Below are 57,671 nucleotides of genomic sequence, written 5' to 3'. Positions count from 1 at the left end.
GCAAGTTTTTATATACTGATGATTTTTTGGCGCGCAACCACTTTATCAAATCATTTGTTGGGGGCATGTTCGTGACCATCTGTATGACCGGTTTGGACCAAGACATGATGCAGAAGAACTTGACCTGTAAAAATTTGAGGGATGCCCAGAAAAATATGGTCTCCTTCAGTTTTGTTTTGGTTGGGGTTACCTTTTTGTTCATGCTATTGGGGGCTTTACTTTTTATTTATGCTGGACAAAATGATATTGCCGTACCGCTGATGGACGGTGCCCCAAAGACCGATTTATTGTTTCCTGAGATTGCCCTGAACAGCGGCTTAGGACTCACCTTGAGCATCACCTTTATGTTGGGCTTGATTGCCGCTGCCTATAGTAGTGCCGATAGCGCTCTGACCTCATTGACCACTTCGTTCTGTGTGGATTTTTTGAATGTAGAGCAAAAACCGGAGGCCGAACAAAAGCGCATTCGCAAGCGTACCCACATCTATATGAGTGTGGTACTTATTGTGGTCATCATTGCCTTTAAATACATATTGAGCAGGAATGTGATTGACAGCTTGTTAATTGTAGCCGGTTATACCTATGGCCCATTGCTCGGGCTTTTTGCCTTTGGCATTTTTACCAAACATCAGATTAAGGACAAGTATGTTTGGGTAGTTGGGGGCTTATCGGTTCTTTTAATCTTTCTTTTGGACCAAGTAGTACCCAAGACCTTTTTAGGAGGTTATGAACTTGGATATGAATTACTGCCTTTAAATGGATTGTTGACCTTTTTAGGGTTGTGGCTGATTCGGAAGCGAAATTAATCAGGTATTTTGTCTATAAACATTGAGATTATATATTTTTTATATAAAAATTACCTAAATAAGGTAGAATTCGTTTTGTAGATTTTATAGGGCTTACCATAGTTTTTCATAGTTTTAAGAGAGTTAACCAAAACTGCACATATTTATGTGATGGTGCAGCATTCGCCTGCGGCGAACAAAATTGCTACACGGCTGCGCCCTTCCCGCCCTTTTGCAAGGCTGCCCCATCGAGAGGGCTACACCAAATTGCCAGAACCGTAGGATGAGGGACCCATTTGCAAACACCGCCGCAACGGCAGAAATCAACGCAGCACATCACCGGCTAAACGCAATTTGGCACGGCCACAATTGTCCTTTTTGTTTTATGTAACTTCGTTACAACACCAAAAATTACAGGACCGCACTGCGCGTAGCCCTCTCGTTAGCAAACATTAAATGCTTCTACATAGAATCGTAAAATTCTTAAACGAAAGGAAATCCAAATCATATCCGTACTCGGACATACTTCATTTATGGGAAGATGATTACGCAATGATTGAGTTAGTACCTTCTGAAAATTTGGAATTTGCCATAAAAGAAGGACAGAGAATAAATGAATTTGGAGAAAAACACAGGGACGGACTTGGATTTTCTGACATAACTGAAATTGGGGAATTGAAAGTAAAAGTTTCGGACAGAAAATTGGACTTTTCAAAAGCTTTAGAAATTTTAAAGTCCACGGGGCTACCACCAATAACTCAGGTTGTTCATCAAAACGTTGGACTTAAAAAATCGGAAGACCCGCCTTTTGGTTTTGGTAGCCAAAAATTTGGAGTTTTGCTGGAGGAAAATAATGGACACTTAAATAGGATTTGGCTGACAGGTTTCACTGAAAATGAGGAAATCAAGAATAAAACAAAATCTGGACTTCATAACTTTTCTAAATCATTCGACTTCATTGCCGTAAACTGGTACCAAGGGACAGTTTTTGACTTACGGAAAGAAAGCGAAGCCGATAAATTTGTAAATAACGTTTGCCAACACGGTGTATAATTAATTGCGGTCGGATTTCCCAAAATGGAAATCCTTGCAATTAACTATCTTCGGTACAGGCGGACATTTTCCGTTGGAAAAGTCCGCAACTAATCATACACATGACCGTTGACTGTAATTTAAAAGCCCGAAAACTAAACGGGAATTAGTGTTTACTCATTAAACCTTTTTCACAATACCTTTATAAACTAAATTATGGATTGAACTTTAAGCGGAGAAGATTGAAAAAAATAATACTTCTAACGTTCTTACTTCAATATGGATTTGGAATTTCACAAACTGAATTTCCATTCTATGAACAGATTGCTCTAGATTTTTATAGGTCTAAACTTGTTGATTCTTTTCCAACAAAAAAGAAAATAAAAGTTTACCCTTACTTGCATGATTTTCAAGCGAATTATTTTGTTTTTATTAATCCAAGCTGTTTGGGGATAAATTGGAAAAACAATGCGCAATTCGAACCTTTAAAAGAGTATGTTGAAAGCCAAATAAGGATTGATTCCGAAAGATTTGAATTGGATTTTTCGAACCTTGATAAGAAGAAATTTAAAGTAAAAAAAAGAGGGGAAGGAAATTATCCTAGATTGCATATTACAGCTCCACATAAAGAAATAAGGGGTAGTGAAAGAATTTTTGTCAATATTTACGAAACGCACCAGTACCTTTATGTTACCTATCATCTCGAATTTGATAGGTATGGGCAAATTTTAGATTGGTGCAGAACATATGATGAAGTTGTTCTCATACGCTAAAACCAAGGTGAATATGCGTGGTATTTCGTTAACTTGAAACTTAGAAACCATCAACGGCTGAATTTGCCTCGGCTGGAAATCTAACGTTTTCCAACGCTGCCACAAATCATAGCCGAGACCGTTAGGCACAAGCTGAAAAATGAAACCTGAGGAATTTAAAGAAATATGGACTTTGGATGAGAGTAATCTCAATGCAATCAGTCAGGAAAAACTGAATAGACTTGGACTTTCGGAAAGTTCAATTGAATTCCTTGTAAAATCTGGATTACCAGATAGTGCCGCACCTTTTTTATCTTTTTCAAAAGATTCTAATGATGTTTATGATAGTGTTCAAAAACTGACAACTATCTATGACTTTTTGGAACCTGAATTTGAAAAGTATATAGTAATTGGCTCTTGTAATGACGGAGACCCAATCGTCATAAATACAGGAAATAATGACCGAATAGAATATCTCGACCACGAAGATTATTTCAGTTCACAACCTTTTAATTCTGACCTTTCTGCAATGGCTAAATGTTTAATAGCGTATCGGAATTTTGTAAAAAGAGTACAAACGGAAAATGGAGAAGATGCATTTCTCGATTCTGATTTTACGGACCAACAATTCGAAAAATTAAAGTTGGACTTAAAAAATGCGGATTCAGAGGCTATGGAAAGTGACGGATTTTGGCCTCGGCAGTTAGAAATGGACTTGGAATTAAGAGAAGACGCTAATAATGAAAAATAAAAGCCAGTGCACAACAATGTAAAACCGCAATTAAAAACTGACGGTTATACGAGACCGTTGCCAAGTAGTAAGAACAAATTCAAATTAAAAAACTATAATTCATTATGAGTGTTTTCAGAAAAATAGACAAGGTATTAGCAGCCTTCGGCAATATCAGAGCTCTAGAACGAACCCATGTCGACACTTATACTGAAGACTTGATTAAAAACGTTCCAGGAAAAAAGTATGCTGAATCCAAAGAGGGGCAATTCTGGGGTGAGTTTAATACGTTGAATGGTTACCACTTTTTCGAATGTACAATATTGAGTCGCCAAAATATCAAAACTTGGAATGGTGGAGTTCTACATCTTAAGACTTCAGAGCAAAATCTAGAAATTAGCACTGACAATACAGAAATAGAATCTGACTATTCAAACGTTTCCAATACATGGATGACAAAAGTGAGTTTCATCCTTGAAAAAAAAGAATTGAACGCTATAAAAAATGAAAAAGTGATTAATCTTGAATTTCTTTGGAAAAAGAAAAAGATAGTCATGTATGGATTAAAATAATGTTTGCTACCTATGGTTATAGACAATTGCTGATTCAATATTTATAGCCTAGACCGTTGGCATGTATTAAAAACAAATGAAAGTAATACGATTAGTTTTAATGTCAGTCGCTTTAGTTAGTTGTAATATCAGTGAAAGTAGAGAAGACTATTTTACCAGACTAACCGGACTGGAAATTCAAGAACCTATTGATTTAACTGGTGAATCTGAGAATTATCTTTTTAATGGAGATGGCCATACTTCTCTCATTTTTCGAACTAGCGAAAAACAGATAAAAAGATGGATTTCAAATGCACCGCCTTGGTCACTCTCAGAATGGAAAAGAGGAATTGTTGATTTTGAAATAGGATTACATACTAATTTTGAAATTTCACATGGTAATATTTCTGTTACAACAGTGAATGATAGCACATTTTATAGTGGAAGCGAAAAAATGATATCAATTCTTACTGATAAAGATAACTACTATTCATATGAAGAAAGATGCTGTTCGGAAAGATATAATGATTTGAGATTTCACAACGGTACCCTATTAATAATTAACCCAAATTCAAAAACTGTTTATTTATCCATTTGGGACAACTAAAAATAACCCTCTGCAACAATTGCTATTACAGGCTTATTCTGAAAATTCCTGCGAAATTTTCAGCTTGTCGTTTACCTGCAAATGTCCTTAATAACCCACACAACTGCTCATAGCTGAGACCGTTACTACGCATTTGCTATAATTTGAATGGCATTATTCTTGAGGCAAAATAGTAGTATAAATCATCCTTATTTGAAAAATTCAATTATAATACTACTAATTCTTTTTGTCCATCAAAACAAACTTCTTGGACAAAATGAACTTACAGGAAAAATTGAATTCTATAAATCTTTTGAGAGTGAATGGGCAGAATTAGAGTCCTCGTCGGACCGACAAATAGTTTTGCTGAATTCAAGAAGACATCGGATTAAAATAACTCAGGGAGAATCGACAATTCAAACTCAAACTGACTCAACCGGAATTTTTTCATTCAAGGCTAACTCAATTGACAGTGTAACAATTTCTGTAAACGAAAAATCAAAGGTTATAAATGGCGTATTTAAATTACATCCGCTTTCGGCAGAAGACACAATATTGTTGAAGATTTCAGATAAAAAGTTATCACTCTATAAAGACTCCATCCAGTCTCCAAAATTTTATACGAAGTATAGTGAAAAACAAGCCAAGTTGGACTATAAGAATGGAAATGCGAGAATTTTGGGTTCAGGGACGTTCATGACAAGAGAAATAGCTAGGCGAAGAAAAAAACTTGCAAATCAATATAATTTTAAATACCAATATATATTTGGTTGCATGTCATTGCATTCCGAACGTAGAATTGCATTTCGGTATAATGAGGTAATGAAAAAGTTGATAGGAATTAAGTATGTGTGGTAACATTATTCATTCCTAGATTCTAACTAACTTTAAAATCATGGATAAAGCACTACAAACCATGATTGCCAACATGCCCGAAAAGACGGGGAAGTCTCTTGATGAATGGAAGGCAATCTTAAAAGAAAAGTCGTTCTCAAGACATTCTGAAGGCGTAAAATATCTGAAATCTGAACATGGGGTTACCCATGGTTTTGCCAATACGATAGTATCGTTGTCAAAAGAAGAAAACAACACTTCAGAAGACTTAGTGGCCGCCCAATATTCAGGAAAAGAGGGCTTAAAGCCAATTTATGATGGTCTTATCAACTATGTAAATTCTTTGGGTAATGACGTTACCATCACACCTAAAAAAGGAAGTGTGAGCATTATTCGAAAAAGGCAGTTTATTCTCATTAAGCCTGCAACCAAAACCCGAATTGATTTAGGGTTTAAACTAAAGGACAAACCAACAACTGAACGATTGGAAAACTCAGGGCCATTTGGTTCCATGTGCACGCACAGGGTTCGTTTGACCAACGAATCTGAAATTGATACCGAACTCAAAGATTGGATTCAAGAAGCCTATGAAAAATCAATTTAGCAACTAGCTGAATCTAAAGCCATCAGACAACCTATCCTTTTGGATACCACTTAACCGAAAAATGTTGTGTTCTTTGAAACGAGTATAAAAGCTAAATGATGAACCTGAAAAAACTGCATTACTTTTCTGGAATTACAATTTCAATTTTTGTTGGGTTCCATTTGTTCAATCATTTTTTTAGTCTATTCGGTCCAAGCGCTCATATTGAACTAATGAACGATTTAAGGGTTGTGTATAGAACAACGTTTATCGAAACCGTGTTACTCCTTGCTGTTGCGATTCAAATTATTTCGGGGATAAAACTGTTCCTAAAAAAACGAAAAACGAAATCAGGCTTTTTTCAAAAACTACAGATTTGGACAGGGCTTTACCTCGCATTTTTTTTGATAGTGCATGTGAGTGCCGTATTATCTGGTAGGATGTTCTTAAAATTGGACACTAACTTTTATTTCGGAGTTGCTGGACTTAACACATTTCCGTTAAACCTATTTTTTGTACCCTACTATGGGCTGGCCATCATATCCTTCTTTGGACATGTTGCAGCAATTCATTCAATGAAAATGAAAAGAAAAGTACTTGGAGTGACCCCATATCAGCAAACGTATACTATTCTGTTTATGGGCGTGCTATTGGCTTTGGTCCTGCTCTACGGACTAACTGATGGCTTCAACGGAATTGAAATTCCGAAAGACTATGATATCATGATTGGAAAATAAAAATGCACAAAGAACCCTATGTTGGCAAGGCAATTATTGCAGCAGGTATCATTGCAGTCTTTCTCGTTATAGTTACCTACGTAAAAACCAACATTTTTGATTTAACCCTTTTGACCATAGCTTTATTCTTTATCGCTATAGGTTTTGTAATTGATCAATTAAAGAAAAGGTAGAATATAAAGGACAATTTCAGGTATGAAATTGTAGCAAATGATGACGAGGCGTTCTTTGTAGAGAATGACTGGGAAGGAACTACCTACCAATACCAAATTTTTAAGGATAACTAACGTTTTATAACTAAAGTAAGGTTCCATTTTGGTAGGACACTTAATGATTAAATCCTACCTAACTCTGGGAATAGAATTTTAAGGTGAATGTCTGATAGTAATTTTCTCTAGTTAACCATGAATAAAAATGTCATCAGAATTTTTTCCGCCAGTTTGAAAATCCTACTTCACTTAGTGCTTATTGTTCTTCTAACAGTAGTTACACAAATAGGGGGCGTAATTTATTTGATTACCCTAATTGTTGTTAAGAAAAACGCATCAAGAAGAAGATTGAAAAAGGGGGTCGTTTTCAGTGTACTCTACCTTAGCGCAACGTTTTTAATCGTTCCGTATGTTGCACCACTTTTCGGAAGGGAAAGAATAAAGGAAACGGAAAATATAACAGCACATAACTTCTTTTACAAACTTGCCAATCGTAATTATGTGCGTCCAGAATTGAACAAAGCTTTACAGCACATTGCAAAGGACTTTGATAGAAAAAACAATGGTATTCAATTGGTGTATCTCGATGCCAATTTTCCATTTATTGACAAATTCCCCTTACTACCACATTTAAGCCATAATGACGGTAAAAAAATCGATGTCTCTTTCGTTTACAACGAACAAAATGGTGCACTTACAAACAAAAAACCATCGGTCAGCGGATACGGTGTCTATGAAAACCCTACAACTAGGGAATATGACCAAATTACAGTCTGCAAAAGAAAGGGATATTGGCAATATGATTTTCCAAAGTATTTGACATTTGGTAAGGTAAATAAGGACATCGAATTCTCAATTATGGGAACAAGGCAGTTGGCGAATTCAATTGTAAAACAAAGTGAAATTGGTAAGTTGTTTATTGAGCCACATTTAAAAACCAGACTTAAATTGAATAGTGGTAAGGTAAGGTACCATGGTTGTCAGGCTGTGCGACATGATGATCATATCCATTTTCAGTTGAAATAAATAACTATATTCAAAATGCCTCAGAACTACGGCTAGGATTTTCTAAAATTAATTTTACCAAACAAAAGTGACATTAAAAATATCAGAACGCTGAACAATAAATACAAATGGCTTTTTATCAATCTAGCATTGATTTTTATGGCTGTCGTAGACGCCATACCCAATGTTATGGCCGAAAAAAAAGATGTTACCCAAGAGTACGGTACCTTAAAAGAGGCCTATCTCGAAACCTACAAATACAAACCGAGAAAATCATTTACATATAAAGAAGGTCAACGACTGGTTTTGGTCACCTCAGATAGAACAGAAAAAACCTATAAACTAACCGATCATTATAGAACCCATTGGAAAACCTTTTTGGCTAAAGATGCCATTGGCAAAGAACTTAGGGTTTTTCTTGAAATTGATAATAGCCGAACAAATCCGATGATTGTAGAATTGGACGGTGAGAAAATTTATGGAAAGTCTTCAATGCTTCCCATCAATATTTTAATCATTTTAGGCGCAGTCGTTTTGACTGTTTATAATCTGTATCAATTGGTAGAAGTAAAAAAAGACAAAACGGATAGTTAGCTTCGTCTTAATTAATGATTAAAACCGATTTTCAAAACGTTATACCCAATTACTCATCTTTTTAAGGCAGCTTTATTGCTTGGTTTTTAGTATCTTAGGTAAGATTCCCCTTTTAACAGTTGTTGTCATGATTCGCTATTGTAAGGCAATTGCATGACCCGAAACTATCTTCAAAACACCTGACCGATGCTGAAGTTCTTTCGTAGAATTCGTCAAAATTTGCTAAAAAAAGGTAATCTAAAAGGTTATGTGCTTTATGCCCTTGGCGAGATTTTACTTATCGTAATCGGTATTCTAATTGCGCTTCAAATCAGTAACCGTAATGAGCAAAACAAAGAAAATGCGACCGGTATCAATTACCTACATCGCATTCAAGCCGACCTCGAAAAAGATGTAAACTATTTAGAACAACGAACGGCATTCAGTATTGAAGAACAGCGATTGTTCAGAATTTACATTCATGAAATGTATGCTGAACAAGCAACTGAAAAAGACTTTATCGCCCTAACATCTCCCCTATCTTGGGATGCTGAAAATTTAATCTTAGAAGACAAGACATTTATCGAAATCACCAGTTCAGGCCAATTCAAGTTCATCAGCAACGAAAATGTTCGGGGTCAAATCATGGATTACTACAAAAGGTATGCGGTCATTAACGACCACATGAGTGAAATGAACCAAACCGGAATTAATCTGTTCAATAACATTTATAAACTGATCATCAAATATTTTGATGTGGTAGACCCCTTGTTCAATAAGGAATATATGCGCAAGAAAACAGATTGGGAGTTTATTAATGACCCGTCCTCAGCTGAATTTAGGGATTTGGAAGCTTGTGCTACTTTTTATTTTTTTAAGCAGACCGTTTTTGAAAGTTATTACGAGGAGTTGAGCGCTAAAGCCACTGAATTAATTTCTCAAATTGAGACGGAAACTTCTAAGTAAAACTTTCAGCCTTGCAATAGGATTGCTTTATAAAGTACTTTTCTTACAACCAACAATTATTTCTAACTCCAAGTCCAAAAATTACCCGTGTCCAGGTTATTTTTGTTTTCTCCCGAATTCAGCAAATACGGCTTTAAGCGAAGAATAGTGTTGAAACGGCGGGCAGTGAATATTCTAAAAAATGCGCTATGAAAAAACTGATTTTGTCTTTTGCCTTCTCATTGCTAGGGTTGGCATTGCAAGCACAAAACACAACCATTGATAAAACAAAGGTTCAAGAAGATTTGAACCAAATATTGAATGACATCAACAACCTCTACGTCTATTTGGATGAAAAAAAGGTTGACATGGAATGCATAACACAAAAGTATACCGCAAAAATTGATGGGCTAAAAAACGAGGCCGATGTCATTTTACTTTTTGAATACCTTTTAAATGAATTCTATGATAGCCATATATCATTAACTACCAATATTAGGGAATCCTATCGTCTGTATGCACCGATATATGTAGCCTTTGATGAGGACAAAGCCATAATAAAAAATGTCTGGCAAACACAATTGGCGAATTTGGAAAATGACATTCTTGGTGCCGAAATAGTTCAGTTCAACGGGGGCGATTTTTCTAAAGCGATTGAAGAATTTCCCGCATTATGCAGTGACAAAACTTCATTGGAAGTGCGCAACTGGATTGCAAACAAAGTGCTCTCAGGAAAATATAGCGAACCAAGAATTCTATCCTTAAAACTGGAAAATGGCGAAAAATTGGAATTTGATATTGACCGCTTGACCTTTAAGAACGAAAACGAACTTTTGACAGTCCAAGAGACCGACGATATCGGTATAATCAGAATAAACAATTCTTTAGGGAATAACCAATTGATAACTGCATTCGATAAGGCTTTGGACCAACTTTTAGATACCAAGGCGCTTATTATCGATTTGAGAAATACCAATAATGGCGGCAATACCTATGTTGCCAAAGGTATTATGGGAAGGTTCATCAATATGGAGCTACCCTACCAAAAGCACCATTTTATAGAGTCTTTTGATGGTCAACCAAAAATAGTTCGCAGTTGGTTCGAACTTGTAAGCCCAAGGGGTAAGCAGTACAATAAACCGGTAGTGGTACTTGTCGGCAGATGGACAGGCAGTATGGGTGAAGGAATGGCCGTTGGTTTCGATGCCCTAAAAAGGGCTGAGATTGTGGGGACTGAGATGAAAAGACTGGCAGGTTCTGATTTTGATATTAGAATCAACAATCAGCGTTTTGGCTATAAATTGATTTTGGAGAAGCTCTATCATGTTGATGGAACACCACGCGAAAAATATGTTCCTAAGCATTATGTAAAGCAGACTTCGATAGCTAAAGATGAAACTTTAGAAAAAGGGATTGAACTCCTCGATAAAGTGATGTAATAACACGTACGATTTATCTTGAAGCAAGTGGAGGGGCTATTTTACTCTTTACAGAAGCCATATACCCAATTCACATTCACAACGCCTGAAAAAAATTTTAACCTGTTTTACTTACAACCGTATTGGCGGGTACTCAATAGAACCAAAGTACAGGCAACGAGCACCTCAATATTGTTTTCCCTAAGTATGTCATAGAATTCGACATTCTCGGTTCCCGGGTTAAAAATGACCGTCTGAGGTTGTAGTCCAACAATTTCTTTGTAGTACTTTTTTTGCAATTCAGATCGCATATACAACGTTACAATGTCAATATTTGCTATTTCACCAAGATTTTCCGTAACTTTGATAGTAGAGATGGTTCCTGGCTTAATGCCGAAAGCTTGAGTTTCGAATCCGTTTTCCACTAGACGGTTGACTGCCAGGTTACTATAACGATTTGATTTTAATGAAGCGCCAAAAACCAAGGTTTTACACATCCCTTTTTTTGTGTTAAAGTAAGGCAAAAGGTGTAACAGAGACCAAATTTTTTGGTCTTAATACAAACAATCATTGGTAAGACTGTATTTTTTATAGTTAATGGTTAGTGTTTAGTATAGCTTATCAATGTACAGCCCCGACAGCAACTGCTCGTTGGGGCTTCTTCTTTAGGGCAATTTCTAGATTTTGATGTGGATTAAAAAAAGGGCATTGATGTAACATCGTTGCCTATATATCGTCTATTAAATAACATCAATCAAAAGAATACTTCACTATTGCGGTATACCACACGTGTAAATAGACGGTTTTCAACAGTTACTATTTTGAAATGTAGCGGCACCTAAAAGGTAGTCGTGGTTTTTTGTTGGATGTAAAAGAAGAAAATATCACCTAGCAACTTGGTATGGATGGGTTGGTTACAGAATCCAAGTTGCTTTGAACCCCGACGCTCAGGTCGGGGTTTATTTTTACCACCTGATAATGGCGCTACCCCAGGTAAAGCCACTACCAAAGGCAGCTAGAACCACCAAATCACCTTCTTTAATTTTGCCCGCTTCCCAGGCTTCGGTTAGCGCAATAGGTATGGACGCAGCGGTGGTGTTGCCATATTTCATGATATTGTTGTAAACCTGATCGTCAGAGAGTCCAAATTTCTTTTGTACAAATTGAGAAATACGAAGGTTTGCTTGATGCGGCACCAACATATCAATATCGGTAGGTTGTAATTGATTTGTTTGAAGCCCTTCCATAATAACCTCACTAAAACGGACCACTGCATTTTTAAATACAAATTGGCCATTCATATACGGGTAGTAAGATTCATCATTTGGGTCATTGTCGGCTATAATATCAGAGACCCATCGCTTGCCCATACCTGGTGCAATCAATGACAATTCTTCAGCGTGTTGCCCTTCTGAATGCAAATGGGTTGAAAGAATTCCTTTAGTAGAATCTTCTTCCCTACTGATTACGGCAGCACCTGCCCCGTCTCCAAAAATCACAGAAACACCTCGACCTCTGGTGGTCATGTCCAATCCGCGGCTATGTACCTCAGAACCGATAACCAAGACGTTCTGGTACATTCCACTTTTTACATATTGGTCTGCCACCGAAATACCATAAACGAATCCGGAACATTGATTTCGAACATCCAAAGCACCTACGGTATTGATGCCCAAATCACGTTGCACAAGCACCCCAGGGCCAGGAAAATAATAGTCTGGACTTAAGGTGGCGAAAATGATAAAGTCAATTTCATTTTTATCAATACCAGCTCTTTCAATGGCTATTTTAGCCGCCTTCACCCCCATTGAGGTTGTCGTTTCCTCTTCAGTATTGACATGCCTGCGTTCCAGTATACCGGTACGTTCCTGGATCCACTCATCGCTGGTCTCCATAATTTTAGATAAATCATTGTTGGAGACTACATTATCCGGAACATAATATCCTAATCCGGTTATCTTGGAATTATACATAGGGGAGAATTTCTGGTAAATTAATAATTATAGATAGCTAAAAATGATAAATATATATAAGATTAAGAAATCGTTAAGACAAATTCGTACTTGAAGCTTTCATAGCGTACTGGCTTTTTAGTTGTGAAGTGTTCTTGAAATGAGCTAGGAAATCGAAAATGGTATTTGTTTTTGATTATATATCAGTCATTTATCAATTATCGCAATTATGGGGAATAATGGAATTTTTGGCATTGTTGTTTTGTTTATTGAATTCTATTTTTTTCTAAACCATAAAGTTCAATCCCCGCAAACAACTTATCCTAAAAAGCGAAAGCGCCACTTTTTGGAGGAAAAGAGCGCTTTCAACAACCTAACCAATAAATAAACAAACTTTTATTATGATGAGACCTTTTGGTAGACATCTCAATCATTTACAAGTCAAAAATATATTATGTTCAACTTATTTCAAAATATATTAAACATAAAATATGTTAAACTTTCAGAATTCCATTTTAAGCAATGTCAGTTTGTCACTTTTCAACAAGTGGTATTTTTTTTGCCTACTAAAAGAAAATATCAAACAACATGGCAACAGGTAAAATCAATGTTTCCGTAGAGAACATATTTCCATTAATCAAAAAGTTTCTTTACAGCGATCACGAAATCTTCCTTCGTGAGCTTATCTCAAATGCAACCGATGCAACACTTAAGTTAAAGCACCTCACCTCAATTGGTGAAGCTAAGGTGGAGTACGGCGACCCGAAAATTGAGGTCAAAGTTGACAAAGAGGCTAAGGAAATCCGCATTATTGACCAAGGTATCGGTATGACCAGTGACGAGGTTAAAAAGTACATTAACGAAGTGGCTTTTTCTGGAGCGGAAGAATTCTTGGACAAATACAAGGATGCAGGCAAGGATGCCGGAATTATCGGGCATTTTGGTCTTGGTTTCTATTCAGCCTTTATGGTGGCAGACAAAGTTGAAATCCTGACCAAAAGTTTTAAAGATGAACCCGCAGTTCATTGGAGTTGTGATGGATCTCCTGAATTTGAATTAAAAGAAACGGACAGAACAGAGCGCGGAACGGAAATCGTTCTTCATATAGCTGAAGATTCTACCGAGTTCTTGGAAGATTCAAAGATTCGGGAGCTGTTGAAGAAATACAATAAGTTCATGCCGATTCCAATCAAATTTGGAACTCGAACCGAAACCCTTCCTAAACCAGAAGACGCCAAAGAAGATGATCCTGCACCTACCCAAGAAGTTGATGACATTATCAATAACCCAACCCCTGCATGGACCAAAAAACCGAATGATTTAAAAGATGAGGACTATGCATCGTTCTATCGCGAATTGTATCCAATGCAATTTGAGGAACCGCTGTTCAATATTCACCTGAACGTTGACTATCCTTTCAATTTAACTGGGATACTATATTTCCCAAAATTGACAAACGACCTCAACATTCAAAAAGACCGAATTCAACTCTATCAAAATCAAGTTTTTGTTACGGATAATGTTGAAGGAATTGTTCCCGAATTTTTGACCATGTTGAAAGGTGTGATTGATTCCCCTGATATTCCGTTGAATGTATCACGTTCTTACCTGCAGGCTGATGGCGCTGTTAAGAAAATCTCAAGTTACATTACCAAAAAGGTTGCCGATAAATTGAGTTCACTTTTCAAGAATAATCGAGAAGACTTTGAGAAAAAGTGGAATGACATTAAGGTAGTTATTGAATATGGTATGCTCTCTGAGGATAAGTTTTTTGAGAAGGCAGAGAAATTTGCACTTTATCCAACGGTAAACAACGAGTATTTTACCTACGAAGAGCTGGAAGCAAAAATAAAGGATACCCAAACCGATAAGGACGATAAAATGGTAATCCTATACGCTTCAGATGAAGAAGCGCAGCACAGCTATATTGAGGCTGCCAAAGCGAAGGGTTATGAAGTCTTATTGATGGATTCACCCATTGTGCCGCACCTGATTCAAAAACTAGAGACCTCTAAAGAGAAAATCAGTTTTGCAAGGGTTGATGCTGACCATATAGACAACCTCATTAAAAAAGAAGATACGTCCATTTCAAAACTTTCTGATGAGGAAAAAGATAAGTTGAAGGAGCAAATTGAAGGAGTAATAGGAGAGAAAAGTGCCTTTACAGTGCAATTGGAAGCTATGGATAGCACTGCACAACCATTTATTATTACCGAACCGGAATTTATGCGTCGTATGAAAGACATGCAGCAGACCGGTGGAGGTGGAATGTTCGGTATGGGCAATATGCCAGATATGTTCAATTTAATCGTAAACACCAATCACGAATTGGTCGGTGAAATTTTGAGCACAAAAACAGCTAAAAAACGGGAACGATTGATCAATCAATCCCTCGATTTGGCAAGATTGTCAAAAGGCTTATTGAAAGGTGAAGAATTGACCAACTTTATTGCTCGTAGTTACGAGATGATAAAGTAACAGAATCTAAATACATAAAAAAAGCCCGGTAACTGAGCGAAGTCGAAGTGCCGGGTTTTTTTCTACCCTTTTTTGGGGATTGTTCAAAATCTTTCCATTTTCTATTTTAGGGGTTGACTAAAAAACCAACCATGGCCAACCAACCCCAGAACAAACGTTACAAAGAACTATTGGACGAACTACAGCTGCAAAGCTGGCAGTTGGAATTGGTCATTTCGGGTTTTGCCATTTTTGGGTTGATTTCTGCGTTGGAACCTCTTTGGGATTGGCAAACAAATCTTTGGCTTAATAATCTTTGGAAGTTTCGTTACCTGGCATTTGGAATATATTTTTCTTGCCTACTCACAATTGTCAATCTTATTATTCATGTGCTCTTACGCGGATTATGGATTGGCGCAGTAGGCATTCGTTCTGTTTCTGGTGAAATTGACTTCGAAGCTTTAAAGTTCAGTACTACAATCACAAATCACCTGAAATCAAAAATTGTTTCCTTCGATAACTTTATTGAAAAATTGGAACGTTATAGCAGTGTCATGTTTGGCCTAACTTTTTTGGTAATATTCATGACAATTGGCTTTTTCATAAATTTTGTCCTGTTTTTAGCATTGGGTGGTATTGCTTTGGAAAGTGGGTTCGGAGAGCTTATTGGAGATTTACTTTTCTTCATGTTTACAATAGTATTCCTTGTAATAAGCTTTGTAATTTTCTTAGATTTTATAACTAGGGGAAGTCTAAAAAGAATTGGAGGAAGGTATTACCTAATTTTCTATCGTTTAACAAGTATAATTACCCTTTCTGTACTTTATCGACCCTTATTATATAATTTTTGGGATAATGAATTCGGGAAAAAGATAATTCGTTGGTTACTTCCGATTTACATTTTGTGCATATTCATTTTTAGTTTACGCTATGTACCTACCCATTACTTTTCTTCACTGCATGAATCCTCCGAGAAATTTGCTAACCGCAGAAACTATGAAAATATGATTGAAGAAAATGGAGATTACATAGGATATGCAGCAATCCCTTCCAAAACAATAATATCCCCATATTTAGAGCTTACAATTCCATATGATGTTTTCTTAGAATCGATGGTTTTTGAATTCGATTCATCTTTTGAACCAAAGAATTCAAGAATAGGCTTAAAAAACAAAGTTTTCGAGTACTTCCACTGGTCATTCGGGAATAATCACTTACCAGTAGACCAAGAATATGAGCACTTGGATAAATTAAATCAGATGTTCGAAGTGAAGATTGACAGTTTTAAGGTAAAAGAGAAATTCATTGTTTCAAAAGAAAATGATAATACTACGCGCCTTATAAACTTTATTGATATCACAAATCTAAAAAACGGCAAACACATCCTTTCCATTCAACGTCGCACCAGCAATACTGACAGCACAAAACTTGAGCATTACGAGACTATACCGTTCTGGTATTTCAATAACTAAACTTTGTATCTTGGTTTTCAATAACACCAACCTATGAGCGAAGATTACAACAGTTCAGATTTTAAGAAATTACTGGATAAACTACAGACCGAGAGCTGGCAGCTCGAATTATTGATTTCAGGTTTTGCCATATTCGGTCTTTTTCAGGCCAAAGACCCCCTAGAAGTAGAACTCATTAAGGCCATTGGCAACAATGAAGAAATCTACGGCTACCTTATCCGTACCGTCTATCCGGCCCTAACCATACTCTTAATCGTACTGCTGATTCATGTAATTCTTCGCGGAGTTTGGATTGGCGCCTTGGGCCTTCGATATGTATCCGGTGATATTGATTACGAGCATTTGAATTATTCGAAGAAATTCACAGATCGGCTCACCCAAAAAGTTGGCTCTTTCGATCGCTACATTTCACGTCTAGAAAATATTTGCAGTACCCTTTTCGCAATTGCCTTTTTGATGGCATTTTATTTTATGGCCTACATGTTGGTTGTTGGTTTTTTTGCCACAACTACCAGCTTGGTTGAGATTACAGGAATATTTTCAAAAGACCAACAAATACAGTTCACCGCTGCTTGGGGGCTGATTTATTTTTCGATGGCCCTATTGGTATTTGTAGATTTTATTGGCATGGGGGTTTTGAAAAAAGGAAACCTTCGACCTAAGATTTACATGCCGATTTATCGCTTTTTTGGCATAATCACCCTTTCCTTCTTATACCGGCCCCTAGTCTACAATTTTCTAGACCAGAAGCGGGCAAAATGGTTGGCCACCTTTATTTTACCAGCCTATATTTTAGGTAGTGTATTGGTCAGTTCCTTCAAGAAACAACAATCAAATTATTTAGGTGAAAACCCCGAATCAAGTACCATATATGCGAGTACCAGTAATTATGAAGATGTTATTGATGAAAATGATGAGTTGGTTGATTTTGCAGTCATACCTTCAAAAGTAATCACGACCCCGTATTTACCTCTAAAAGTACCCTACACTTCCTTTAAAGAAGATGCAGTATTTAAACAAGACAGCACCTTAAACCCTGAAAAGGATAGAAGGGGTTATCGGTTCAATGCCCGAAAGATAGATTTGTTTGGGGCCCAGTTTCAATTTAACAATGGACCGAACGATTTTGAAGAGCAAAAGAAATACTTGAAAGTATTCAATAACATGTATAAAATCATGATTGACTCAACAGTGATTGAGAAGGAGTTCATTTATACCACGAATGAAAATGAACGACTTCAATTTGAGACCTTTCTCGATATTTCGCACCTCGAAAACGGCAAACACTTGTTATACGTTGTTGGGCCAAGGGGTCAAACCGCTTTTTTTGAACAGAAAATTATCAATGATACCATTGTGACCATACCGTTCTGGTATTTCAAAAACTAAACTTTGTATCTTGACTTGTAAATCAACCAAACAATGAGCAACGACTATAAAAGTCCTGCCTTTAAAAAACTATTGGACTCCCTTCAACAACAAAGTTGGGAATTGGAACTCATCATCTCGGGTTTCGCCATTTTCGGGCTTTTTACCATCTACGAGCCATTAAAAGCAGAAATGCTGAATGCAGAAAACAATGAACAAATCTTCTCGTTTGTCATCAATCTCGTCGCATTGATTGCATGCTCAATTCTAATCTTTAACCTTCTGCTTCATGTCGTACTAAGAGGTGTTTGGATTGGAGCCCTAGGTTTGCGGTACGTTTCTGGGGATATTGATTTTGATGTGCTAAAGTATGGCGATAAGTTTAAGAATTACCTCAGAAAACGAATCGTTTCATTTGATCGGTATATCGCCAATTTGGAGAATTCTTGTAGCGTTCTTTTTGCACTATCGTTTCTCACGATCTTTTTTGTGCTCGGATTAACACTTATTATTTTAAGTATATCACTCGTTGCCAATTACATCATTGACAACGAAAATATTCCCGATTGGATTTCGAATTTTGTTGGAATTCCGTTGACCGTATTCTTGGCAATAGGAATGTTTTTGACCTTTATTGATTTTGTAAGCCTTGGTTTATTAAAACGAAACAAGTGGGTTGCCTTGGTGTACTTCCCCTTCTACTGGGTGTTTAGTTATATATCACTATCCTTTCTATATCGGCCTTTGCTCTATAATTTCTTGGATAACAAATTTGGAAAACGGTTAATTGTCTTTTTAACTCCTATTTATATCATCATTCTTGTACTTACAGGATTGGAGTATCGCAATTCAAATTATTTTAGTGCGGAATTGAGCTCAAGGTCCTATGTGGCAAACAAGGAAAACTATCGTGATCAATTGACCAAGACCAGTGATATTCCTGCCCAGATAACCATTCCGTCAAAAGTGATTCGAACACCCTACCTTAACACCTTTATTGGTTTTTCTGAAAGTATCGAGGACAGGATTATTAGTTTCAATGATTCACTCAAACCCGAAAAAGACCTTAGGGGGTTAATTTCCAATAACTTTAATTTTGGATCAAGCGACTGGTTTGACCGAATTAGAAATAAGGATAGCGTAAGACAGGCCTATATTAAAACCTTCAACGAAATTTATTCATTCGAAATCGATACCCTGAAGTTTGCGGGTGATTTTACTATAAGTACCGACAACAAAGCGAATATTGGCTTTGAAATGTACTTGAATATTAAAGAATTAAATGAGGGCAAGCATATACTTCGGCTTATACGCAAACAAAAAAACAATGGAGAAATAATCGAGTCACGCCGGGCGGCTATTCCTTTCTGGTATTACAAAGAAAATTAGACAATGAACTTTCCGTGGCATCTTTATTTAATGGCCGGCATGTATGTTTTTGCCGGTATAATGCACTTTATAAAACCAAAGGCCTATTTACGCATTATGCCGAACTATCTTCCCAAGCACAAGGCCCTAGTTTTTTGGAGTGGTGTTGCCGAAATAGTCCTGGGAATCGGACTGTGTTTTACGCAGACAAAAGATTGGGCCATATACGGCATTATAGCAATGCTCTTAATTTTTCTGCTAGTTCATTTTTATATGATGAAAGGTGAAAAAGAATCCGCAGGCATCCCAAAATGGATTCTACTCCTGAGGATTCCTTTACAATTTGGCCTTATGTATTGGGCCTATTGGTACTTACAGTTTTAGATAATCCTACGGTTCATTTTTCTGGTAAAGAGAATGGCTTGAACACAAGATACCATACCAATTGCCAATAAGGAATACCCTAAAGAACTTGACAAATTGAATTGATTGAAAAAATCTGAAATCACTGTATTGACGTCAAATCTTGGTACGAAATTCAATGCATCGGTTGAAGATTGATTGGTCTTTATGCTATACCAAACAAAAATTGAAATGACCGCTCCAAATACCACCAAAAACCACTTTGGTATTAGCGGTTTGAATTTTATTTTAGAACTTTCTATTGCTTCTATTTGTCCAAGCACCTGATTTGTAAACCCCATTGAGGGAGAATCAAGTTTATCTGATGCAAACATTTTATCCAGTAATTCCTCCAATTCTTTATTCTGCTCCATAACTCCTAATAATTTCCGGTTCTAAATTTTGTTTTAAAATAGTTGCCAATCGTCCCCTTGCCCTGAAAAGACCAACTTTGACTGAATTCTGGTTCATACTTAAAATTTCACCCAATTCCTTTAAACTCCGTTCTTCAAAATAAAATAATGTAAGTAAAGCGGAGTCTTTAGGAGACAATTTTGCAATGCATGCTTTGATCACATCAGACTTTTCAGAATCAGCAATTAGTTCCAAAGCATTATCCACATCTTTTATTTCAAATCCATTTATTTCATCAATAGCCACATTGGTCAAGTCCTTATTGTTCTTCTTTAATCTATCCAAACAAGTATTATAGGCAATCCTATAAATCCAAGTCGATAGTTTCGAGTCTCCTTTAAACCGTTCCAAAGACTTGTATACCTTAATAAAGGTGTCTTGCGCAACCTCTTCTGCCTCTTCCCTATTTTTTAACATTCGTAGCGCCACGGTAAACACAATGTTCTTGTAGGCATCAACCAATGCGGAAAATTCACGGGAATCTCCAGCTAGGATAGCTTTTATATTGGGTTGGTTGTTCGTCATTTTACAATTAAGACGACATATTATGAACAAAGGTTACCTAAAACTAAAAAAACTTTTAGGTAGCTGTAACCTTTTCAAAAAAAGTATCGTCATAAGGCGCAAATGAGTTTATTTATCAATTAAAAAAAGCAAAATCATGGCAGAAGGAATACTAATACCAACTGGATTTTTTTTAACCGTCTTCGGTATCGTTTATTTATTCTTATCAACTCGAAACAAAGAACGATTGGCCCTAATAGAAAAAGGAGCTGATGCAAATATTTTTGTTCGCTCCAAGAAAAATGGATACGTCGCAGGGTGGAAAATTTTCTTACTCAACTTTGCCGTACTCCTGATGAGTGTGGGTTTAGCAATTTTCATTGCTTCGTTTATGGTCAACTTATTTAGGATAGAAGAAGAAATAGCATATCCTGGCTCAATTTTCCTAATGGCGGGTATTGGTTTATTTGTTGGTTTTACCTTAACCAAAAAATTAGAAAAAGAAGACTAAACTTCAACTAACCTTTTTAAAGAACCACCACTTTTTAGTGGTGGTTTTTTTATCTTCATATCATGAAGGTTATCAGCACAAACATTGCCAACCCAACGACAGTTTCATGGCGCGGCAAAGAAATCAAAACAGGCATATTTAAAAACCCGGTAAGTCATCCTTTGTTCTTGGGAAAGGAAGATGTTGCAAACGACACGGTTATTGACAGAAAACACCATGGGGGAGAGTATAAAGCCTGTTATCTCTTTAGCTCGGATTATTACGAAGACTGGAAAATCAAATACCCCCAATTAAATTGGCAATGGGGTATGTTCGGTGAAAACTTAACAGTTGAAGGACTTGACGAAAATGAAATTCGAATAGGAAATATCTATAAAATTGGTTCGGCAACCGTTCAAGTGACCGAACCCAGACAACCATGCTTTAAACTTGGTATAAGATTCGAAACACAAGAGGTACTCAAAAAATTCATTGACTACGGGCATCCTGGCACCTATGTTCGCATACTCCAAGAAGGCGAAGTAGCAATCAACGATGAACTTGAATTATTGGAAGAGAATCAAAATGCAATAACCGTACAAGAATACAATCTCATCGTAAATCGAATGACAAATGATTCAAACCTCATTCAGAAGGCCATTGAAAATGAAAGTATTCGAGCGGATAAGCGCGAAAAACTGAAAAAACTGATATAAAAAAACCCCGACAAGAGTCGGGGCGCAATTAACTGAATAAAACTAAACTATTTCTTTTTAACTGTAGTCTTGTACGTACCATTGTGGTCAACTACGATAATGGTATACTCGTCATCAAAAGCATTATTGAAGTTAAATGCTTTCTCAACGATTAAATCACCGTCGATTACTTCTTTGAAAAGTTCTCGCCCTTCACTATCCACAACCTTTAAGATTACCTTGCCTTGTGAAAGATTCAAAAGGTTCATTAATACTTTGTCGCCCTTTTTCTTGAAAGTTGGGTCAGATTCTATAGTTAAAAGGTTCTTTTCAACCTCGCTCTTTGCTTTAGCTTTTCCACCAAAATCGTTCGCACTTGCAACCATTGCTCCAAACAATGTTGCCAAAACCAATGTATTCTTAGCTATTTTTCTCATAATCTGTTGTTTTAAAGATTAATAAAAGATTACGCTGCAAACATACCACCTTAACAAAGCCTGTTTCAACCACAGAATTTTCCAATTTCTATGGAATATTACCATTTATAAGTCCTAAATATTTCTTAACTGTTAAATAAGCACATAATTTGGTTAATTTTGCATAGAACATGTGTTTGGGGTGGATTAACTTTGTAAGTGAATAAGGCTATGGAAACAACAAAACAAAAACCCTCGTTAGAGACAATTGAGCCCACTTTCGGCAACTCTTTCACTTACAATAAGTATGAAAGTGACAGTGCCAAAGACCACACGACCTGGCATTATCATCCAGAAATAGAATTGGTATATATTAAAGGGGGAGCCGGAAAGCGACAAATAGGAAGTCATGTATCTTATTTTAGGGACGGTGATCTCATATTAATCGGTAGTAATTTGCCTCACTGTGGATTTATGGGTAAAAATTCGGGCATTGAAGGGCAAACCGTGATTCATATGAAAATGGATTTTTTAGGTAATGACTTCTTCGAAATTCCTGAAATGCAAAACATTCAAAAGTTGTTCGAAATTGCAAAAGGCGGTATTTCATTTGGTGGAATGACCAAGAAAAAAATTGGAGACAAGATGGAGGTTATGGAATACCAAAGCGATTTCCAAAGGTTATTATCTATTCTAAACGTATTGAATGACCTTGCCCAAAGCGAGGATTATTCGGTTTTAAACGCAGAAGGCTTTGCCTTGCCAACAGAGGTTAAGGACAATGACCGTATAAGCATTGTTTTCAACTACGTAAAAACCAATTTTACAGAAAGTATTAGTTTAGAAGAGATTGCTGACTTGGTAAGCATGACAGTACCTTCATTTTGCAGGTATTTCAAAAAGACCACAAATAAAACCTTTACACAATTTGTGAACGAATATCGTTTGGTACACGCATCAAAACTTCTTGCAGAACAAAAAATGAGTATAACAGAGGTCTGTTTTGCTTGTGGCTTCAATAATTTTTCGCATTTCAATAAATCGTTCAAATCATTTACTGGCCAGAATCCATCTGAATATAGAAATCAATTGAAAACTGTATTGGCTTCTTAGATGTTTGATGAATTCGACCTACAATTACCTGACGCTGAAATCAAATACTTCCCAAATTTTTTGGATACGAAAACAGCTGATGAATATTTTCGAAAGCTCAAGTCGCAAATTTCTTGGCAACAGGATAACATCAAGGTTTTTGGAAAGATATACCAGCAACCACGGCTAACGGCTCTTTATGGTAATAATGGGAGACCTTACTCCTACTCAAACATAACCATGCAACCCAAAGAATTCCCTAAGGAGTTGAACGAACTATTGCATTTGGTCGAACAAAAAAGCGGCTTGAATTTTACCACCTGTTTATTGAACCTATATAGAGATGGAAAGGACAGCAATGGTTGGCATGCTGATAATGAAAAAGAGTTGGGTGAAAATCCTCCAATTGCATCCATTTCATTGGGACAACCCCGATTTTTTCATTTAAAGCATAATACCAATAAGGAATTAAGACACAAAATATTATTGGAACATGGTAGCCTATTGCTAATGACAGGAAAAACGCAACACTTTTGGAAACACCAAATTCCGAAAACTGCAAAACCGGTAGACGAGCGTATAAATCTGACCTTTCGCATTATCAAATAATTCAATCATAGCTCAGTTATTAAGAACAAATGCCTAACTAATTTTATGGTGCTATGGAAAAAGAGTTTTCTGAGAGGGAATTGGACCGCATAATTGAAATGGCTTGGGAAGATCGTACGCCCTTTGAGGCAATCACATTCCAATTTGGAATATCTGAACAAGAAACCATAGAAATCATGCGCCGAGAAATGAAACCAAGTAGTTTTAGAATGTGGCGCGCTCGCGTTCAAGGTAGAAAAACGAAGCATTCAAAATTAAGGGGTCAAGGTGTTGACCGATTCAAGTGTTCCAGGCAAAAACACATTTCAGGCAATAAGGTTTCTAAAAGATAAACTAGTCAAAAATTTCATTGAGTATACGAGCCAGTCGAAATCCACCTTTTCGTAAACGTTCAAATAATACGGGATTGAATTCATACCCATAATCATACCCTAATTTTTCTCCGACCTGCACCGACCCATATATATCTGCCGCCAAAACGTGCGATTCTTCGAGCCAATCAACTACTGTCCCCTCTTGTAGTCTTTTACGTTCTTTCTTTTTGGTTATTCGATTCAGTTCATCACCCAATTCATAGTAGCTCATCCCATAGGTTTCCAACATATTGGTATCCCAGACTCTATGAATATTTGAACCTTGACCGAACCACTGTACCTGAATATCATTTCCACCGCGATCTTCTGCTCGGCCTGCATGTAATGGTTGATGTAAATCACCTATTAGATGTATCAGAAATTTTAAATGGAAGACCTTATCACCCCTTGTTGCATTTTTATCTGTCAGATAGCGTTTACAAGTTTCAATAGCTGTTATGATATCTCCCCTTTCATCTTTTGTTGATTCTGTATACGTTCTATCTAAAGGATAATTCACAAAATGCCAATTGAAATAAGCCCTAAAAGCGTTATCCGATTTTATTTCATCAGCATAAGTGGAGGCAAAAGCCAAACTATGCCCATCAAGTAATTCATTTATGGCCCTTTTGGCCTTTCTGGTCAAGTGCTTCTCAGCTAAATGGCCGATTACCCGGTGTCCTTTTCTACCCCATATCATATTGGCGTTTGCAGTAATGGAAAATAGAAAGATGACGACAAAAATAAAACGCATAGCACAGAGTTTTGGCAAAAATAATCTTAACCCAGTCAAATTCCGATTCTAAACCATTTCCATTTCAATTAAAATTTGAAATTAATTTTTTTTAATATATTTATGATATCATTTTAATATCATATCAAATTATAAGCCATGGAAAACGAAAAAATAGTAACCCCGCTTAATGGGTATTTTATGTTCTTTTTTAGCTTACTTCTATTTTTTGGGGGTATAGCGATGATTATCAATACCAAATCACCTTGGTTTGGTATTTCCATATTTCTTGGGATTGTGGTAGCCGCAGGGCTAGTTTTGGTCAACCCAAACAGTTCACGGGTGTTGCTTCTTTTCGGAAAATATGTGGGTACTATTAAAAAGAATGGTCTCTATTGGGTCAATCCGCTTTTCTCTAAACGGAAAATATCCCTTCGGGCCAGTAATTTTGATAGTGAACGTCTCAAGGTCAATGATAAGCTAGGGAATCCGGTAATGATAAGTACCATTTTGGTATGGCGCGTAACCGACACCTATAAGGCGGCGTTTGATGTGGATGATTATAAGAACTTTGTTCGGGTACAGACAGATGCCGCAGTTCGAAAACTAGCGAGTATGTATCCTTATGATAATTTCGCTGATGAAGGTATTGAAGAAGATATTACCCTCCGTTCAAGTGTTAATGAAGTAAGTGAAGCACTCGAAAAAGAAATTCAGGACCGTTTGGAAATGGCCGGAATCGAGGTTCTTGAAGCCCGGATAGGATATCTTGCTTACGCCCAAGAAATCGCCAATGCAATGTTAAAAAGACAACAAGCAACAGCAATTGTTGCTGCGAGACATAAGATTGTTGAAGGCGCAGTAAGTATGGTTGAAATGGCGCTGGATGAATTGAATGAAAAAGACATTGTTGACCTCGACGAAGAACGAAAAGCGGCAATGGTCAGTAACCTTATGGTTGTGTTATGTTCTGATAAAGACGCATCACCTATTGTAAATACAGGAACCCTAAATCATTAAAATGCGAGAATTTAAAGAAACACAATGGTTCAGTCAGTGGTGGATGCAACTTATTAATTTTGGTCTATTAGGGCTTTTGGGTTATTTCTATTATCAATGGTATGTAGCTAAAGAAGCTGTTGACAAGGTAGGGGTCGATGATACCACCGGTCAGATAATTGTAACAGTAGCTCTGCTAATAGGTTTTGGGATTACATATATCTTTCGTTTATACACCAGAATTGACGAAACCGGAATTCATTATAAATTCTTTCCATTCCATTTCACTGAGAAATCCATTTCATGGTATGATGTTGAAAAATGCCATGTAAGAAAATATCAACCGATTACGGAATACGGTGGTTGGGGCATTAAATTTATGCCAGGAGGTGGCGGAAGGGTTTATAGTACCAAAGGCAATATGGGCGTACAACTTGAATTAAAGAATGGAAAAAAAGTGCTGTTTGGTACTCAAAAACCAGAGGAAGCCCAAAAAATCTTAGGTAAATATTTTAAGAATTGAGCTATGAAGGAATACAAAGTTGTGAGTTGGAAAATGAGCCTAACTGGTAATAGTAAACGATTAGAAGATACTTTGAATGAATATGCCAAACAAGGTTGGCGTTTGGTTCATGTCTATGAAAATACCGCCAGTGTAATTTTTGAAAGGGATAAAAACAGATGAAAAATCTATTCTTGCTATTTTTCTATGGCTTTTTTGGTTTAATTCATGGCCAACAATTAATTGTGGAATCAATTTCATTGACGAATAATGAAATTCAACTTCCTGGTGAACTGACTTTACCTAAAACCGCCAAAAAAACACCTCTAGTCATATTTGTTCATGGCTCTGGCAATGTTGACCGTAACGGTAATCAAGAACCAGTTATCAAGGCCAATTATATCAAACTTCTAGCAGATAGCTTAAATAAAAAGAGTATTGCTTTTTATCGTTTTGACAAGCGAACATCGGTAAAAGAAAACCGTTCGAAACTGGGTTATATTCAATTTGAAGATTTTGTGTCAGATGTCAAACAGGTCATTGAACATTTTAAGAAGGATGACCGGTTTTCAGGTATTCATTTGATTGGCCACAGTCAAGGTTCTCTTGTCGCAATGTTGGCTTCCGATTCAAATGTAAAAAGTTTTGTTTCATTAGCCGGTCCTGGTGAATCCATTCAAAAATCAATCGTTAGGCAGATTTCAGCACAGAATACGGAATTGGGAAAAGCAGCTAAATTACATATGGATGAATTAATGGAAACGGATACCATTCAAAATGTGAGTCCCTTGTTATTTCAAATTTTCGCACCGCAAAATCAGAAGTTTTTAAAAAGTTGGATGGCTTATGACCCTGCTGAAGAAATCAAAAGTTTAAAAAAACCAGTATTGATTGTGCAAGGCGAAATGGATTCACAAATTTCATTGCATGATGCTAACCTACTGATGTCAGCGTGCTCAAAAATTAATAGTGGTTTTGGAGCACCAGCTTCTTTGCTCAAGATTCCTGATATGAATCACATACTAAAGTCAGTTTCAAATGAAATTGAAAATCAAGCTTCATATTATGACCCAAGTTTTGAACTTTCAAGCAAATTAATTGATGGCTTAACAAATTTCATCCACTCCAATGGCTAAGAAAAAAGCATTTGCACTTCGATTGAATGAGGATATGCTCAAGGCACTTGAAAAATGGGCAGCTGATGAATTCCGCAGCACTAATGGCCAAATCGAATGGATACTCATGAAATCACTTAAAGAGGCTAAACGTGCACCTCGGCCCAGAACAAATGACGATGACTAGGTTTTGGGATTTTTTTAACTCCACTTCGCTCTAAATTAGCACGGCTAATTCAGATGCTTTCATGACCCAAAAATACTTGTGCGTTTTACTTCTCTCAGTTACCTCTTTTTGTATTGCACAAAACCAGAACAAAGCCTTTACTGTAAAATATATTGATTCCAAAATCACCTTAGATGGCAGTTTGGATGAATCGGTTTGGGAAACTGCAGAAAGTGCCCAAGACTTTCGACAGTACTTCCCCACGGATTCGGTTCCGGCCATACAACAAAGTGATATTAAAATGCTATACGATGCAACTACGCTTTATATCGGAATTACGGTATATGCCGCAGGTAACGACTATGTTGTTCCAACATTACAAAGAGATTTCAGGGCTGGTGGCAGTGATAACATAACTCTGATGTTCGATACATTCAATGACGGCACCAACGCATTTTTATTTGGAACCAATCCTTTCGGGGTAAGGCGCGAGGCCTTAGTTTCGAATGGCGGAACAACGTTAAGTGGATTTACCACATCTTGGGATGTTAAATGGAAGGGTGAAACCAAAATGTATGATAAATATTATGTTTCTGAGTGGGCAATTCCATTGACATCATTCAAATTTAAAGAAGGGGAAACCAAATGGCGATTCAATAGTTATCGTTTTGATGTACAATCAAATGAAAGCAGTACCTGGATGCAAATCCCCCAAAACCAATTCATCTTTAATTTGGCTTTTATGGGTGATATGGTCTTTGAAAAAGGGTTGGGTAAGTCTAGAACACCATTCACCCTTGTGCCATACGTTAATGGAATATCCTTACGGGATTTTGAAAACAATACCTCTGAAAACAAAGTGAAAGTCGGCGGGGATGCAAAGGTGGCCATTGGTAACGGAATGAACTTGGACATCACCGTAAACCCTGATTTTTCAAATGTTGAAGTTGATAACCTAATTATAAACACCACGAGATTTGCGATTGCCCTACCCGAACGCCGGCAGTTTTTTATTGACAATGTTGACCTATTTGGAACTTTTGGAAGCCAACGCGATGCCAACCCTTTCTTCTCTAGAAGAATTGGAATTGCTGAAAATGCTGATGGTGAGACTATTGAAAATCCTATAATCGCTGGCTTTAGACTTAGTGGAAAGCTGAATGAAGACTGGCGTTTGGGCGTATTGAATATTCAGACTGAGGCAGACGAAGAAAATGAAATAACGAGCAATAACAATACGGTCATAGCCGTGCAGAAGAAAATGTTCTCACGATCCAACTTAAGCTTCCTTTTCATTAATAGGGAAACCTTTGGAGATTATGATTTTCTAGATTCAACGGACAGGTACAACCGTGTTGTTGGCTTAGATTACAATTTGGCCTCAGCGGACAATACTTGGGTCGGAAAGTTCTTTTATCACAAGTCTTTTGCCAATGAAATTGGTAATGCTAATGATGCTGCTGGGGCAACATTGGAATATTTTACCAAAAACTTGAATTTAGGGTTCAGAAGTAGTTATGTCGGAGACGACTACAGGTCAGACCTGGGATTTGTACGAAGAAAGGACATAATAGCCCTGCGGCCATATGTAGAATATAATTTTTGGCCAGAAAACAGTAAACTTATTCGTCATGGTTTCCGATTTGGACCTAATGCGATTTTCAGGCCAACATTGGATTATCAGAATACTGATTATACCATTTTTTATTCCTGGGATGCCCAATTTCAGGGACAAGAAGAAATTGGGGTACGGGTATTTGACCGCTATACTTTTTTGGTCAACCCTTTTGATCCAACAAGTACGGATGGAGCGATAGAGTTGCCAGCAGATTTTGGGTACCACTACTTATCCGGTGAAATCGGATTTCGCTCAGATAGGCGAAAGGTTTTTTCATACGATATGGAAGTTGGCTATGGTGAATTTTACAATGGTCATAGAAGTACCTTCGAAGGCTCTGCAACGTTACGGTTACAACCTAAAGTTTTGCTCTCTTTAAGTTTAAGGTATAATGGTATTGATTTACCAGAACCGTTTCCAAGTGCTGATATTTGGCTGGTGAGTCCTAGGGTTGAAATCACGTTTAATAAGTCTATTTTTTGGACCACCTTGGTCCAATATGGTAGCCAAAGTGATAATCTTGGTATCAACTCAAGATTACAATGGCGATTCGCTCCATTATCTGATTTATTCATCGTTTATAACGATAATTATTTCGTGAACAATTTCATGCCACGAAACCGTTCCATCAATTTAAAATTGACCTATTGGCTCAATATTTAGGGCTTAATTTTTGGCATTTTTTTAACGACGGTAGGTAGTACTTTTGCCCAGCTAATTCAAACTTTCTTCATGGGTAAATTCTACTCAGCACTCTTTGGTTTTTTTGTTTTCTTCTGTTCACTGGCACAAGATCAAAATCAAGGTCAAGACCAAAAAAAATCGTTTGTTGTCAAGTTCATTGATGGGGCAATAAATCCTGATGGAATTTTAGATGAAGAAATTTGGGCATTTGCCGAAGGGCCTAGTGGATTTCAACAATACTTTCCTACCGACTCGGTATTGGCCGAAAAGCAGACCGAAATCAAAATGCTGTACTCAAATACCCATTTGTACGTAGGTATCAAAGGGTATGCTGAGGGTCCAAACTACAACACTAGGTCACTACAACGCGACTTTAGGGGTGGAGGTATCGACCAAATCAGTTTGGTCTTTGATACCTTTAATGATAACACCAACGCTTTTCTATTCGGCATAAATCCCTTTGGAGTTCGTAGGGAAGCACTCATAACCGGCGGTGGTGGGGAGTTTGGTGGATTTACCACTTCGTGGGATGTCAAATGGAAAGGAGACGCCAAAATTTACGAGGACTATTTTACGGCCGAGATGGCCATACCATTGACTTCGTTCAAATTCAAGGAAGGAGAGACCAAATGGCAGTTCAACAGCTATCGTTTGGACATGCAAACTAATGAACGAAGTACCTATGCCAAAATTCCCCAAAACCAACCCATTTTTGGCTTGGCGTTTATGGGGGATATGATTTTTGAAAAAGGACTCGGTAAGTCAAGAACACCGCTTGCTTTTATACCCTACGTGAATGGAATAGGTGCTAGGGATTATGAATCTGATTCAGACTTGAGTAATTTCAAAGTTGGCGCAGACGCAAAGATTTCAATTGGCAATAGTTTAAATCTTGACCTAACGGTTAACCCAGATTTTTCTACTGTCGAGGTCGATAACTTTATTACCAACCTCACCCGATTTGAAGTAGCGTTACCCGAAAGAAGACAGTTCTTTGTTGACAACAATGACCTATTTGGCGATTTTGGTGGCGGTCGTGATGCCAACCCATTTTTCTCAAGAAGAATAGGAATAGCGTCAGATACTGCAGGTAACACTATTGAGAACAGGATAATTGGCGGGCTACGCCTAAGTGGAAAAATCAACAGAAACCTACGTCTTGGGTTTTTAAATATTCAGACCGAAGAAGATTCGGGCAATGAAATCCCATCCAACAATAACATGATGTTGGCTCTTCAACAGAAGATGTTTTCAAGGTCGAACTTAGGTTTCTTTTTCATTAACCGTCAGGCCATTGGCGCATCAGATTTTCTCCCTGAAGATGAACAATACAACCGTGTTATCGGATTGGATTACAATTTGGCGTCCGCCGATAATAGTTGGATTGGTAAGGTCTACGCCCATAAATCGTTTCAACCCGATAATAATGATGGCAATTATTCACTGGGCTTCAACATTGGAAAGAACACCCGTTATGTAAACGCTTTTTTGGATATAGTTTCCATTGACGAAGATTTCAACTCAGATTTGGGCTTTATACCTAGAAAGGACATTTTTAAAATGGCCAATATTGTACAGGGTAATTTTTGGCCAAAAAAAGGTAAAATCAACCGCTACCAAGCTGAAATTTTTAGTGTGGTTACCTGGCGTCCCAGTTTAGACTTTTTGTATTCCGACTATTTTCTCAATGCAAATGTAGGAGCAAATTTCAATACATTGGAAGAAGTAAGGGTAGGTTTCCAAAAGAGGTTTGTCTTTCTTGTTAACGATTTTGAGCCAACCGGTGTTGATGGTGCCATACCTTTGCCCGGCAATACAGGATACCATTTTAATAACGTTAGTCTTTCTTTTGAATCTGATGAACGTAAACTTTTCAATTTCAGGATTGAACCCAGCTTTGGCCAATTTTTTAATGGTAACCGATATTCTGTAGAAAGTCGTTTCAACCTAAGGTTTCAGCCAAAAGTTGAATTAGGCCTAAGCATGCAATATGACCATCTTGAACTACCTTCTCCCTACTCCACAACTGATATTTGGTTAATTAGCCCACGGGCCACAATAACATTCAGCAAATCGGTTTTCTGGAGTACATTGGTACAATACAGTAACCAACGTGACAATTTGGGTATCAATTCAAGATTACAATGGCGTTTTGCTCCACTTTCAGATTTGTTCATTGTATACAACGACAATTATTTCGTCGATACGTTCATGCCGCGAAGTCGGTCGATTAATTTAAAGCTTACCTATTGGTTGAACATCTGATGCTTAAAGGGTTTTTCTATATTTGAGAAAACCTAAAGTAGATGAACCAACTACCCTTAACCGATGATACCGTTATTTTCGGCCTATTAGCTCTTTGCCTAGGATTTGTTTTCTATACCTCATCAATCAAATCTGGCTTCTGGAAGAAATTCTACACCTTCATTCCAACAGTATTAATGTGCTATTTGCTACCGGCCATTTTGGCAAGCAGTGGATTGGTTTCAGAGAAGGATTCGAACCTATATTTTATAGCCAGTCGCTATTTGTTACCTGCAGCTTTAATACTAATGACACTAAGTATTGATTTAAAGGCAATAGCAAATTTAGGTTCGAAAGCATTGGTCATGTTTTTAACAGGAACTGCTGGCATCGTAATTGGCGGTCCCTTAGCCATTTTAATTGTATCCATTTTCTCACCTGAAACAGTAGGTGGTGCTGGCCCAGATGCCGTATGGCGGGGTCTATCAACTATAGCTGGTAGTTGGATTGGTGGTGGCGCAAACCAAGCCGCAATGCTGGAGGTTTTTGAATACAATCCTGAGAAATATGGTGGCATGGTATTAATAGATATTGTGGTTGCCAATATTTGGATGGCCCTATTGTTATTGGGTATTGGGCGAAAAGATAAAATTGATAAATGGCTCAAAGCGGATAATTCTTCTATTGAAGAACTAAAGGTGAAGGTTTCCGAACATACAGCGAAAATTGCAAGGGTCACTAGTTTACAGGACTTTATAATGCTACTTTTTTTCGCTTTTGTTGGGGTTGGTATAGCTCATTTTTTAGGTCACCATTTTGCGGAGTTTTTGGAAGCTAATTTTGAGGTCATTCGAAATAAGGAAAAAGTACTTTCTTCTTTGGGCTCAAAGTTTTTATGGATGGTTGTCTTCGCAACGGCTTTTGGCATTGCACTTTCTTTTACGAAAGCTAAAAATTATGAAGGTGCCGGTGCCAGTAAAATAGGTGGCATGTTCATCTACATTTTGGTGGCTACCATTGGTATGAAAATGGACTTGGGCCGTGTTTTGGAAAACCCTGGATTGATTGCCATTGGTTTGATTTGGATTAGCATTCATGCTGGTTTATTGATTCTGGTTGCCAAACTTATCAAAGCGCCTTACTTTTTTATGGCCGTAGGTAGTCAGGCCAATGTAGGTGGGGCTGCTTCAGCTCCGGTAGTGGCCGCAGAGTTTCACCCTTCATTGACATCAGTAGGTATTTTGTTGGCAGTTTTTGGTTATGTGGTTGGTACTGCAGGGGCCTATCTGTGTGCCTTGCTTATGGAAGTTGCTTCTCAAGTTTAGAATTTTCAGTTAACCTGTGGTTGTAATCAAATTGTGACTGAAAAAAAATGGATTATTAGTGTTAATTGTAATCATTCAAAATGAAAATAGATAAAATACTGTTATTGCTTTTCATTTGTATACTTAGTGCGTGCAAGCCTGAAAAAGGAAACAGAGAAAATAAGCCTATTCCAAAAGAAATCACTGCTTTAGAAGTAGTTGAAAATGCAATCAAAAAAGCCGGAACCTTGGAAAAATGGAAAAGAATGGCTTCGCTAGAGTATACCAAGAAATCAAAGCTGATTTTGGAAAATGGTCAGATTGAATCTGATATCACACAACGTCACCATTACCAATTTAGACCTGAAAAAAATATAAAAATATCGTGGGTTACTGAAAAGGATAGTTTCTTAATAGTTCATAATGATACCATTTCCCAAAAATTCAAAAATGGCAAATTAATCGAAGAAGGTGATAAAGTAAAATCTACAGTTAATAGCGCTCTTTACGTAATTGGAATGCCATTTAAACTTTTGGATAAGGGTACTAAATTAAATTATGAAGGATTGACCTCGCTCAACGGAATTGATACTGTTCATACCATTACCGCTACCTATGCACCAAATAAATTTCAAAATCATTCTACTCAAGATGATTGGTGGTATTATTTTGATAAGAACAATTGGGCATTTATAGGTTCAAAGGTCTATCACGAACCTACATACGCCTTAATTGAAAATATGTCAATGATTGCTAAAGAAGGGCTTATTTTCCCTGCCACCAGAAAAAGCTATAGGTGCAAAGAATCTGGGGAAAAGGTATTTCTTAGAGCAGAGTTTTGGTATTCGGACTATGAGATTGAATTTCTAGAAGAGTGACTGGCAAATTTCTAATTCAGGGACTAATAATAGCTTTGCCCCCTTCATAAAAGAGTATATTTTAGAGTAATTGAAAAAATTCTTGATTTAAATCTTTTAGCGATATTTGCCGTTCAAAATTTCATATGAAAAAGAAATTACTCTGCTTAATGACTATCGGTTTGGTCATTCTTTCTTGCCAGAAGAAGACATCTGAAGACCTGATGACAGTCTCAGGAACTATCGAGGGATTGAAAAAAGGGCAACTTTACCTTCAAAAGGTAATTGACTCTAACTTAGTTTCTGTTGATTCCATAGAGTTTCGCGGTAATGGTGATTTTACGTTCTCACTTAATGTTGAAGAACCAGAAGTATTCTATTTGTATTTAGAAAAGGCGGATAATAACAGTATAAATGATAGAATAACCTTCTTTGGTGAAAAAGGTGAAATTAATGTCCAAACTGCCTGGAATACCTTTGAACCTGGTGCTGAAATAACGGGTTCTAACAGTCATGAGAAATACATGGAATTTCAAGACATGCTATCTAAATTCAATTTAGTGGATTTAGAATTAATGCAAGAAGGCCTTAAAGAAGGAATACAAGCAGACTCTCTCAAAGCTGACTCTTTAATAAAACTAAGTGAAGTGAATTTAAGACGTAAATACCGATACATTATCAATTACGCCTTCAATAATTTGGATACCCCTGTTACCCCTTATTTAATGTTGTCACAGGCCAAAGATGCAAATCCTAAATATCTGGATTCGATTGTCCGGTCACTACCGGACTCCATTGCACAAACGAAATATGGAAAGGCCCTTCGGGATTATGTAGCTAAACTCTAGCTATTTGCTCAACTTGTTCAATTCTTCGATTAAACCTGTCGCCTTAGATTCCAGGTCTTCGCGTATAGATTTAAAGTGGGCTTTATTATTTTCCACCCCTTTAGCATGAACCTTTTGCATAAGGTCATCGAAAGCACCAATCGCTTTGTCGATTAGGGCATTGCCTTCTTCAGATTCTTTATTTTTTGTATTGGCTTCCCATTTGTAAACAGCCTCAATAAAATCACCCAACACAAAATTGATATCCTTCTTTAGCTCTCTTATACTAGCCATGATGTAGATTTTTAATAAAAATACAAACTAAATAGTAACTTCTAATAAAGTTACATCTGTAGTAGCTATATCAATTTTGGTTGATGCGGCGGGTACCAAAATCGTCTCCCCTTTTTGAATTTCAACGTCTCCCCAATCGTTGCTAATAGATGCGCTGCCTTTTACACACATGAAGATTGTAAAAGAATCCCTGTTACTAACATCAATTGCTATATTCTTGGCCAAGTTTAAATATTCAGTTTTAAAATACGGACAATCAACCATAGGGTTGACCACGTCGGTAGTTTTGCTGTAGGACACTTTAAAATCCTCCTTCTTTTTGTAATCAATAGCATCAACAGCCAAATCGGTATGTAGTTCACGAAGGTTACCGTTTTTATCCCTGCGATTAAAATCAAACACTCGGTAAGTAATATCCGAGGTCTGTTGAATTTCAGCAAGCATTACACCTGCACCAATGGCATGTATTTTTCCTGTATTTATAAAGAACGTATCTCCCTCAGAAACCTCTTCATAATTCAGTAAATCCAAAAGGGTATCATTTTCCAAGCTTTCGACATAATCCTGTTTTTCAACGTCCTTGTTAAATCCAACAATCAATTTCGCACCTGGGTCTGCGTCCATAATGTACCACATTTCCGTTTTCCCAAAAGAATTATGACGCTCCTTCGCTAAATCGTCATGCGGATGTAATTGAATCGAAAGGTCCTGTTTGGCATCAATGAACTTTATCAATATGGGAAAATCGTTACCGAACCTATCAATAACACTTTGCCCCATTAAATCAGGTCCATATGAATCGATTAATTCTTGAAGTGAGCTACCGCTTAATTCACCATTTGATACAACGGAAACATCGCCCTTTACTGCAGAAAGTTCCCAACTTTCGCCAGTGGTATCGGTTTCACTTGGCTTATCAAATAACTTTTGAAGCTTGTCACCACCCCAAAGGCGGTCTTTCATTATAGGTGCGAACTTAAAAGGATAGAGCTTTGCCATATTGTGTAATTAATTTCTTACAATCGTAAAACGCTAAAAATCAAGTGAAATTATACGGATTTGAAAATTTGAGGATTAACGGACTGATATTAAATAATAATAATCAACCGGCAAACGTGACAAAGTTTCTTGGGGTTTCGAAAAGCTGAATTTCCAACTCTTTCTTGTTATCAATATGGGGTCTTAACCGTTCAAAAATGACCACTGCAATATTTTCAGCTGTTGGGTTCAATGTTTTGAATTCTTCAACCTCGATATTAAGGTTTTTGTGATCCATAGCATCTTCAACATGCTCTTTTATCAGATCTTTTAAAACCTTCATATCCATTACATAACCTGTTTCAGGATCAATTTCACCAGTCACGCTTACAATTAAGTCATAATTGTGACCATGGTATTTTGGGTTATTACACTTACCAAAAATCTCTTGGTTTTTCTCAAAATCCCAATCTTCTCGATACAATCGGTGCGCAGCGTTGAAGTGGGCCTTTCTACTTACTTTGACCTTCATTTACTTTTCCGGATATAAGATGGTGGTAAAACTTATCAAATATTATTTTAAACCACTCTGTGTATTTGTTAGGATTATTCTCGATGTCTTCTTTAATATCAGCAGGATACATCCATTTCCAATCTGCAACTTCATCTGGGTTTATTTCGGGCGTACCCTCAAAGTGACCCATCATTACATGATCGAGCTCATGTTCGGTCAAACCGTTATCGAATGGTGCCTTATAAACAAAAGAAAAAAGCTCATTGAGTTCGGTCACGAAACCCATTTCTTCAAAAAGTCTTCTTTTTCCAGCGTCTAAGTTGGATTCACCATCACGCTGATGGCTACAGCATGTATTGGTCCAAAGTAAAGGGGAATGATATTTATCGGCAGCTCGCTGTTGCAACATTGTCTGCCCTTTTGAATTCATTATAAAAACTGAAAATGCCCGGTGCAACACCGCTTTTTCATGAGCTTCAAGCTTTGGCATTAAGCCTATTTTCCTGTCATTTGAATCAACAAGAACAACATACTCTTCTTTCATCACGCTAAAATATAATCTTAGGCAATGATTTTAACAATTGGAACTGATAAAATATTCTTATTATTTCGGTCCAGAAGACTTAGAAAAATCTTGGTGATTTCAGGTTACCCGTATTTTTAATGAAGTCGTATCTCAAAATAACCTCAAAAGAACCATCATTGAAGGCTGCAGATCCAAGTTCAGTTATTTCACGGTCATAAGCCATAGCAATCAATAATTGATCGGAGACTCTAAAACCGGCCATACCACTGAAAGCAGCGTCCCAACGATAGGCAATACCAGCCTCAAATTTATCATTGAAAAGAAAACTTGTAGAAATATCAACCTGAAGTGGGGCTCCGGTTACCACTTTGGACAGTACTGCTGGCTTAAATTTTAAAAATGGATTTAATTCCCAAACATAACCAGTAATCAGATAAAAATTCATTTCTTCTCTGGCGGTTGATAAAGATTGCTCGGCAAAATGTTCTGTTTGCAAAAATCTTGGAACCGAAAATCCTGCATAAAATTTATCCGTATGGTAATATACCCCGGCACCAATATTGGGCGATAATCTATTATCAATGTTTTGTTGCAGGGTCTGATCGTCACCCTGCGAAAAATCACGATTAAGCTTTGTAAAATCAATATCAAGAAGGTGCGCACTTGCCTTCAATCCAAAACTCAATTTTTTGTCAAAATCTAACTGAATGGTATACGAAAAGTCTCCATCAATATAAGTTTCGGATGTTGGTCCAATAACATCATTTACAACCGAAAGACCGAGGCCAACATTGTTACCAACAGGTGAATGTAAATTAAAGGTCTGGGTTTCTGGGGCACCATTGATTCCAACCCATTGAGCACGGTACAAAGCCGCAACGCTAAGATGACCACGTGAACCTGCATAGGCCGGATTCACACTTACCGTATTGTACATGTATTGGGTATATTGCGCATCTTGTTGGGCAAAACCAATTAAGCCAATCATTAAAATGAGTAGTGTAGTAGTTGTTTGGATTCGAAGGTTTGGGACTAAAGTTTTCACTGCTTCAACTCATTTTTAAAGATTTAGATATATATATCCTGTTAATTGTTTCATTTCTCCTCTGTCATCTTCATAATCGATGATATAGAAATACGTTCCAACTGGAAGCTTATTATCTTCTTCGATAGTAACACGTCCTTGTGATTTTCCATCAAATACGTTGCCTTCGGTATTATATGCCTTGGTTTGAAAGACCATAACACCCCATCGATTGTATATTCTTACTGTATTATTTGGATAGTTATCAAGATTGTCGATTTTGAGAACATCATGAACGCCATCATCATTGGGTGTAATCACATTGAAAACTTCAATTTCAACCACTTCAGGATTTTCTACATCAATATCCAAATAGTCTGGTGTACCATCTTCATCCCAATCATCATTCGCGAAGTTTGCATCGTTGTTTATGTCTTCATCCATGGTCAATAAACCATCACCATCATCATCGGTATCTCGAAAATCAGGTATTCCATCACCATCACTATCTGGTAAATAAGAAGGATCTTCAATTTCATCATTTACATCACGGTCAATTGTGGATTCACCCTCAAAACCGTCGTCCAATCCATCGTTATCCTTATCAGATCCAATGAGCGTGTAATCTGCGATACCGTCCATATCAAAATCATGACCTTCAATACGATCAGGAACACCATCGTTATCACTATCCTCATCAACATAATCTGGAATACCATCGTCATCCGTAACAATTGGAATTATACCGAGGTTACCATCTTGCTCGTAAGCGTCATCCAACCCATTATTGTTGGCATCGACTCCACTAGGCGGAATATAGCCCTCAGTAGACTGGGCTTCAATGTTATCAGGAATACCGTCATTATCACTATCAATATCCATGTAATCTGGAATTCCGTCTCCATCTGTGTCTGTAGGATTGGTAGATGGATCCCCGTCAAGGTCCAAATTCAAATCTTCAAAACTGTCAACAATACCGTCGTCGTCGGTATCAATATCTGATACAGCTGGTGGGGTGACAACGACGGTGATAGTTGCAGTTTCACAATTTCCTTCATCATCGCATACGGTGTATTCAAAAGTGTCCGTACCTATAAAGCCTGTATTTGGTACGTAAGTAATATCATCATCCGATGGATCATCTGGGGTATTGTTATCATTTAAGATAACAGTTCCATTTGCTGGGAACGTGGTGGTAATTGTTCCCGTTGACGGAATGTCGTTATCATTAACCCGCCAAGAAATGGTAATATCGGTATTCTCTTCAGTGGCGACCGAATCATCATTCGTATCAACTATTGGGTCTACATCGACAACAACCGTGGCCGTGCTACAATCCCCAAAATCATTGCAAATGGTGTACGTAAAACTGTCCGTTCCATTAAAATCAGGATTTGGGGTATAGGTAACGATGTCATCGCTAGGGTCGTTTGGTGTTCCATTGTCATTGATAGCAATTGTTCCATTACTCGGGTCAGAAGTGGAAAGTGTTCCTACGGATGGCAAATCAAAATCATTATCGAAAATTGGCACTTCAACCGAACTATCTTCATCAACAGAGACAAAATCATCAACCAAGGTGGCTGCTTGGTCCATACAAACAACTGTAAATCTTGGTAAAGCAGTTGAATTACCTACTTTGGTAATTGTCGCTACGTAACGCTCGACGTTACTATCTGATGTTACTGTGGGTCTCAATTGATCACCAGAAATGCTGGGAGACCAACTAACGGTAGCACCATTAGGGACGCTTGCTGAAATATCCAATGTCACCTCATTAAAAGGTGCATTACAATTGGTAACGATGAAATATCCTGTAGCGTTGGAACCACACAAAGTTCCATCATAAGTAGCGAAATAAACTCCTGGTTGGGTTACCTGATAAAACGAATCCGTACTTAGAACAGTTGCCGTATCAGAAGCTTCGAACCAACGATAGTTGTGTTCATCACTGCTTTCAGGTGCTTGTAGCAAAAACTGTGCGCTGGTAGATATCGACCATAGCAGCATTGCTGTTAGTATAATATGTAGGTTAGTAAGTTTCAAGATTTGGGATTCTTGTTTTATTTAGGTTTTTATTTCACTACGAATACGACATTAATTAAGGCATTATAATCTGTAGGTTGATTAAAAATTTCATAAGAGAGTACACCATTTGCATCGATACTCATATTTTGAACTGTAGTCCCATTGCCAAAAACATCAGGATCAGCATAGGTCACATAGTAATACAAATCAGTGGCACCATAAGTTGGAATAGCGGTTGGAGCACCTGCACTTGCAATAGCCGGCGTGGCGTATTGTGCTACATATTGTGCATAAAGATCAACCGAAAATGTTCCATTGGCCGAGGCGTCAATAGCAATTGAAGGTGGATAAAAGATTTTTGAAGCTTTGAGGCTATTTACCTTTCTTAAATTACCATCACTATCCGCAGTTACCAATTGATCGGTATCCGCAGCAGCATTTAGAGTTCTAACTCTGGCTGTTCCATTGACATCCATCTTTGCTGTTGGCGCATTTGTATTGACTCCAACATTTCCAGATGGCATCAATGCGATATCGTCTTGATAACTACCAACAACATCATTCGTTGTTCCGATTTCAAGTAGGCCATTCTCGGTAGTTGATCCGTTTCCACTGCCATCATCTGAAAATTGGATATAACCAGAATCACTATTTTCATTTACAGCACTTTTGAAAACAATCGAACTCGATCCTCCACTATCACCATGTGATAATACCATAGTTCCTGTTGATGCTGAAGCTGTAGTACCAGTTGGTTCATAAATTTCAAATGTGCCTACAGGACTTGCAGTACCTATACCTACTCTATTATCATCTCCGCTCACTACTAGAGTGTTCGCATCAAAATTTAAATCGAAGTTATTTTGGGTAACCGCACGATTTCCTTCCAAAGTACCATCTGTATTGTAAATATTAGTATCCAAACTTGCGGCATCTACTTCGATAACGTCACCATCAGATTCAACAGCAAGAATACTGGCAGCTGTCCCTGTATATGTTCCTGAACCATATTGATTAAAGGTCATTTTATCACTATCAATATCAAAGGTTATCCATCTAGTAAATCCACCACCGGATACATTTTCATTATAATTTGCAAAGAAGAACTCTCCAGTACCGGTAGAAGAAGAATTTAATCCAAATGTGGCTGAAGCCAAAGTATTGTTCACTGTTCCACTGAACCTATCAACAATAAAACCAGCCGTATTTCCACCTCTTGAAAATCGTACAACGTCATTGGCAGCAACATGTAACGCCCGTTGTGGATCATTGGTTCCAATACCTACTCGATTGTTGTCTCCACTAATTACCATTGTGTTGGCATCAAAATTAAGGTCGAAACTGCCTTGGGTAACAGCTCTATTAGCTGTTAAGCTACCATCGGCGGTATAAATATTATCAGCATTAACAGAGCTCAAATCCACTGTTTCGTTGGGTGCGCCGTCCTGAGTCAATGTTAATGTAGTCCCATCAAACGATAAATCTGTAACTGATTCATTTCCAATAACAGCATCTGCATCGTCAACATTTAGTGTAATTGCATTTCCTCCTGTTATAGAAATTTGACCAGCAGCACCTGTAGACGCCAGAGTCTGATCATCTGAGGCAGGATCACCCGCTGGACCTTGAGGGCCTGTAGCTCCGGTTGCACCTGTCGCTCCAGTTGCTCCGGTTGGACCGGTAAAGTCTGCTGTAGTAAAGTCCGAACCATCTGTATAATTGATAGTGAACGTACCATCACCATTATCGACTGTAGATGCTATTCCTACTCCATTGGTACCTGCTGGTCCTTGGGGACCGGTAGAACCTGTGGCACCCGTTGGGCCAGCTGGTCCTTGAGGGCCAGTAGCACCCGTCGCACCTGTTGCACCTGTTGGTCCTTGAGGGCCAGTAACACCATCTGTTTGAATTACGGCTCCTATAACATTCTCATTACCTCCCGAACCAGAAATAGTTCTGAATGATATTCTATCTGATTCGGCTATTGCAATTGGAGTAACAGAAACAACTTTGTTTTGTTCACTGCTCATAGATATAGTTCTACCAGTGGCAACACCATTGATATACAATTCAATAGCCGCTGTAACTGCTGCACCTCCTGAAAAAGATAATTTTGTCAATGTACTTTCATAACCAACGACTATACCGTTATCACTATTTGCTCCATTTCCAAACGAAAATTGAAAACCACTAGCAGTTGCTGGATTCAATGCTCCACTTTCTTCCGCCCAAATTACATCTAGGCCACCACCAGAAGGCACTGAACCCATTGGCCCTTGAGGCCCTGTTAAATCAGAAGTAGTAAAATCAGAACCATCCGAGTAATTTAATGTGAATGTACCATTTCCATTATCAACAGTTGAAGCTATTCCAACACCATCTGTACCTGCTGGTCCTTGGGGACCTGTTGAACCTGTAGCTCCCGTTGGGCCTGCTGGACCTTGTGGACCCGTAGCTCCGGTTGCACCTGTAGCACCTGTTGCGCCTGTGGCTCCTGTTGCACCAACCAAGCTGGCCAAGAAATCGGCCTCTGTTCCTGTATTTCCGGCATCCAACCATGTCTGGTAGGCTGAATCACCATTCGTTCCGTTTGTTCCGTCAGCTCCGTCAGCTCCCGCTGGACCTGTTGGTCCTTGTGGACCTGTAGCTCCTGTAGCACCTGTTGGGCCGGCTGGACCTTGTGGACCCGTAGCTCCGGTTGCACCTGTGGCTCCTGTTGCACCAGTGGCTCCAACCAAGCTGGCCAAGAAATCGGCCTCTGTTCCTGTATTTCCGGCATCCAACCATGTCTGGTAGGCTGAATCACCATCTGTTCCGTTTGTTCCGTCAGCACCGTCAGCTCCCGCTGGACCTGTTGGTCCTTGTGGGCCTGTAGCTCCTGTAGCACCTGTTGGGCCTGCTGGACCTTGTGGGCCCGTAGCTCCGGTTGCACCTGTGGCTCCTGTGGCTCCAACCAAGCTGGCCAAGAAGTCGGCCTCTGTTCCTGTATTTCCGGCATCCAACCAAGTCTGGTAGGCTGAATCACCATCTGTTCCATTTGTTCCGTCTGCGCCATCAGCTCCCGCTGGACCTGTCGGTCCTTGTGGGCCGGTGGCTCCTGTAGCACCCGTTGGGCCGGCTGGACCTTGTGGACCAGTAGCTCCTGTAGCACCAGTGGCTCCAACCAAGCTGGCCAAGAAGTCGGCCTCTGTTCCTGTGTTTCCGGCATCCAACCATGTTTGGTAGGCTGAATCACCGTCTGTTCCGTTTGTTCCGTCAGCACCGTCAGCTCCTGCTGGACCTGTTGGTCCTTGTGGACCTGTAGCTCCTGTTGGGCCGGCTGGACCTTGTGGGCCCGTAGCTCCGGTTGCACCAACCAAGCTGGCCAAGAAGTCGGCCTCTGTTCCTGTGTTTCCGGCATCCAACCATGTTTGGTAGGCTGAATCACCGTCTGTTCCATTTGTTCCGTCAGCACCGTCAGCTCCCGCTGGACCTGTTGGTCCTTGTGGGCCGGTGGCTCCTGTAGCACCCGTTGGGCCGGCTGGACCTTGTGGGCCAGTAGCTCCCGTCGCTCCTGTGGCTCCTGTGGCTCCAACCAAACTGGCCAAGAAGTCGGCCTCTGTTCCTGTGTTTCCGGCATCCAACCATGTTTGGTAGGCTGAATCACCGTCTGTTCCATTTGTTCCGTCTGCGCCATCAGCTCCCGCTGGACCTGCTGGTCCTTGTGGACCTGTCGCTCCGGTGGCTCCTGTTGGACCTGCTGGTCCTTGTGGGCCTGTCGCTCCCGTTGCACCTGTAGCACCTGTGGCTCCCGTTGCTCCGGTTGCACCAACCAAGCTGGCCAAGAAGTCGGCCTCTGTTCCTGTATTTCCTGCATCCAACCATGTCTGGTAGGCTGAATCACCATCTGTTCCATTTGTTCCGTCTGCGCCATCAGCTCCCGCTGGACCTGTCGGTCCTTGTGGGCCGGTGGCTCCCGTCGCTCCTGTCGCTCCTGTTGCACCAGTGGCTCCAACTAAGCTGGCCAAGAAGTCGGCCTCTGTTCCTGTGTTTCCGGCATCCAACCATGTTTGGTAGGCTGAATCACCGTCTGTTCCGTTTGTTCCGTCAGCACCGTCAGCTCCTGCTGGACCTTGTGGACCTGTGGCTCCTGTGGCTCCTGTGGCACCCGTTGGGCCTGCTGGACCTTGTGGGCCCGTAGCTCCGGTTGCACCTGTAGCACCTGTTGCGCCTGTGGCTCCAACCAAACTGGCCAAGAAGTCGGCCTCTGTTCCTGTGTTTCCGGCATCCAACCATGTCTGGTAGGCTGAATCACCGTCTGTTCCGTTTGTTCCGTCAGCACCGTCAGCTCCCGCTGGACCTGTTGGCCCTTGTGGACCTGTAGCTCCTGTAGCTCCTGTTGGGCCGGCTGGACCTTGTGGACCCGTAGCTCCGGTTGCACCTGTAGCACCTGTTGCGCCTGTGGCTCCAACTAAACTGGCCAAGAAATCGGCCTCTGTTCCTGTATTTCCGGCATCCAACCATGTCTGGTAGGCTGAATCACCATCCGTTCCGTTTGTTCCGTCAGCACCGTCAGCTCCCGCTGGACCTGTTGGTCCTTGTGGACCTGTAGCTCCCGTTGGGCCTGCTGGACCTTGTGGACCTGTAGCTCCCGTTGCACCAGTTGCTCCAACTAAACTGGCCAAGAAGTCGGCCTCTGTTCCTGTATTTCCGGCATCCAACCATGTCTGGTAGGCTGAATCACCATCGGTACCATTTGTTCCGTCAGCTCCGTCAGCTCCTGCTGGACCTGTTGGTCCTTGTGGACCTGTAGCTCCTGTAGCACCTGTTGGGCCGGCTGGACCTTGTGGGCCCGTAGCTCCGGTTGCACCTGTGGCACCTGTTGCACCAGTGGCTCCAACCAAGCTGGCCAAGAAATCGGCCTCTGTTCCTGTATTTCCGGCATCCAACCATGTCTGGTAGGCTGAATCACCATCTGTTCCGTTTGTTCCGTCAGCACCGTCAGCTCCCGCTGGACCTGTAGCTCCTGTAGGTCCTGTGGCTCCAACTAAACTGGCCAAGAAGTCAGCCTCTGTTCCTGTATTTCCTGCATCCAACCATGTCTGGTAGGCTGAATCACCATCTGTTCCGTTTGTTCCGTCAGCACCGTCAGCTCCTGCTGGACCTGTTGGTCCTTGTGGACCGGTCGCTCCTGTAGCTCCCGTTGCACCCGTTGGGCCTGCTGGACCTTGTGGGCCCGTAGCTCCGGTTGCACCTGTCGCTCCTGTGGCTCCGGTTGCACCAACCAAGCTGGCCAAGAAGTCGGCCTCTGTTCCTGTGTTTCCGGCATCCAACCATGTTTGGTAGGCTGAATCACCATCTGTTCCATTTGTTCCGTCTGCGCCGTCAGCTCCCGCTGGACCTGTAGCTCCTGTAGCTCCCGTTGGGCCTGCTGGACCTTGTGGGCCCGTAGCTCCGGTTGCACCAGTGGCTCCAACCAAGCTGGCCAAGAAGTCCGCTTCTGTTCCTGTGTTTCCTGCATCCAACCATGTTTGGTAGGCTGAATCACCGTCTGTTCCATTTGTTCCGTCAGCACCGTCAGCTCCCGCTGGACCTGTTGGTCCTTGTGGGCCTGTAGCTCCCGTTGCACCTGTTGCACCTGTAGCTCCAACTAAACTGGCCAAGAAGTCGGCCTCTGTTCCTGTATTTCCTGCATCCAACCAAGTCTGGTAGGCTGAATCTCCATCAGCACCATCGGCACCATTTGTTCCGTCTGCGCCGTCAGCTCCCGCTGGACCTGTTGGTCCTTGTGGGCCCGTAGCTCCCGTTGCACCTGTTGCACCTGTAGCTCCAACCAAGCTGGCCAAGAAGTCCGCTTCCGTTCCTGTATTTCCGGCATCCAACCATGTTTGATAGGCTGAATCTCCATCTGTTCCGTTTGTTCCGTCAGCGCCATCAGCTCCTGCTGGACCTTGTGGGCCGGTAGCTCCGGTTGCTCCTGTTGCACCAACCAAGCTGGCCAAGAAGTCGGCCTCTGTTCCTGTATTTCCTGCATCCAACCAAGTCTGGTAGGCTGAATCTCCATCTGTTCCATTTGTTCCATCAGCACCGTCAGCTCCCGCTGGACCTGTTGGGCCTTGTGGGCCAGTGGCACCTGTAGCTCCCGTTGGGCCTGCTGGACCTTGTGGGCCCGTAGCTCCGGTTGCACCAACCAAGCTGGCCAAGAAGTCGGCCTCTGTTCCTGTATTTCCTGCATCCAACCAAGTCTGGTAGGCTGAATCACCATCTGTTCCATTTGTTCCGTCTGCGCCGTCAGCTCCCGCTGGACCTGTTGGGCCTTGTGGGCCAGTGGCTCCTGTAGCACCCGTTGGGCCGGCTGGACCTTGTGGACCAGTAGCTCCCGTCGCTCCTGTCGCTCCTGTAGCACCAGTGGCTCCAACCAAGCTGGCCAAGAAATCCGCTTCCGTTCCTGTATTTCCGGCATCCAACCAAGTCTGGTAGGCTGAATCACCATCGGTACCATTTGTTCCATCAGCACCGTCAGCTCCTGCTGGACCTTGTGGGCCGGTAGCTCCGGTTGCTCCTGTTGCACCAGTGGCTCCAACCAAGCTGGCCAAGAAGTCGGCCTCTGTTCCTGTGTTTCCGGCATCCAACCAAGTCTGGTAGGCTGAATCTCCATCTGTTCCGTTTGTTCCATCAGCACCGTCAGCTCCCGCTGGACCTGTTGGTCCTTGTGGGCCTGTAGCTCCCGTTGCACCTGTTGCACCTGTAGCTCCAACTAAACTGGCCAAGAAGTCGGCCTCTGTTCCTGTATTTCCTGCATCCAACCAAGTCTGGTAGGCTGAATCTCCATCAGCACCATCGGCACCATTTGTTCCGTCTGCGCCGTCAGCTCCCGCTGGACCTGTAGCTCCTGTAGCTCCCGTTGGGCCTGCTGGACCTTGTGGGCCCGTAGCTCCGGTTGCACCAGTGGCTCCAACCAAGCTGGCCAAGAAGTCCGCTTCTGTTCCTGTGTTTCCGGCATCCAACCATGTTTGGTAGGCTGAATCACCGTCTGTTCCATTTGTTCCGTCAGCACCGTCAGCTCCCGCTGGACCTGTTGGTCCTTGTGGGCCTGTAGCTCCCGTTGCACCTGTTGCACCTGTAGCTCCAACCAAGCTGGCCAAGAAGTCCGCTTCCGTTCCTGTATTTCCGGCATCCAACCATGTTTGATAGGCTGAATCTCCATCTGTTCCGTTTGTTCCGTCAGCGCCATCAGCTCCCGCTGGACCTGTAGCTCCTGTAGCTCCCGTTGGGCCTGCTGGACCTTGTGGGCCCGTAGCTCCGGTTGCACCAGTGGCTCCAACCAAGCTGGCCAAGAAGTCCGCTTCTGTTCCTGTGTTTCCTGCATCCAACCATGTTTGGTAGGCTGAATCACCGTCTGTTCCATTTGTTCCGTCAGCACCGTCAGCTCCCGCTGGACCTGTTGGTCCTTGTGGGCCTGTAGCTCCCGTTGCACCTGTTGCACCTGTAGCTCCAACCAAGCTGGCCAAGAAGTCCGCTTCCGTTCCTGTATTTCCGGCATCCAACCATGTTTGATAGGCTGAATCTCCATCTGTTCCGTTTGTTCCGTCTGCGCCATCAGCTCCCGCTGGACCTGCTGGTCCTTGTGGACCTGTCGCTCCGGTGGCTCCTGTAGCACCTGTTGGACCGGTTAAATCGGTTGATGTAAAGCTTGAGCCGTCAGTATAGTTAATCGTAAATGTACCATCGCCATTATCGATGGTGGACTGTACCCCTACTCCATCAGTTCCATTTGATGAAGAAGCTTCCCAAGAATCTCCATCCCAGTAAAAAATTTGACCAGTATTTGTATTTACATAGAGATCACCAGTATCAGCACCGGTAGGAGAAGTTGCGCCCGGGGAGGAAACATCCGTTCCTTTGAGTACTTCGCAATTACACTGGTCCTGTAAGGTTACCGTGGTTTGAGAAAAGCCTGAAATCGAAAAAAGTAAAAGAAAAAGTATCGAAAAGGCCTTAGTGTACAGGCTATTCGCTATAGATATAGCTATTTCTTTGTAGGTCATGACTTGGGTACTTTTTGTTGTTTTGAGTTAACTGCTTTATTTATTATTAAATGGATTTAAACCAAACAGTTAATCTCAGTATGCAAAATTATATTTATACACTTCCTTGGAAAATTATTGTTGTGAATGTGTACTCACGTACTGTAAACTGTTTTCTTTTTGCTGTCAATACATTAAGAAATGCTTTTAATACGAGGTAAAGTTTCACACTTTCAATGATTTACATTTTTAGCAAGGTTCATGTATCTTAATTGTTTATTCTATATGTAATTCTTCTATTCGTTATAATAGTTGCAGCTTTAATAACCGCAGCAGGTGAAAACTCAGAAGTTGAGTTTGAAACCGTTGCGGTTGCAGTTACTAAATTTGAAACACTTCCGCCAGATCCTGCCGGTATTATGAATTCAAATCTATTTGTCGAATCCGTGTTTCCATCAGCATCTGTATACGATGATACAGAACTGTCATTATCTGAAACTGAACCTTCAACAAACGAAGCAATAAAAATCTGTCCTTCTCCATAGTCTTGTGTCAATCCCAATTGATTATCCCCATTGGCTGCGCTTCCTTGATTGACATCAGTAAAATAAAACTCTACTGTTGCTCCAGCTGGAGACCATCCCCTAACAATTAAGTTTCCTCCTGAAAAAACAACAGCTTCAATAAAAGGAAAGTTGAGTAACCCATTAGCACCATTGTCTGCGTCACCATTATCGTTAATGGTCACTCCATCAATTGCCAAATCAATGCCTAGAGCAGCTGAGGCCGTTCCATTTGCATAAAATGAGTTTTGACTTATAAGATTCGAATTTCCTGTTCCAGAAATTGCCAGCCCAGCTCCTCCATTCGAATGAATTATATTATTTGTAATCTGGGAACTATTACCATCCAATTCAATTCCCATTTGTTTTGGTGAACCACTACAGTTACCTCCATTTTGACCGGAGCCCGTAATTGTATTTTCAGTTATTGTTAGACTTCCTATTCCCGAAGTGGCATCAATACCCATTGAGGAAGCATTTTCAATTAGGTTTTGTTGAATTGTGATATCACTACCTGAGGTTATTAATATGTTGTCATCACAAGCTGAATCGCCATTGTTGAATATGTGGTTGTTCTGAATGATGTTCGAAGAACCCCCATTTATTAAAATTCCTGAATCGGTATTTGTTGCAATGTAATTCCCATCTACTATTACATTGCCACCAAGATTTTCAAGTGCAAAATCTATATTACCACCGTTCACCCCTGATGCATCAACTCCTAACAAGTTTGATGAGATTGTAGCTGAGCCACCATCAACACGAATACCTGCATTGTTATTTGCATAAACGGCTATATTTCGTATCCCAACATTTGAAGCATTGATTCTAAAAACATCACCACTATTTCTATAAATTTCTATTTCAGGTAGTTCGAATGATGGTAGAGCAATTCCTGAAACCCCAACAGTTGTTCCACCTGATCCAATACTACCACTATTGCTATCACCAGAATAAGAAGTCTGTGTTCTTCCATCAATTATGGTATAATCACTTGAAATATCAGAAAGTGGATTACCATTTGAAATGGTGATATTAAAAATGCCACCTGAAAAGTTGGCATCGGCTGTCCTGCCAAGAATATCACCAGTTGTTGGTATCATAAAGACGGATACATCTTCGCCTGCAGCTGGATCAAAAATTGCATTTGCCTCAATATCAAGACCAGTCTCATTTAGGCTATTGGAATTTACAATAAACTGTTCCAATGACCCCTGTCCATCATTATTTGTATTAACTATTGTGCTGAAGTTAAAACCAAAGTCAATACCCACTACACCACTTCCGGCCATTGTGAGAGTTGATACCGTTTGGGCACCGCTTAACGTTCCCGTACCAACATCTTCAGAAGAAGGGTCTGCCCCTCCAATTTCGGTAGTAACATCTAGAATTGCGCCAGAACTTTCATAACTACGGAAAGTCTGTACAGGAATGCAAGTAGTACAAATTTCACCTCCACCTCTTGTAGACCGCACTGTGCTATTGACCACCCGCACTGAATAATCACCATCGATTACCCCACCGAAGATATAGTTACCATCTGTGTCAGTTGTTACTGACTCAACAAAAGTGCTTGAATTATCATATAGTTCAACTGTTGCATTTTCAATACCAACACCTGAAGAAGTTGTCAAGTTGCGACCAGAACCACCAGGGTAATTTACATCTTCAAAAACATTTCCTGTAATTAGATTGGACTCTACCCGTAAAAGGACTGCATTAAAAAATACGGCATCATTGGCAACGGAAACGTTTGCTGTTACCTGAGTGTCACCAGGCGATATATAGCTTGATATTCCGTAAGTATCTAAATCAACTCCATAAATGTTAGAGGCATTGTAGACAGTGCCTTGAGTATCATCATATATTGTTGAGTTATAGGCATTATTTCCTGTTTGTCCTCCGTCACCACTTAGCACGAAAGTGTTGGAAGCTTCATTCGTAATCGATAGGGATTCTGAGGTCCCAGAAAGGGTATCGTCACCTTCCCATGATAAAAAAGTAGCCTTGGCACCTGTTCCGGCAATTGCATAAAATGAATCCAATGTGAATGAAGAACTTGCATTTCTTAAACGTTGAAAGCCTTGGTACAGATTAATACTTGATGCCGGTAAGCTATCTTCATTATATATGATAATCAAAGACCATCCTCCTAAAACACCTTGTGAGGCGCAACTTGTTGTAGTATCAATGGTCAAATCAGCAAAATCATATGTATTACCGTTTAGATCGGCTATTGAAGTAATAATTGAAGTAACATCACTTCGATAACTGAAATAAGTATCAGATTGGGCGCTATATCCTAAATCTGCATTTACCGTCTGACCTTCAAAAGTCACTGTATCATCAAATGCGGTTGCTGAATGTGCCCAATAAAGATAAGCTCGGCGAATGGTCGCAGTTGCCGGAATTGGAGAAACTAGCGTAGCAGAAGAGGTATTGGTCACTGCACAGGCGTCTGTATTGTTATCAGAGGTTCGCAAAGTATTACCCGTAACCACATAATCCACATTACCATGAAATTCCTGAAATAGAGCTAAAGGGACGTCCGAAGAAATTTGACTATTTATGGTAACAGTTGCGGTATCTGAAATATTTATAGTGCCGTCTGAGGATGCTGTAAATAGGACGTTAAAAGTTTCATCACCCTCTAAGTTTGTATCGGTGAGTATTGGTATTGTAATTATATCCGTATCTCCTGAGGTACCATTAAAATTCAGAGTTCCTGTGGTTGAAGTATAATCCGTTCCTGAATTCGCAGTTCCGTCACTAGTCGAAAAATTCACGGTAAATGGCCCAGAAGCATCTAAGTTTGTATGCGTGGCAGTCAAACTTACCGTACCTGCTGATTCATCTACACTAACATTATTAATGGTTATTGCGGGAGAAGGAGTAAAACAAGAAATATTTGCTTCCCAACCGGGATCAACTACACTACCATCTGAATCAAACCTAAACGTTAGACATCCTGAAGCGTCAGTCGCTATTATTGTAGTTGGTGGCAGATTACCATTATGATATTGACCAATTAATGTGCCACTTGTAGAAGTACCTTCATAGACGTATAAAAAATCAAAATTTGACTCCACATCAAAACTTGTGAAATCAACTTGAATAAAGTTGCCTGGCACATCTGGACAGATTGTATGTTCTATAAATTCGTTATTACCATAAGATCCGGAAATACCTCCAGTATCAAAAAATGTTGTTGCACAAGTATTGGTTGTAGCCCCATTTGTAATTATTAAGGCATCATCGTCATTAATGGTTATTGTAGCAGTATCTGAGAAATCTACCGTACCATCGGTTGAGGATGTAAAAGAAATTAAAAAAGTCTCATTACCTTCTATGGTGCCATCATTTAAAATAGGTATCGAAATTGTATCTGTATCCCCGACAACGCCATTAAAATTTAGGGTTCCTGTAGTAGCCGCATAATCTAAAGACGCATTTGCAGAAATATCGGAGGTTGTGTAATTGACACTAAATGCACCAGATGCATTTGTCGTAGTATGTGTTACAGTAAAATTAGCAGTACCAGTGTCTTCATTTATACTGGCATCTTCTATGGAAATAATCGGTGCTGAAGCAATAATGTCAAAGGTGACCGTCCCAGATGAACCCCCTGTTAAATCTGAATCAACAATCAAAATACCATCTTGATAAACCCTTACATAAGAAGAACCACCATTCCATCCATCACCATAGGTGTCCTCCAAAAAAATATCGTAACCTGTACCATATGGTACACTATTATAGGTTTCAGGAGAGGCAATATTATCATATGAGTTATTGGAAGAACCATTAAAACAAGTAGATAGATTACAAATGGTATTACCGATTTGGGTGTTCGAGGGGTCTCTAAAAGTCACTCTATTTTCTGAAGACCATCTCGGCCAATTGACTTCAATTGTAATAGTCGCCTGACCAAAAGAAACTGTCGTGCAGAAAACTACAACAATAAATACTAGAAGATTTTTAAATGCATTCATGATTTGGGCGACATCTAATACTAAAATGCCGTAACCAAATGTAAAATGTACTTGATGAGTATATAAATAATTGTTGTCAAATCACCAATAAGTGAAGCCAAAGCACCAAAACCCCATGATGTAACTCATTGATAACCAAAAGAAAAAAGTAATTTCCTACAAATTAGCGATTGCTATTCTAAGATGATAAATTCCGATCTACGATTTAATTGATGCTTCGAGGCTGAACATGGAACTCCGTTTTCGCACTCATTTATGAGCATGGTTTCACCATAGCCTTGACCAACTAACCGTTCCTTCTCAATGCCCATTGAAATCATATAATCAACTGTAGATTGTGCTCTTTGCTGCGATAGCCACAAGTTATACTCGTCCCTACCTTGGCTATCGGTATGAGAGTTTACCTTAATTTTGAGACTAGGATATCTCTCCATTGCAGCAATTACTTTTTGAATCTCAATTTCAGCATCTGGTCTAATGTTGTATTTATTCAAATCAAAATAAATCGTGCTCAATTGAAGTAATTTTGCCAAATCGTCGCCAAAACCACCAGTAACCACATCGCGTTCCAAGTAAAAATCAACAGTCTTTGGTTTACCATCAGATTTAGGTAAAAATACCTCTGATGCGATATATCCATCCTTTAATGCCCTTACAAAATTGTTTTTGCTGCAATCAAGCTCCAGTCGGTATTCACCTTTCGAATTTGTTAAAGTAGTAGATACTTCGTTATTCTCGTCATCAATTATTTTTACGGTTGCACCAGCAAGTACTTCGTTCGAAATTTTATCTCGAACCGTTCCTGTAATTTCCCTTATACAATCAATTGGTACCGGTACTGTTTCTACGAAAGCATATATGTCGTCTAATCCCAATCCTTCTGGACGATTACTGGCAAAATACCCTTGTTTGGTACTATCATCAATTATATATGAAAAGTCATCGAATTCGGTATTAATTGGTTTACCCAAATTGACTACCTCTTGAGAATAATCATCAAATGCAATCTTAGTAGTAAAAACGTCCAATCCTCCCAATCCAGGGTGGCCGTCTGAAGAAAAATATAACAAATCAGAATCGGAGATAAACGGGAATGTTTCTCGGGCTTGTGTATTAATATTTCCTCCTAGGTTAATCGGATTACCAAAAGTACCATCTCCAACAATTTCAACTTTCCATATATCGGTATTCCCATATCCACCTGTTAAATCAGAAACAAAGTATAGAAACTTCTCGTCAGGACTAAGGGTTGGATGCGCAAAAGAAAATCCTTCTAAATTAAAAGGAAGTTCAACTACATTCACCCATTTACCATCATTCCATTCAGCAGAGTAAATCTTAAGACGGGTAAAACCTTCTTCATCTTCGTAACGTTTTCCATCTATAAAATTATTTCTAGTAAAATAAAGTGTATTGCCGTCTTTGGTCAGTGTTGATGTTGATTCATGAAACCTACTGTTGATTCTGTTCTTCTTCTTTGGCAGTTTGTCGTCTTTTTCTTCCTTTCCAGTTAAATCATCACCATTATTCTTTAAACGTCGTTCCAACACATCAATTTTGACCACCCTATTTGTTGAAACGCTATCAGCATTTATCTTATACAAGTCTAGAAAGTCCCTCGAATTCCATGTGTGACGGTATCTTGCTAAATTTCCCGTATCACGATCAGAGGCAAAAATCAAACCCTTTCGATAAAAACTTGGTGCAAAATCCGAATATGCAGAGTTGTATTTAAATTCTTTGAACTCATATCTATCAGAATTTGCTTCAATCTTATCTAAATAGTTATAGCCTGCTTTCGAGTTAAGTTCGAGTTTTTTTGCAATTTTATTAAACTCCTGCATCCACTTATCTGACTCTTCGTAACTACCGATTGTTTTAAGTGATTGGGCGTATCTAAAAACAATGTCTGCACCAAGAATTGAATCCGAACCTTGAACTAATTCGCCATAAACTTCTGCTGCCTTGGCGTACTCGGCATTAAAGTAATACGAATCACCTAATTTGGTCAAGAGGTCCGAATTAACATAACCCTCGGATCTAACTTTTTCGTAGATATCAATAGCTGGTCTAAATGAATACTGTTTATACTTTTCGTCAGCTTTCAGAATTCTTTTATCCTCCTTTTCTTGACCTGAAATAGAACCACAAATCACAAAAAGAAATGTGAAACAGAGTAGAAGTTTATTAGTCATACCTAGCTATTTTAGAAAAAGCGGGGCGAAATGGTTCTCTGGAATCGTTTCAATAATTCTAATCTCAAAAACACCTCAAAGGAACCGTCATTAAATCTAGCGGCTCCAAGCTCGGTAGTTTCCCTGTCATAAGCCAATCCCAGCATTAATTGTTCTGTAATTTGAAAACCTGCCAGTGCGCTGACCGCGGCGTCCAATCTATATGCCGCTCCAAAACTGAATCGTTCGGCAAACAAAAAACTAGCTGATAAATCTACCTGTAAAGGAGCACCACCAACCGCTTTTGTCAATAATGCAGGTTTGAATTGCAAATTTCCCCCCAAATCAAATACGTAGCCAGTAATGAAATAGATGTTCATTCGCTCAGCGGATAAAAAATTAACTGAATTGGCATCGCCAGATGACCCATCAAAATATTCTGTTTCAAGAAAATTCGGTACAGAAACACCTGCATAGAATTTATCAGTATGGTAGTAAAAACCTAAACCAAAATTCGGCGCGAATCGATTATCTGGAACATCAGCACTCGTAGGTTCCAAATCAAAATTTCGTAGTTTCGAAAAGTCTAGATTAAGTAGGTTACCACCTATTTTCAATCCGAAAGAAAACTTGGCTGTATTGGTTTGATTTGCAGGTAATGAATAGGAAATTACACCATCCAAATAAGTTTCTTGAACAGCTCCATCACCAATATTGTCATTAACCACAGAGATACCATAACCGAGCCTACTATTACGAATCGGAGAATGTAGATTTACAGTAAATGTCTCTGGTGCGCCATTAATACCAATCCACTGAGAACGATATAGACTGGCAAAACTTAATTGTCCTCTTGATCCCGCATAAGCCGGATTCACACTTAATGTGTTGAACATATATTGGGTATACTGTGAGTCTTGTTGCCCGAAAATGTTAGCACAAAAAAGTGGAAAAATTAAGAGTAGTGATAATAAACTCTTTTTCAACATGAAGTTTGTTTGTTTATCTACTTATATAAAAATAGTCGTTGTCGATTAAGCGACCTTCACTAGTTTCATATTCAAAGATATAATAATAAATGCCTGCCGGAAGGTACTCGTCTACACTAATTGTGGATCTACCTCTGGACCTTCCATCAAAAACGTTATTTACATTGTTATAATTTGAAGCTTCGTATACGGCAACTCCCCATCTGTTAAAAATCCTCAATGTATTGTTTGGTGCACCTTCAACTCCTCTAATGAATAGAAAATCGTTCATACCGTCACCATTTGGTGTCACCATTTGATTAACTTCAATAGCGACTCGGGAATCCCTATTATCTGTTGGATCCAGATAATCAGGTGTACCGTCCAAATCTTCATCATCATTGGTCGGGTCACCATCACCATTACCATCCTCGTCTGGGGTGTCGATACCATCGTTGTCATCATCAAAATCGCGATAGTTCACATCGTCCTCTCCATCGGTATTTGGTAAATCAAATAAAGGATCTTCAATTTCATCATTAACATCATAACCGTCATTCACATTACTTCCTTCATAGCCATCATCCAATCCATCATTATCGGTATCGGTTCCCGTGAAGGTCCAATCGGGTTGGCCATCAAAATCGAAATCATTCCCTTCATTATTGTCAGGAACTGTATCGTTGTCACTGTCATCATCTAAATAATCTGGTGTCAAGTCTCCATCAGTATCAACGGGTAATACACCTTCATCTTCGACAATCGCTTCATATGTATCATCCAGACCGTCACTATCCCTATCAATACCAGTGGGTGGTATATACGTATCTGTTGGTTGAGCCTCTATATTATCAGGAATACCGTCATTATCACTATCGATATCCAAGCTGTCCGGTCTACCATCGCCATCAGTATCTATTGTTCCATCTCCTTCATTGATATCAATTATTCCATCGTTGTCGTCATCAATATCAACTATGTCAGGAACTCCATCGCCATCAGTATCTAAATCATCATCCTTCGGATCTAAATAATCAGGAATGCCATCTCCATTTGAATCATCGTTGGTCGGGTCCCCATCACCATCAGCATCCTCGTCTGGGGTGTCGATACCATCGTTGTCATCATCAAGGTCACGGTAGTTCACATCGTCCTCACCATCCGTGTTCGGTAAATCTTCCGATGGGTTCTCTATTTCGTCGTTCGAATCATAGCCATCGTTC

Annotated in this window: 51 protein-coding genes (1 of these 51 running past the window's edge); 34 read left to right on the top strand and 17 right to left on the bottom strand. The window is 39.5% G+C overall.

Annotated elements, in window-relative coordinates; genetic code table 11:
* From HCU67_RS16140 to HCU67_RS16075, 14 genes are all read left to right on the top strand, one after another.
* Positions 1–806, top strand: the 3' portion of a protein-coding gene (locus HCU67_RS16140) for a sodium:solute symporter (RefSeq protein WP_168553696.1). Its footprint begins 658 nt before the window's first position; only the last 806 of its 1,464 coding nucleotides appear in the window; its start codon lies beyond the left edge, outside the window; it ends in the stop codon at positions 804–806.
* 531 nt (positions 807–1,337) lie between these two features.
* The gene (locus tag HCU67_RS16135) at positions 1,338–1,838 is read left to right on the top strand and encodes a hypothetical protein (protein WP_168553695.1); all 501 of its coding nucleotides are present in this window, start codon (positions 1,338–1,340) and stop codon (positions 1,836–1,838) included.
* Positions 1,839–2,059: 221 nt separating this feature from the next.
* On the top strand, positions 2,060–2,590 hold the full coding sequence (locus HCU67_RS16130) for a hypothetical protein (protein WP_168553694.1): 531 nt from the start codon (positions 2,060–2,062) through the stop codon (positions 2,588–2,590).
* A gap of 139 nt (positions 2,591–2,729) precedes the next feature.
* Positions 2,730–3,320: an SUKH-4 family immunity protein gene (locus HCU67_RS16125; RefSeq protein WP_168553693.1), complete on the top strand. Its 591-nt coding sequence runs from the start codon at positions 2,730–2,732 to the stop codon at positions 3,318–3,320.
* Between the two features lie 104 nt (positions 3,321–3,424).
* Positions 3,425–3,871 (top strand): hypothetical protein, encoded by a 447-nt coding sequence (locus tag HCU67_RS16120; RefSeq protein WP_168553692.1) that lies wholly within the window; start codon positions 3,425–3,427, stop codon positions 3,869–3,871.
* Positions 3,872–3,971: 100 nt separating this feature from the next.
* The gene (locus HCU67_RS16115) at positions 3,972–4,457 is read left to right on the top strand and encodes a hypothetical protein (RefSeq protein ID WP_168553691.1); all 486 of its coding nucleotides are present in this window, start codon (positions 3,972–3,974) and stop codon (positions 4,455–4,457) included.
* Between the two features lie 192 nt (positions 4,458–4,649).
* On the top strand, positions 4,650–5,294 hold the full coding sequence (locus HCU67_RS16110; RefSeq protein ID WP_168553690.1) for a hypothetical protein: 645 nt from the start codon (positions 4,650–4,652) through the stop codon (positions 5,292–5,294).
* Between the two features lie 37 nt (positions 5,295–5,331).
* The gene (locus HCU67_RS16105) at positions 5,332–5,874 is read left to right on the top strand and encodes a DUF4287 domain-containing protein (protein ID WP_168553689.1); all 543 of its coding nucleotides are present in this window, start codon (positions 5,332–5,334) and stop codon (positions 5,872–5,874) included.
* 95 nt (positions 5,875–5,969) lie between these two features.
* Positions 5,970–6,590, top strand: coding sequence for a succinate dehydrogenase/fumarate reductase transmembrane subunit (locus tag HCU67_RS16100; protein WP_210423754.1), 621 nt, complete (start codon positions 5,970–5,972; stop codon positions 6,588–6,590).
* A 2-nt stretch (positions 6,591–6,592) separates the two neighbouring features.
* Entirely contained in the window at positions 6,593–6,763 is a 171-nt protein-coding gene (locus HCU67_RS16095) for a hypothetical protein (RefSeq protein ID WP_168553687.1), read from the top strand.
* 231 nt (positions 6,764–6,994) lie between these two features.
* Complete coding sequence (locus HCU67_RS16090; RefSeq protein WP_246865820.1) at positions 6,995–7,825, top strand: hypothetical protein; 831 nt, start codon at positions 6,995–6,997, stop codon at positions 7,823–7,825.
* 138 nt (positions 7,826–7,963) lie between these two features.
* A complete protein-coding gene (locus HCU67_RS16085; protein WP_168553686.1) occupies positions 7,964–8,398 on the top strand; it encodes a hypothetical protein in 435 nt (144 codons plus the stop codon).
* Positions 8,399–8,584: 186 nt separating this feature from the next.
* Complete coding sequence (locus HCU67_RS16080; RefSeq protein WP_168553685.1) at positions 8,585–9,343, top strand: DUF6090 family protein; 759 nt, start codon at positions 8,585–8,587, stop codon at positions 9,341–9,343.
* Positions 9,344–9,531: 188 nt separating this feature from the next.
* Positions 9,532–10,761 carry a S41 family peptidase gene (locus HCU67_RS16075; RefSeq protein WP_168553684.1) on the top strand — a complete coding sequence of 410 codons (1,230 nt, stop codon included), beginning with the start codon at positions 9,532–9,534 and terminating at the stop codon, positions 10,759–10,761.
* A 107-nt stretch (positions 10,762–10,868) separates the two neighbouring features.
* Here HCU67_RS16075 and HCU67_RS16070 read toward each other — a convergent pair whose 3' ends face one another.
* Both HCU67_RS16070 and HCU67_RS16065 read right to left on the bottom strand, forming a co-directional pair.
* Entirely contained in the window at positions 10,869–11,237 is a 369-nt protein-coding gene (locus HCU67_RS16070) for a CoA-binding protein (RefSeq protein ID WP_168553683.1), read from the bottom strand.
* A gap of 468 nt (positions 11,238–11,705) precedes the next feature.
* On the bottom strand, positions 11,706–12,713 hold the full coding sequence (locus tag HCU67_RS16065; protein ID WP_168553682.1) for a 3-oxoacyl-ACP synthase III family protein: 1,008 nt from the start codon (positions 12,711–12,713) through the stop codon (positions 11,706–11,708).
* Positions 12,714–13,280: 567 nt separating this feature from the next.
* Between HCU67_RS16065 and htpG the strand changes: the two genes are divergently transcribed.
* From htpG to HCU67_RS16040, 5 genes are all read left to right on the top strand, one after another.
* Positions 13,281–15,170, top strand: a complete 1,890-nt coding sequence (gene htpG / locus HCU67_RS16060; protein WP_168553681.1) for a molecular chaperone HtpG — start codon at positions 13,281–13,283, stop codon at positions 15,168–15,170.
* Positions 15,171–15,301: 131 nt separating this feature from the next.
* Entirely contained in the window at positions 15,302–16,621 is a 1,320-nt protein-coding gene (locus tag HCU67_RS16055) for a hypothetical protein (protein WP_168553680.1), read from the top strand.
* A 33-nt stretch (positions 16,622–16,654) separates the two neighbouring features.
* The gene (locus HCU67_RS16050) at positions 16,655–18,010 is read left to right on the top strand and encodes a hypothetical protein (RefSeq protein ID WP_168553679.1); all 1,356 of its coding nucleotides are present in this window, start codon (positions 16,655–16,657) and stop codon (positions 18,008–18,010) included.
* A 33-nt stretch (positions 18,011–18,043) separates the two neighbouring features.
* Entirely contained in the window at positions 18,044–19,378 is a 1,335-nt protein-coding gene (locus HCU67_RS16045; protein ID WP_168553678.1) for a hypothetical protein, read from the top strand.
* 3 nt (positions 19,379–19,381) lie between these two features.
* Positions 19,382–19,741 (top strand): DoxX family protein, encoded by a 360-nt coding sequence (locus HCU67_RS16040; protein WP_168553677.1) that lies wholly within the window; start codon positions 19,382–19,384, stop codon positions 19,739–19,741.
* On the opposite strand, the gene HCU67_RS16035 is transcribed toward HCU67_RS16040, so the two are convergent.
* Both HCU67_RS16035 and HCU67_RS16030 read right to left on the bottom strand, forming a co-directional pair.
* Positions 19,738–20,133, bottom strand: coding sequence for a hypothetical protein (locus HCU67_RS16035; RefSeq protein WP_168553676.1), 396 nt, complete (start codon positions 20,131–20,133; stop codon positions 19,738–19,740). The genes HCU67_RS16040 and HCU67_RS16035 overlap by 4 nt on opposite strands.
* Positions 20,120–20,698, bottom strand: coding sequence for an RNA polymerase sigma factor (locus tag HCU67_RS16030; protein WP_168553675.1), 579 nt, complete (start codon positions 20,696–20,698; stop codon positions 20,120–20,122). Before HCU67_RS16030 ends, HCU67_RS16035 begins: the two co-directional genes overlap by 14 nt.
* Before the next feature lie 136 nt (positions 20,699–20,834).
* Between HCU67_RS16030 and HCU67_RS16025 the strand changes: the two genes are divergently transcribed.
* Complete coding sequence (locus tag HCU67_RS16025) at positions 20,835–21,188, top strand: DUF6249 domain-containing protein (RefSeq protein ID WP_168553674.1); 354 nt, start codon at positions 20,835–20,837, stop codon at positions 21,186–21,188.
* A gap of 62 nt (positions 21,189–21,250) precedes the next feature.
* Positions 21,251–21,883, top strand: coding sequence for an MOSC domain-containing protein (locus tag HCU67_RS16020; RefSeq protein WP_168553673.1), 633 nt, complete (start codon positions 21,251–21,253; stop codon positions 21,881–21,883).
* Positions 21,884–21,930: 47 nt separating this feature from the next.
* Here HCU67_RS16020 and HCU67_RS16015 read toward each other — a convergent pair whose 3' ends face one another.
* Positions 21,931–22,299: a hypothetical protein gene (locus tag HCU67_RS16015; protein ID WP_168553672.1), complete on the bottom strand. Its 369-nt coding sequence runs from the start codon at positions 22,297–22,299 to the stop codon at positions 21,931–21,933.
* A 210-nt stretch (positions 22,300–22,509) separates the two neighbouring features.
* On the opposite strand from HCU67_RS16015, the gene HCU67_RS16010 reads away from it, so the two are divergent.
* The 3 genes from HCU67_RS16010 to HCU67_RS16000 are packed head-to-tail and all read left to right on the top strand — an operon-like array spanning position 22,510 to position 24,311.
* Complete coding sequence (locus HCU67_RS16010) at positions 22,510–23,391, top strand: AraC family transcriptional regulator (RefSeq protein ID WP_168553671.1); 882 nt, start codon at positions 22,510–22,512, stop codon at positions 23,389–23,391.
* Positions 23,392–23,979: an alpha-ketoglutarate-dependent dioxygenase AlkB family protein gene (locus HCU67_RS16005; protein WP_168553670.1), complete on the top strand. Its 588-nt coding sequence runs from the start codon at positions 23,392–23,394 to the stop codon at positions 23,977–23,979.
* A gap of 53 nt (positions 23,980–24,032) precedes the next feature.
* Positions 24,033–24,311: a TIGR03643 family protein gene (locus HCU67_RS16000; protein ID WP_168553669.1), complete on the top strand. Its 279-nt coding sequence runs from the start codon at positions 24,033–24,035 to the stop codon at positions 24,309–24,311.
* 1 nt (position 24,312) lies between these two features.
* Here the strand turns inward: HCU67_RS16000 and HCU67_RS15995 are convergent, their stop codons facing one another.
* Positions 24,313–25,086, bottom strand: coding sequence for a S1/P1 nuclease (locus HCU67_RS15995; protein ID WP_168553668.1), 774 nt, complete (start codon positions 25,084–25,086; stop codon positions 24,313–24,315).
* Between the two features lie 138 nt (positions 25,087–25,224).
* Between HCU67_RS15995 and HCU67_RS15990 the strand changes: the two genes are divergently transcribed.
* The 10 genes from HCU67_RS15990 (at position 25,225) to HCU67_RS15945 (ending at position 35,402) form a co-directional block, all read left to right on the top strand.
* Positions 25,225–26,085 (top strand): SPFH domain-containing protein, encoded by an 861-nt coding sequence (locus HCU67_RS15990; protein WP_168553667.1) that lies wholly within the window; start codon positions 25,225–25,227, stop codon positions 26,083–26,085.
* Position 26,086: 1 nt separating this feature from the next.
* On the top strand, positions 26,087–26,587 hold the full coding sequence (locus tag HCU67_RS15985) for a hypothetical protein (RefSeq protein ID WP_168553666.1): 501 nt from the start codon (positions 26,087–26,089) through the stop codon (positions 26,585–26,587).
* 3 nt (positions 26,588–26,590) lie between these two features.
* Positions 26,591–26,749: a DUF4177 domain-containing protein gene (locus HCU67_RS15980; RefSeq protein ID WP_168553665.1), complete on the top strand. Its 159-nt coding sequence runs from the start codon at positions 26,591–26,593 to the stop codon at positions 26,747–26,749.
* Entirely contained in the window at positions 26,746–27,702 is a 957-nt protein-coding gene (locus HCU67_RS15975; RefSeq protein WP_168553664.1) for an alpha/beta hydrolase family protein, read from the top strand. The genes HCU67_RS15980 and HCU67_RS15975 overlap by 4 nt, the downstream gene beginning before the upstream one ends.
* The gene (locus HCU67_RS15970) at positions 27,695–27,868 is read left to right on the top strand and encodes a type II toxin-antitoxin system antitoxin (protein WP_168553663.1); all 174 of its coding nucleotides are present in this window, start codon (positions 27,695–27,697) and stop codon (positions 27,866–27,868) included. Before HCU67_RS15975 ends, HCU67_RS15970 begins: the two co-directional genes overlap by 8 nt.
* Before the next feature lie 61 nt (positions 27,869–27,929).
* On the top strand, positions 27,930–30,128 hold the full coding sequence (locus HCU67_RS15965) for a DUF5916 domain-containing protein (protein ID WP_168553662.1): 2,199 nt from the start codon (positions 27,930–27,932) through the stop codon (positions 30,126–30,128).
* 69 nt (positions 30,129–30,197) lie between these two features.
* Positions 30,198–32,414 carry a DUF5916 domain-containing protein gene (locus HCU67_RS15960; RefSeq protein WP_246865819.1) on the top strand — a complete coding sequence of 739 codons (2,217 nt, stop codon included), beginning with the start codon at positions 30,198–30,200 and terminating at the stop codon, positions 32,412–32,414.
* 41 nt (positions 32,415–32,455) lie between these two features.
* On the top strand, positions 32,456–33,718 hold the full coding sequence (locus HCU67_RS15955) for a DUF819 family protein (protein WP_168553661.1): 1,263 nt from the start codon (positions 32,456–32,458) through the stop codon (positions 33,716–33,718).
* Between the two features lie 80 nt (positions 33,719–33,798).
* On the top strand, positions 33,799–34,575 hold the full coding sequence (locus HCU67_RS15950; RefSeq protein WP_168553660.1) for a hypothetical protein: 777 nt from the start codon (positions 33,799–33,801) through the stop codon (positions 34,573–34,575).
* Positions 34,576–34,700: 125 nt separating this feature from the next.
* Positions 34,701–35,402: a DUF4369 domain-containing protein gene (locus HCU67_RS15945; protein ID WP_168553659.1), complete on the top strand. Its 702-nt coding sequence runs from the start codon at positions 34,701–34,703 to the stop codon at positions 35,400–35,402.
* On the opposite strand, the gene HCU67_RS15940 is transcribed toward HCU67_RS15945, so the two are convergent.
* The 11 genes from HCU67_RS15940 to HCU67_RS15890 all read right to left on the bottom strand — a co-directional run.
* Positions 35,403–35,675 carry a hypothetical protein gene (locus tag HCU67_RS15940; RefSeq protein WP_168553658.1) on the bottom strand — a complete coding sequence of 91 codons (273 nt, stop codon included), beginning with the start codon at positions 35,673–35,675 and terminating at the stop codon, positions 35,403–35,405. It abuts the gene before it with no gap.
* Between the two features lie 27 nt (positions 35,676–35,702).
* Positions 35,703–36,674 (bottom strand): type I phosphomannose isomerase catalytic subunit, encoded by a 972-nt coding sequence (locus HCU67_RS15935; RefSeq protein ID WP_168553657.1) that lies wholly within the window; start codon positions 36,672–36,674, stop codon positions 35,703–35,705.
* 103 nt (positions 36,675–36,777) lie between these two features.
* Complete coding sequence (locus HCU67_RS15930) at positions 36,778–37,185, bottom strand: 6-pyruvoyl trahydropterin synthase family protein (RefSeq protein WP_168553656.1); 408 nt, start codon at positions 37,183–37,185, stop codon at positions 36,778–36,780.
* Positions 37,166–37,711: an isopentenyl-diphosphate Delta-isomerase gene (idi, locus tag HCU67_RS15925; RefSeq protein WP_168553655.1), complete on the bottom strand. Its 546-nt coding sequence runs from the start codon at positions 37,709–37,711 to the stop codon at positions 37,166–37,168. Before idi ends, HCU67_RS15930 begins: the two co-directional genes overlap by 20 nt.
* 79 nt (positions 37,712–37,790) lie before the next feature.
* Positions 37,791–38,711: a PorP/SprF family type IX secretion system membrane protein gene (locus tag HCU67_RS15920; RefSeq protein ID WP_345890724.1), complete on the bottom strand. Its 921-nt coding sequence runs from the start codon at positions 38,709–38,711 to the stop codon at positions 37,791–37,793.
* 42 nt (positions 38,712–38,753) lie between these two features.
* On the bottom strand, positions 38,754–40,727 hold the full coding sequence (locus tag HCU67_RS15915) for a T9SS type B sorting domain-containing protein (protein WP_168553744.1): 1,974 nt from the start codon (positions 40,725–40,727) through the stop codon (positions 38,754–38,756).
* 65 nt (positions 40,728–40,792) lie between these two features.
* Entirely contained in the window at positions 40,793–48,772 is a 7,980-nt protein-coding gene (locus HCU67_RS16745; RefSeq protein WP_282597833.1) for a beta strand repeat-containing protein, read from the bottom strand.
* A gap of 247 nt (positions 48,773–49,019) precedes the next feature.
* A complete protein-coding gene (locus HCU67_RS15905; RefSeq protein WP_168553654.1) occupies positions 49,020–53,306 on the bottom strand; it encodes a beta strand repeat-containing protein in 4,287 nt (1,428 codons plus the stop codon).
* Between the two features lie 173 nt (positions 53,307–53,479).
* On the bottom strand, positions 53,480–55,501 hold the full coding sequence (locus HCU67_RS15900) for an OmpA family protein (RefSeq protein WP_168553653.1): 2,022 nt from the start codon (positions 55,499–55,501) through the stop codon (positions 53,480–53,482).
* Between the two features lie 11 nt (positions 55,502–55,512).
* Positions 55,513–56,469, bottom strand: a complete 957-nt coding sequence (locus HCU67_RS15895; RefSeq protein ID WP_168553652.1) for a PorP/SprF family type IX secretion system membrane protein — start codon at positions 56,467–56,469, stop codon at positions 55,513–55,515.
* 13 nt (positions 56,470–56,482) lie between these two features.
* Positions 56,483–57,671, bottom strand: a 1,189-nt coding sequence (locus HCU67_RS15890; protein ID WP_168553651.1) for a T9SS type B sorting domain-containing protein, incomplete at its 5' end; no start/stop codon positions are given.

The organism is Croceivirga thetidis (genome assembly GCF_012272815.1).
In the GTDB taxonomy this organism is placed as follows: domain Bacteria; phylum Bacteroidota; class Bacteroidia; order Flavobacteriales; family Flavobacteriaceae; genus Croceivirga; species Croceivirga thetidis.
The sequence above is the reverse complement of the archived record's forward strand: the minus strand, read 5'-3'. Positions and strand labels throughout refer to the sequence as shown.

Excerpts from the sequence above, each read along its gene's own strand:
- HCU67_RS16135 (WP_168553695.1), top strand. The coding sequence starts at position 1,338 with ATGATTGAGTTAGTACCTTCTGAAAATTTGGAATTTGCCATAAAAGAA.
- HCU67_RS16125 (WP_168553693.1), top strand. The coding sequence starts at position 2,730 with ATGAAACCTGAGGAATTTAAAGAAATATGGACTTTGGATGAGAGTAAT.
- HCU67_RS16120 (WP_168553692.1), top strand. The coding sequence starts at position 3,425 with ATGAGTGTTTTCAGAAAAATAGACAAGGTATTAGCAGCCTTCGGCAAT.
- HCU67_RS16115 (WP_168553691.1), top strand. The coding sequence starts at position 3,972 with ATGTCAGTCGCTTTAGTTAGTTGTAATATCAGTGAAAGTAGAGAAGAC.
- HCU67_RS16105 (WP_168553689.1), top strand. The coding sequence starts at position 5,332 with ATGGATAAAGCACTACAAACCATGATTGCCAACATGCCCGAAAAGACG.
- HCU67_RS16100 (WP_210423754.1), top strand. The coding sequence starts at position 5,970 with ATGATGAACCTGAAAAAACTGCATTACTTTTCTGGAATTACAATTTCA.
- HCU67_RS16095 (WP_168553687.1), top strand. The coding sequence starts at position 6,593 with ATGCACAAAGAACCCTATGTTGGCAAGGCAATTATTGCAGCAGGTATC.
- HCU67_RS16090 (WP_246865820.1), top strand. The coding sequence starts at position 6,995 with ATGAATAAAAATGTCATCAGAATTTTTTCCGCCAGTTTGAAAATCCTA.
- HCU67_RS16085 (WP_168553686.1), top strand. The coding sequence starts at position 7,964 with ATGGCTGTCGTAGACGCCATACCCAATGTTATGGCCGAAAAAAAAGAT.
- HCU67_RS16080 (WP_168553685.1), top strand. The coding sequence starts at position 8,585 with ATGCTGAAGTTCTTTCGTAGAATTCGTCAAAATTTGCTAAAAAAAGGT.
- HCU67_RS16075 (WP_168553684.1), top strand. The coding sequence starts at position 9,532 with ATGAAAAAACTGATTTTGTCTTTTGCCTTCTCATTGCTAGGGTTGGCA.
- HCU67_RS16070 (WP_168553683.1), bottom strand. The coding sequence starts at position 11,237 with ATGTGTAAAACCTTGGTTTTTGGCGCTTCATTAAAATCAAATCGTTAT.
- HCU67_RS16065 (WP_168553682.1), bottom strand. The coding sequence starts at position 12,713 with ATGTATAATTCCAAGATAACCGGATTAGGATATTATGTTCCGGATAAT.
- htpG (WP_168553681.1), top strand. The coding sequence starts at position 13,281 with ATGGCAACAGGTAAAATCAATGTTTCCGTAGAGAACATATTTCCATTA.
- HCU67_RS16055 (WP_168553680.1), top strand. The coding sequence starts at position 15,302 with ATGGCCAACCAACCCCAGAACAAACGTTACAAAGAACTATTGGACGAA.
- HCU67_RS16050 (WP_168553679.1), top strand. The coding sequence starts at position 16,655 with ATGAGCGAAGATTACAACAGTTCAGATTTTAAGAAATTACTGGATAAA.
- HCU67_RS16045 (WP_168553678.1), top strand. The coding sequence starts at position 18,044 with ATGAGCAACGACTATAAAAGTCCTGCCTTTAAAAAACTATTGGACTCC.
- HCU67_RS16040 (WP_168553677.1), top strand. The coding sequence starts at position 19,382 with ATGAACTTTCCGTGGCATCTTTATTTAATGGCCGGCATGTATGTTTTT.
- HCU67_RS16035 (WP_168553676.1), bottom strand. The coding sequence starts at position 20,133 with ATGGAGCAGAATAAAGAATTGGAGGAATTACTGGATAAAATGTTTGCA.
- HCU67_RS16030 (WP_168553675.1), bottom strand. The coding sequence starts at position 20,698 with ATGACGAACAACCAACCCAATATAAAAGCTATCCTAGCTGGAGATTCC.
- HCU67_RS16025 (WP_168553674.1), top strand. The coding sequence starts at position 20,835 with ATGGCAGAAGGAATACTAATACCAACTGGATTTTTTTTAACCGTCTTC.
- HCU67_RS16020 (WP_168553673.1), top strand. The coding sequence starts at position 21,251 with ATGAAGGTTATCAGCACAAACATTGCCAACCCAACGACAGTTTCATGG.
- HCU67_RS16015 (WP_168553672.1), bottom strand. The coding sequence starts at position 22,299 with ATGAGAAAAATAGCTAAGAATACATTGGTTTTGGCAACATTGTTTGGA.
- HCU67_RS16010 (WP_168553671.1), top strand. The coding sequence starts at position 22,510 with ATGGAAACAACAAAACAAAAACCCTCGTTAGAGACAATTGAGCCCACT.
- HCU67_RS16005 (WP_168553670.1), top strand. The coding sequence starts at position 23,392 with ATGTTTGATGAATTCGACCTACAATTACCTGACGCTGAAATCAAATAC.
- HCU67_RS16000 (WP_168553669.1), top strand. The coding sequence starts at position 24,033 with ATGGAAAAAGAGTTTTCTGAGAGGGAATTGGACCGCATAATTGAAATG.
- HCU67_RS15995 (WP_168553668.1), bottom strand. The coding sequence starts at position 25,086 with ATGCGTTTTATTTTTGTCGTCATCTTTCTATTTTCCATTACTGCAAAC.
- HCU67_RS15990 (WP_168553667.1), top strand. The coding sequence starts at position 25,225 with ATGGAAAACGAAAAAATAGTAACCCCGCTTAATGGGTATTTTATGTTC.
- HCU67_RS15985 (WP_168553666.1), top strand. The coding sequence starts at position 26,087 with ATGCGAGAATTTAAAGAAACACAATGGTTCAGTCAGTGGTGGATGCAA.
- HCU67_RS15980 (WP_168553665.1), top strand. The coding sequence starts at position 26,591 with ATGAAGGAATACAAAGTTGTGAGTTGGAAAATGAGCCTAACTGGTAAT.
- HCU67_RS15975 (WP_168553664.1), top strand. The coding sequence starts at position 26,746 with ATGAAAAATCTATTCTTGCTATTTTTCTATGGCTTTTTTGGTTTAATT.
- HCU67_RS15970 (WP_168553663.1), top strand. The coding sequence starts at position 27,695 with ATGGCTAAGAAAAAAGCATTTGCACTTCGATTGAATGAGGATATGCTC.
- HCU67_RS15965 (WP_168553662.1), top strand. The coding sequence starts at position 27,930 with ATGACCCAAAAATACTTGTGCGTTTTACTTCTCTCAGTTACCTCTTTT.
- HCU67_RS15960 (WP_246865819.1), top strand. The coding sequence starts at position 30,198 with ATGGGTAAATTCTACTCAGCACTCTTTGGTTTTTTTGTTTTCTTCTGT.
- HCU67_RS15955 (WP_168553661.1), top strand. The coding sequence starts at position 32,456 with ATGAACCAACTACCCTTAACCGATGATACCGTTATTTTCGGCCTATTA.
- HCU67_RS15950 (WP_168553660.1), top strand. The coding sequence starts at position 33,799 with ATGAAAATAGATAAAATACTGTTATTGCTTTTCATTTGTATACTTAGT.
- HCU67_RS15945 (WP_168553659.1), top strand. The coding sequence starts at position 34,701 with ATGAAAAAGAAATTACTCTGCTTAATGACTATCGGTTTGGTCATTCTT.
- HCU67_RS15940 (WP_168553658.1), bottom strand. The coding sequence starts at position 35,675 with ATGGCTAGTATAAGAGAGCTAAAGAAGGATATCAATTTTGTGTTGGGT.
- HCU67_RS15935 (WP_168553657.1), bottom strand. The coding sequence starts at position 36,674 with ATGGCAAAGCTCTATCCTTTTAAGTTCGCACCTATAATGAAAGACCGC.
- HCU67_RS15930 (WP_168553656.1), bottom strand. The coding sequence starts at position 37,185 with ATGAAGGTCAAAGTAAGTAGAAAGGCCCACTTCAACGCTGCGCACCGA.
- idi (WP_168553655.1), bottom strand. The coding sequence starts at position 37,711 with ATGAAAGAAGAGTATGTTGTTCTTGTTGATTCAAATGACAGGAAAATA.
- HCU67_RS15915 (WP_168553744.1), bottom strand. The coding sequence starts at position 40,727 with ATGCTGCTATGGTCGATATCTACCAGCGCACAGTTTTTGCTACAAGCA.
- HCU67_RS16745 (WP_282597833.1), bottom strand. The coding sequence starts at position 48,772 with ATGACCTACAAAGAAATAGCTATATCTATAGCGAATAGCCTGTACACT.
- HCU67_RS15905 (WP_168553654.1), bottom strand. The coding sequence starts at position 53,306 with ATGAATGCATTTAAAAATCTTCTAGTATTTATTGTTGTAGTTTTCTGC.
- HCU67_RS15900 (WP_168553653.1), bottom strand. The coding sequence starts at position 55,501 with ATGACTAATAAACTTCTACTCTGTTTCACATTTCTTTTTGTGATTTGT.
- HCU67_RS15895 (WP_168553652.1), bottom strand. The coding sequence starts at position 56,469 with ATGTTGAAAAAGAGTTTATTATCACTACTCTTAATTTTTCCACTTTTT.